This window comes from Pseudomonas sp. GW821-FHT03C07, from assembly GCF_059420925.1.
Window position 1 is genome coordinate 1 of the sequence record NZ_JBWKUQ010000017.1, and the last position, 44,606, is coordinate 44,606.

The 44,606-nt window shown below is 61.3% G+C and carries 42 protein-coding genes and 2 pseudogenes; 15 read left to right on the top strand and 29 right to left on the bottom strand.

Annotation, left to right across the window (positions count from 1 at the left end; genetic code table 11):
• The 6 genes and pseudogenes from AC07VG_RS25670 to AC07VG_RS25695 form a co-directional block, all read right to left on the bottom strand.
• Window positions 1-1,121: ABC transporter ATP-binding protein (locus AC07VG_RS25670; protein WP_495022118.1), on the bottom strand; the 1,121-nt coding region annotated here is incomplete at its 3' end.
• 72 nt (window positions 1,122-1,193) lie between these two features.
• A complete protein-coding gene (locus AC07VG_RS25675; RefSeq protein WP_495022119.1) occupies window positions 1,194-2,288 on the bottom strand; it encodes a polyamine ABC transporter substrate-binding protein in 1,095 nt (364 codons plus the stop codon).
• A 71-nt stretch (window positions 2,289-2,359) separates the two neighbouring features.
• A complete protein-coding gene (locus AC07VG_RS25680; protein ID WP_495003067.1) occupies window positions 2,360-3,469 on the bottom strand; it encodes a polyamine ABC transporter substrate-binding protein in 1,110 nt (369 codons plus the stop codon).
• A 175-nt stretch (window positions 3,470-3,644) separates the two neighbouring features.
• Window positions 3,645-5,009 (bottom strand): aspartate aminotransferase family protein, encoded by a 1,365-nt coding sequence (locus AC07VG_RS25685; RefSeq protein ID WP_495022120.1) that lies wholly within the window; start codon window positions 5,007-5,009, stop codon window positions 3,645-3,647.
• Between the two features lie 55 nt (window positions 5,010-5,064).
• On the bottom strand, window positions 5,065-6,423 hold the full coding sequence (locus AC07VG_RS25690) for a glutamine synthetase family protein (RefSeq protein WP_495003065.1): 1,359 nt from the start codon (window positions 6,421-6,423) through the stop codon (window positions 5,065-5,067).
• A 20-nt stretch (window positions 6,424-6,443) separates the two neighbouring features.
• A pseudogene (locus AC07VG_RS25695) lies at window positions 6,444-6,842 on the bottom strand (gamma-glutamyl-gamma-aminobutyrate hydrolase family protein); the annotation flags it as partial.
• 278 nt (window positions 6,843-7,120) lie between these two features.
• Here AC07VG_RS25695 and AC07VG_RS25700 point away from each other — a divergent pair.
• Together AC07VG_RS25700 and AC07VG_RS25705 are read left to right on the top strand one after the other, a co-directional pair.
• Window positions 7,121-8,497 (top strand): glutamine synthetase family protein, encoded by a 1,377-nt coding sequence (locus AC07VG_RS25700; protein WP_121135909.1) that lies wholly within the window; start codon window positions 7,121-7,123, stop codon window positions 8,495-8,497.
• 240 nt (window positions 8,498-8,737) lie between these two features.
• Complete coding sequence (locus AC07VG_RS25705) at window positions 8,738-9,376, top strand: TetR/AcrR family transcriptional regulator (RefSeq protein ID WP_495003064.1); 639 nt, start codon at window positions 8,738-8,740, stop codon at window positions 9,374-9,376.
• A gap of 146 nt (window positions 9,377-9,522) precedes the next feature.
• Here AC07VG_RS25705 and tauD read toward each other — a convergent pair whose 3' ends face one another.
• The 4 genes from tauD to tauA are packed head-to-tail and all read right to left on the bottom strand — an operon-like array spanning window position 9,523 to window position 13,034.
• Complete coding sequence (gene tauD / locus AC07VG_RS25710) at window positions 9,523-10,356, bottom strand: taurine dioxygenase (RefSeq protein ID WP_495003063.1); 834 nt, start codon at window positions 10,354-10,356, stop codon at window positions 9,523-9,525.
• 57 nt (window positions 10,357-10,413) lie between these two features.
• Entirely contained in the window at window positions 10,414-11,244 is an 831-nt protein-coding gene (tauC, locus tag AC07VG_RS25715; protein WP_495003062.1) for a taurine ABC transporter permease TauC, read from the bottom strand.
• Window positions 11,241-12,035 carry a taurine ABC transporter ATP-binding subunit gene (tauB, locus tag AC07VG_RS25720; RefSeq protein ID WP_495003061.1) on the bottom strand — a complete coding sequence of 265 codons (795 nt, stop codon included), beginning with the start codon at window positions 12,033-12,035 and terminating at the stop codon, window positions 11,241-11,243. Before tauB ends, tauC begins: the two co-directional genes overlap by 4 nt.
• A 21-nt stretch (window positions 12,036-12,056) precedes the next feature.
• Entirely contained in the window at window positions 12,057-13,034 is a 978-nt protein-coding gene (gene tauA / locus AC07VG_RS25725) for a taurine ABC transporter substrate-binding protein (protein ID WP_495003060.1), read from the bottom strand.
• A 715-nt stretch (window positions 13,035-13,749) separates the two neighbouring features.
• Here tauA and AC07VG_RS25730 point away from each other — a divergent pair.
• The 8 genes from AC07VG_RS25730 (at window position 13,750) to AC07VG_RS25765 (ending at window position 20,781) form a co-directional block, all read left to right on the top strand.
• On the top strand, window positions 13,750-15,114 hold the full coding sequence (locus AC07VG_RS25730; RefSeq protein WP_495022121.1) for an OprD family porin: 1,365 nt from the start codon (window positions 13,750-13,752) through the stop codon (window positions 15,112-15,114).
• A 313-nt stretch (window positions 15,115-15,427) separates the two neighbouring features.
• A complete protein-coding gene (locus tag AC07VG_RS25735) occupies window positions 15,428-16,066 on the top strand; it encodes a peroxiredoxin (protein WP_495003058.1) in 639 nt (212 codons plus the stop codon).
• Window positions 16,067-16,094: 28 nt separating this feature from the next.
• Complete coding sequence (gene ssuE, locus AC07VG_RS25740) at window positions 16,095-16,688, top strand: NADPH-dependent FMN reductase (protein ID WP_495022122.1); 594 nt, start codon at window positions 16,095-16,097, stop codon at window positions 16,686-16,688.
• A 93-nt stretch (window positions 16,689-16,781) separates the two neighbouring features.
• Window positions 16,782-17,747, top strand: coding sequence for a sulfonate ABC transporter substrate-binding protein (locus AC07VG_RS25745; protein ID WP_495022123.1), 966 nt, complete (start codon window positions 16,782-16,784; stop codon window positions 17,745-17,747).
• 25 nt (window positions 17,748-17,772) lie between these two features.
• Window positions 17,773-18,921, top strand: a complete 1,149-nt coding sequence (ssuD, locus tag AC07VG_RS25750) for an FMNH2-dependent alkanesulfonate monooxygenase (protein WP_100942593.1) — start codon at window positions 17,773-17,775, stop codon at window positions 18,919-18,921.
• Window positions 18,922-18,929: 8 nt separating this feature from the next.
• Window positions 18,930-19,721 (top strand): aliphatic sulfonate ABC transporter permease SsuC, encoded by a 792-nt coding sequence (gene ssuC / locus AC07VG_RS25755; protein ID WP_103498916.1) that lies wholly within the window; start codon window positions 18,930-18,932, stop codon window positions 19,719-19,721.
• Window positions 19,718-20,524 carry an aliphatic sulfonates ABC transporter ATP-binding protein gene (ssuB, locus tag AC07VG_RS25760; protein ID WP_495003053.1) on the top strand — a complete coding sequence of 269 codons (807 nt, stop codon included), beginning with the start codon at window positions 19,718-19,720 and terminating at the stop codon, window positions 20,522-20,524. Before ssuC ends, ssuB begins: the two co-directional genes overlap by 4 nt.
• Before the next feature lie 41 nt (window positions 20,525-20,565).
• Entirely contained in the window at window positions 20,566-20,781 is a 216-nt protein-coding gene (locus tag AC07VG_RS25765; RefSeq protein ID WP_248797965.1) for a TOBE domain-containing protein, read from the top strand.
• Window positions 20,782-20,842: 61 nt separating this feature from the next.
• On the opposite strand, the gene AC07VG_RS25770 is transcribed toward AC07VG_RS25765, so the two are convergent.
• Window positions 20,843-21,532 (bottom strand): NYN domain-containing protein, encoded by a 690-nt coding sequence (locus AC07VG_RS25770; protein ID WP_495022124.1) that lies wholly within the window; start codon window positions 21,530-21,532, stop codon window positions 20,843-20,845.
• A 509-nt stretch (window positions 21,533-22,041) separates the two neighbouring features.
• Between AC07VG_RS25770 and AC07VG_RS25775 the strand changes: the two genes are divergently transcribed.
• Complete coding sequence (locus AC07VG_RS25775; protein ID WP_495022125.1) at window positions 22,042-22,338, top strand: DUF6124 family protein; 297 nt, start codon at window positions 22,042-22,044, stop codon at window positions 22,336-22,338.
• Window positions 22,339-22,623: 285 nt separating this feature from the next.
• Here the strand turns inward: AC07VG_RS25775 and AC07VG_RS25780 are convergent, their stop codons facing one another.
• The 12 genes from AC07VG_RS25780 to AC07VG_RS25835 form a co-directional block, all read right to left on the bottom strand.
• The gene (locus AC07VG_RS25780) at window positions 22,624-23,253 is read right to left on the bottom strand and encodes a class I SAM-dependent methyltransferase (protein ID WP_495022126.1); all 630 of its coding nucleotides are present in this window, start codon (window positions 23,251-23,253) and stop codon (window positions 22,624-22,626) included.
• A 203-nt stretch (window positions 23,254-23,456) separates the two neighbouring features.
• The gene (locus tag AC07VG_RS25785; RefSeq protein ID WP_495022127.1) at window positions 23,457-24,101 is read right to left on the bottom strand and encodes a methionine ABC transporter permease; all 645 of its coding nucleotides are present in this window, start codon (window positions 24,099-24,101) and stop codon (window positions 23,457-23,459) included.
• Window positions 24,091-25,212, bottom strand: a complete 1,122-nt coding sequence (locus AC07VG_RS25790) for a methionine ABC transporter ATP-binding protein (RefSeq protein WP_495022128.1) — start codon at window positions 25,210-25,212, stop codon at window positions 24,091-24,093. Before AC07VG_RS25790 ends, AC07VG_RS25785 begins: the two co-directional genes overlap by 11 nt.
• A 1-nt stretch (window position 25,213) precedes the next feature.
• Window positions 25,214-26,023, bottom strand: coding sequence for a MetQ/NlpA family ABC transporter substrate-binding protein (locus AC07VG_RS25795; protein WP_495003048.1), 810 nt, complete (start codon window positions 26,021-26,023; stop codon window positions 25,214-25,216).
• 198 nt (window positions 26,024-26,221) lie between these two features.
• Window positions 26,222-27,577 carry an LLM class flavin-dependent oxidoreductase gene (locus AC07VG_RS25800; protein ID WP_495022129.1) on the bottom strand — a complete coding sequence of 452 codons (1,356 nt, stop codon included), beginning with the start codon at window positions 27,575-27,577 and terminating at the stop codon, window positions 26,222-26,224.
• Window positions 27,577-28,770 (bottom strand): SfnB family sulfur acquisition oxidoreductase, encoded by a 1,194-nt coding sequence (locus AC07VG_RS25805; protein WP_495022130.1) that lies wholly within the window; start codon window positions 28,768-28,770, stop codon window positions 27,577-27,579. Before AC07VG_RS25805 ends, AC07VG_RS25800 begins: the two co-directional genes overlap by 1 nt.
• Before the next feature lie 23 nt (window positions 28,771-28,793).
• A complete protein-coding gene (locus AC07VG_RS25810; protein WP_495022131.1) occupies window positions 28,794-30,035 on the bottom strand; it encodes an SfnB family sulfur acquisition oxidoreductase in 1,242 nt (413 codons plus the stop codon).
• Between the two features lie 211 nt (window positions 30,036-30,246).
• Complete coding sequence (locus AC07VG_RS25815) at window positions 30,247-31,002, bottom strand: hypothetical protein (RefSeq protein WP_495022132.1); 756 nt, start codon at window positions 31,000-31,002, stop codon at window positions 30,247-30,249.
• 411 nt (window positions 31,003-31,413) lie between these two features.
• On the bottom strand, window positions 31,414-32,163 hold the full coding sequence (gene tcyN, locus AC07VG_RS25820) for an L-cystine ABC transporter ATP-binding protein TcyN (RefSeq protein ID WP_152741694.1): 750 nt from the start codon (window positions 32,161-32,163) through the stop codon (window positions 31,414-31,416).
• A gap of 4 nt (window positions 32,164-32,167) precedes the next feature.
• A complete protein-coding gene (tcyL, locus tag AC07VG_RS25825; protein WP_103498504.1) occupies window positions 32,168-32,833 on the bottom strand; it encodes a cystine ABC transporter permease in 666 nt (221 codons plus the stop codon).
• Window positions 32,833-33,630, bottom strand: a complete 798-nt coding sequence (gene tcyJ, locus AC07VG_RS25830; protein ID WP_495003043.1) for a cystine ABC transporter substrate-binding protein — start codon at window positions 33,628-33,630, stop codon at window positions 32,833-32,835. The genes tcyL and tcyJ overlap by 1 nt, the downstream gene beginning before the upstream one ends.
• Before the next feature lie 504 nt (window positions 33,631-34,134).
• On the bottom strand, window positions 34,135-35,127 hold the full coding sequence (locus AC07VG_RS25835) for a D-cysteine desulfhydrase (RefSeq protein WP_495003042.1): 993 nt from the start codon (window positions 35,125-35,127) through the stop codon (window positions 34,135-34,137).
• A 190-nt stretch (window positions 35,128-35,317) separates the two neighbouring features.
• Here AC07VG_RS25835 and epsC point away from each other — a divergent pair, with 190 nt between their 5' ends.
• Window positions 35,318-36,247, top strand: a complete 930-nt coding sequence (epsC, locus tag AC07VG_RS25840; RefSeq protein ID WP_495003041.1) for a serine O-acetyltransferase EpsC — start codon at window positions 35,318-35,320, stop codon at window positions 36,245-36,247.
• Window positions 36,248-36,472: 225 nt separating this feature from the next.
• Here the strand turns inward: epsC and AC07VG_RS25845 are convergent, their stop codons facing one another.
• The 3 genes from AC07VG_RS25845 to AC07VG_RS25855 all read right to left on the bottom strand — a co-directional run bounded on the left by AC07VG_RS25845 (window position 36,473) and on the right by AC07VG_RS25855 (window position 38,652).
• A complete protein-coding gene (locus tag AC07VG_RS25845; protein ID WP_495003040.1) occupies window positions 36,473-36,730 on the bottom strand; it encodes a hypothetical protein in 258 nt (85 codons plus the stop codon).
• 211 nt (window positions 36,731-36,941) lie between these two features.
• The gene (locus AC07VG_RS25850; RefSeq protein ID WP_495003039.1) at window positions 36,942-37,838 is read right to left on the bottom strand and encodes an SDR family oxidoreductase; all 897 of its coding nucleotides are present in this window, start codon (window positions 37,836-37,838) and stop codon (window positions 36,942-36,944) included.
• A gap of 73 nt (window positions 37,839-37,911) precedes the next feature.
• Window positions 37,912-38,652 carry an SDR family oxidoreductase gene (locus AC07VG_RS25855; protein ID WP_495003038.1) on the bottom strand — a complete coding sequence of 247 codons (741 nt, stop codon included), beginning with the start codon at window positions 38,650-38,652 and terminating at the stop codon, window positions 37,912-37,914.
• Window positions 38,653-38,777: 125 nt separating this feature from the next.
• Between AC07VG_RS25855 and AC07VG_RS25860 the strand changes: the two genes are divergently transcribed.
• The 3 genes and pseudogenes from AC07VG_RS25860 to AC07VG_RS25870 form a co-directional block, all read left to right on the top strand.
• A complete protein-coding gene (locus AC07VG_RS25860) occupies window positions 38,778-39,668 on the top strand; it encodes a LysR family transcriptional regulator (RefSeq protein WP_495003037.1) in 891 nt (296 codons plus the stop codon).
• 104 nt (window positions 39,669-39,772) lie between these two features.
• Complete coding sequence (gene mgrA / locus AC07VG_RS25865; protein ID WP_495003036.1) at window positions 39,773-40,810, top strand: L-glyceraldehyde 3-phosphate reductase; 1,038 nt, start codon at window positions 39,773-39,775, stop codon at window positions 40,808-40,810.
• Between the two features lie 182 nt (window positions 40,811-40,992).
• Window positions 40,993-41,229: pseudogene (locus tag AC07VG_RS25870) on the top strand (AAA family ATPase); the annotation flags it as partial.
• A 495-nt stretch (window positions 41,230-41,724) separates the two neighbouring features.
• Here AC07VG_RS25870 and AC07VG_RS25875 read toward each other — a convergent pair.
• The 3 genes from AC07VG_RS25875 to AC07VG_RS25885 all read right to left on the bottom strand — a co-directional run bounded on the left by AC07VG_RS25875 (window position 41,725) and on the right by AC07VG_RS25885 (window position 44,324).
• Window positions 41,725-42,507, bottom strand: a complete 783-nt coding sequence (locus AC07VG_RS25875; protein WP_495003035.1) for a MetQ/NlpA family ABC transporter substrate-binding protein — start codon at window positions 42,505-42,507, stop codon at window positions 41,725-41,727.
• Between the two features lie 268 nt (window positions 42,508-42,775).
• On the bottom strand, window positions 42,776-43,684 hold the full coding sequence (locus AC07VG_RS25880) for a sigma 54-interacting transcriptional regulator (protein WP_495003034.1): 909 nt from the start codon (window positions 43,682-43,684) through the stop codon (window positions 42,776-42,778).
• Window positions 43,685-43,742: 58 nt separating this feature from the next.
• Window positions 43,743-44,324: an alpha/beta hydrolase gene (locus AC07VG_RS25885; protein WP_495003033.1), complete on the bottom strand. Its 582-nt coding sequence runs from the start codon at window positions 44,322-44,324 to the stop codon at window positions 43,743-43,745.
• Window positions 44,325-44,606 lie beyond the last annotated feature (282 nt).

Genomic DNA, 44,606 nt, shown 5'->3' on the forward strand with positions numbered 1-44,606 from the left:
CTGTCGTCTTCCCACCAGACGTAGACTTCATCGCCCCAGGTCGGACGCTGGCCCTGGCGCTCGGCGTTGGCGACGAACGACTGGACCAGCTTGCCGCAAGGCAACTCGACGTAGAACACCGAGTGGCCACCCAGGTAAGCGATATCGTGGACCTTGCCCCGCGACCAGTTGTACTCGCAGGTCGGCTGCACCGGGGTCACCAGCAGTTTTTCCGGGCGAATCGCGTAGGTGACCCGTTTGTCCTGCACCGAGGTGCTGACACCGTGGCCGACGTAGATGTCGCGCTCCAGCTCCGGGCTGGCGATCCGCGCGTAACCTTCGGCGTCGTCCACCACTTCACCTTCGAAGATGTTGACGTTACCAATGAACTCGCAGACCAGGCGGCTGGTCGGGGTTTCGTAGATGTCGATCGGGCTGCCGATCTGGGCGATCCAGCCCAGGTGCATGATGGCGATCCGCTCGGCCATGGTCATGGCCTCTTCCTGGTCGTGGGTCACCATGATGCAGGTCACACCGACGCGCTCGATGATCTCGACAAGCTCAAGCTGCATTTGCGAGCGCAGCTTCTTGTCCAAAGCACCCATGGGCTCGTCGAGCAACAACAACTTCGGCCGCTTGGCCAGCGAACGGGCCAGGGCCACGCGCTGACGCTGGCCACCGGAGAGCTGGTGTGGCTTGCGCTTGGCGTACTGGCTCATCTGCACCAGCTTGAGCATTTCGGCCACGCGGGCGTCGATCTCGGCCTTGGGGATCTTGTCCTGTTGCAGGCCAAAGGCGATGTTCTGCGCCACGGTCATATGCGGAAACAAGGCGTAGGACTGGAACATCATATTGATCGGCCGCTCATAGGGCGGCAGGTCGGTGATGTCGACACCGTCGAGGTAAATCCGCCCTTCGCTCGGACGCTCGAAGCCGGCGAGCATGCGCAGCAAGGTGGATTTGCCCGAACCCGATCCGCCGAGCAGGGCGAAGATCTCGCCCTTCTTGATTTCCAGGGACACATCGTCCACGGCAATCGTCTCATCGAACTTCTTCGTGACCCGGTCGATTTTGACCAGCACCTGCTTCGGTGTCTGCTCGCCCTCGAGGGTTTTCTTATAGGCGCCGGAGGCAACTGCCATTTGTAAAACTCCCAACAAGATTTAGCCGCCGGACCTGGGTGACCCGGCTTTGGATGGTTCGACCCACGGGCATCATTTGCCCGACTTGACCTTGGTCCAGCTGCGGGTCATCAAACGTTGGATTTTCGGGGGTAGCTCAGCATTGACGTACAGCTTGTCCACTACGGCCTGCGGTGGGTAAACCGCTTCGTCGGTACGCACGGACGGGTCCATCAGAGCGCCAGCCTTTGGGTTCGGGTTGGCATAACCGACATAATCGCTGACCTGGGCAATCGCTTCAGGTTGCAGCAGATAATTGATAAAGGCGTGAGCCTCCTTGACGTTACCGGCGTCCTTGGGAATCGCCAGCATGTCGAACCAGAGGTTGCCGCCCTCCTTGGGAATCACATAGGCGATGTTCACGCCTTTCTTGGCTTCTTCGGCGCGTTTCCTGGCCTGGAAGATGTCGCCGGAGAACCCGGCCGCCACGCAGATGTCGCCGTTGGCCAGATCGGAAATGTATTTGGCGGAGTGGAAGTAGGTGACGTAGGGCCGGACCTTCAGCAGCTTCTCTTCGGCCAGCTTGTAGTCTTTTTCGTTGGTACTGTTGGGACTCAGGCCCATGTAGTTGAGCACCGCCGGCAGCATCTCATCGGCCGAATCGAGGAACGCCACGCCGCAGCTGGAGAGCTTCTTCAAGTTCTCCGGCTCGAACAACACCGCCCAGGAGTCGATCTTGTCGACGCCCAGCGCCGCCTTGACCTTCTCGACGTTGTAGCCGATGCCGTTGGTACCCCACAGATAAGGCACGGCGTACTGGTTGCCCGGGTCGTTCTTTTCCAGACGCTTCATCAACGCCGGGTCGAGGTTCAGGTAGTTCGGCAACTGCGCCTTGTCGAGCTTCTGGAACGCGCCCGCCTTGATCTGCTTGCCGAGGAAGTGGTTGGACGGCACCACCACGTCATAGCCGGTGTGGCCGGCCAGCAACTTGCCTTCCAGGGTTTCATTGGAATCGAAGACGTCATAGACCGGCACAATGCCGGTGGCCTTCTGGAAATCCGCCAGGGTGGTCTGCCCGATATAATCCGACCAGTTATAAATATGCACGGTCGGCGCCGCTTGCACACTGACCGCCAAGGTCAGCGCTGCGCCCGCCAGCATGGCGTTGCGAAATAAAGAAATAGACAAGTGGAGGTCCTCTAGAAATCCACGGGAGCCGCCAAAGGCTGCGCAGCTCCCGGGAGTTGTCTCAAATCGACTTATTTACCCGATTTGATCTTGGTCCAGCTGCGGGTCATTTCGCGCTGGGTCGCCGCCGGCAAGTCGGCGATGGCATACAGCTTGGCCTGCACATCCGCAGGCGGGTAGATGCCCGGGTCGCTGGTAATGCTCGGGTCAACCAGTGCGGTCGCCTTCTCGTTACCGTTAGGGAAACGCACGCTGTCGGTGATCGCCGCCATGACTTCCGGCTTGAGCAGGTAGTTCATGAACTTGTAGGCCGCTTCGGTGTTTTCCGCATCTTTAGGGATCGACACCATGTCGTAGAAGCTGCCAGCCCCTTCTTTCGGAATGCTGTAGGCGACCTTGACCTTGTCACCGGCTTCGGCGGCACGGGACTTGGCCTGCTGGACATCACCCGAGTAACCGATGGCGACGCAGATGTTGCCGTTGGCCAGGTCGGAGATGTACTTGGACGAGTGGAAGTAGGAGATCGACGGACGCAGTTTGAGGAACAGGTCTTCGGCTTTCTTCAGATCGTCCTTTTTCTGGGTGTCGGTCGGCAGACCCAAGTAGTGCAGGGCCACCGGCAGCATTTCGGTCGGCGAATCGAGGAAGCTCACGCCGCAGCTCTTGAGCTTGGCAAGGTTCTCCGGCTTGAGCACCGTGTCCCAGGAGTCGATCTTGTCCACGCCCAGCGCGGCCTTGACCTTCTCCGGGTTGTAACCGATGCCGATCGAGCCCCACATGTACGGGAAGGCGTGTTTGTTGCCCGGGTCACTGACCGAGACGGCCTTGAGCAGCGACGGGTTCAGGTTGCCGTAGTTGGACAACTTCGACTTGTCCAGCTCCTGGTAGACACCGGCCTTGATCTGCTTGGCCAGGAAGTTGTTGGATGGCACAACGACATCGTAACCGGACTTGCCGGCCAGTAACTTGGCTTCCAGGGTTTCGTTACTGTCGAAGACGTCGTAAACCACCTTGATGCCAGACTCTTTTTCAAAGTTGGCCACGGTGTCCGGTGCGATGTAGTCGGACCAGTTGTAAACGTGCAGCACCTTGTCGTCCGCGTGAGCGGCACCAGCCATGACACCCGCCAACGACAGGGCGAGGAGAGTCTTGCCGGCTACGTTCTTACCTAATGCCTTCATGCGTCATGCTCCAATTGTTCTTTTTAACCCGCTGTTCGGCGGCCGATTCCAGGGCAACTCGAAACAGTGGGGGTAGTCTGGCAAGATCCAAGGCAGCCTTTCAAGAAAAGACCACCCTTTCTGATTGCTCTGAGCGAAAGCACCTACACCGTACTTCCGGCTCAGAGCCTAGCACTTAGCCCTGTAACACACTCAGGGTCAGATCCAGGCACTTGCGTGCCTTGGCCACCAACTCGTCGATCTCGGTCTTGCTGATCACCAGTGGCGGCGCAATGATCATGGTGTCGCCAACGGCACGCATGATCAGTCCATTATCGAAGCAAAACTGCCGGCAGATCATGCCGACGCCTTTACCTTCATACCGCGCACGGGTGGCCTTGTCCTTGACCAGTTCGATGGCGCCCAACAGGCCCACACCGCGAACTTCACCCACCAATGGGTGATCGTTCAGCTCCCGTAGACGTTTCTGCAAATAGGGTGCCGTTTCGCTGTGGACACGCTCGATAATTTTTTCTTCGCGCAGGATACGGATGTTTTCCAGGGCCACGGCAGCGGCCACCGGATGGCCGGAATAAGTGAAACCGTGGTTGAAATCACCGCCTTCGTTGAGCACCGCGACCACTTCGTCACGCACGATCAGGCCACCCATGGGGATATAACCGGAGGTCAGGCCCTTGGCGATGGTCATCATGTCCGGTTTGAGGCCGTAGAAATCACTGCCAAACCACTCACCGGTGCGACCGAAACCACAGATCACTTCGTCGGCGACGAAGAGAATGTCGTACTTGGCGAGGATTTCCTTGATCCGCGGCCAGTAGCTGTCCGGCGGCACGATCACCCCGCCTGCGCCCTGGATCGGCTCGGCGATAAAGGCGCCGACGTTGTCGACACCGAGCTCGAGGATCTTTTCTTCCAACTGGTTGGCCGCCCAGACCCCGAACTCTTCCGGGCTCATGTCGCCACCTTCGGCGAACCAGTACGGCTGCGGGATATGGACGATGCCCGGGATCGGCAAGTCGCCCTGCTCGTGCATATAGGTCATGCCGCCCAGGCTCGCGCCGGCCACGGTAGAACCGTGATAGCCGTTCTTGCGACTGATAATGACCTTCTTGTTCGGCTGGCCCTTGATCGCCCAGTAGTGGCGGACCATACGCAGCATGGTGTCGTTGCCTTCCGAGCCGGAACCGGTGAAGAACACGTGGTTCATGCCTTCAGGCGCGATGTCGGAGATCGCCTTGGCCAGCTCCAGCACCGGCGGGTGGGCGGTCTGGAAGAACAGGTTGTAATACGGCAGCTCGCGCATTTGCTTGCTGGCGGCGTCGGCCAGCTCATCGCGACCGTAGCCGATGGCCACGCACCAGAGGCCGGCCATGCCGTCGAGGATCTGGTGGCCTTCGCTGTCCCAGAGGTAAACGCCCTTGGCGTGGGTGATGATGCGCGGGCCTTTCTCTTTCAACTGCTTGAAGTCGCTGAAGGGCGCCAGGTGGTGGTCGCGGCTCAGGTCTTGCCATTCACGGGTTTGCGGGTTGTTGCTGGTCATACGGTTCTCCTAGATTCCAGTAGCGGCGCGCTCGTCACGACCCGCGCCCGGCGCATCAGACGGCGAAGAGCAGAAACTCCCGCTCCCACGAACTGATCACGCGCTTGAAGTTTTCATGCTCGGCCCGCTTGACCGCGACGTAGCCCGTGATGAATTTCTTGCCCAGGTATTTCTCGATGGTCTTGCTGTTTTCCATCCGTTCCAGGGCGTCCTCGATGGTCAGCGGCAGGCGCAGGTTGCGGCGCTCGTAACCTCGACCGACCACCGGGGCACTCGGGTTGAGGCCTTCGACCATACCGATGTAGCCGCACAACAGGCTTGCAGCAATCGCCAGGTAGGGGTTGGCGTCGGCGCCTGGCAGACGGTTTTCCACGCGGCGGTTCTGCGGGCCGGCATCCGGTACCCGCAGGCCGACGGTGCGGTTTTCTTCACCCCATTCGACGTTCACCGGGGCCGAGGTATCCGGCAGGAAGCGGCGGAACGAGTTGACGTTCGGCGCGAACAGCGGCAACAACTCGGGGATCAGCTTCTGCAGGCCACCGATGTGGTGCAGGAACAGTTGGCTCATGCTTCCGTCTTCATTGGAGAAGACGTTCTTGCCGGTGGCGATGTCGATGATGCTCTGGTGCAGGTGCATGGCGCTGCCCGGCTCGCCGGTCATGGGTTTGGCCATGAAGGTCGCCGCCACGTCGTGCTTGAGCGCCGCTTCGCGCATGGTGCGTTTGAACACCAGGATCTGGTCGGCCAGGGACAGCGCGTCGCCATGCCGGAAGTTGATTTCCATCTGCGCCGTGCCGTCCTCATGGATCAGCGTGTCGAGGTCCAGCTCCTGCAATTCGCACCAGTCGTAGACGTCTTCGAACAGTGGGTCGAATTCGTTGGCCGCTTCAATGGAGAAGGACTGGCGACCGGTCTCCGGGCGCCCGGAACGGCCGATCGGCGGCTGCAGCGGGTAGTCCGGATCGTCGCTGCGCTTGGTCAGGTAGAACTCCATTTCCGGCGCCACGATCGGCTGCCAGCCCTTGTCGGCATAGAGTGCCAGGACCTTCTTGAGCACGTTGCGCGGCGACAGCTCGATGGGGTTGCCTTGTTTGTCGTAGGTGTCGTGGATCACCTGGGCGGTGGGTTCGATGGCCCAGGGCACCAGGTACACCGCATTGCTGTCGGGGCGACAGATCATGTCGATGTCGGCCGGGTCGAGCAATTCGTAATAGATGTCGTCTTCGACATAGTCGCCGGTCACCGTCTGCAACAGCACGCTCTCGGGCAGACGCATGCCTTTTTCGGCTATGAACTTGTTGGTCGGCGAGATCTTGCCCCGGGTGATGCCGGTGAGGTCGGCAATCATGCATTCGACTTCTGTGATCTTGTGGTCTTTCAACCAATCGGTGAGCTGGTCGAGGTTGTTACTCATAAATGCCTCTGGGTTGGGTTTCCTGACGTCTGCACTGGCATGGCATGGGCGGGACCATACTGCACGTCCAGGGGCTGGGATTCGTCTTCACGATGATCGATGAAGGTTCCAACCTCATGAACCTTTGGATGCAGGGTGCTGCGGTCCCGTGCAGAATCATGAGCAGTGCCCGGCGCGCTGGCCGGACCGCCGTACAAATGCGCTTCGAGGTTGGAAGGAGAGCCGGTAAACAGGAGTCCATCCAGGCCGTCGAGAATATCGGACGGATCCGGCAGTTCGGCCAGGGATGGAAGAATCGGCGGCAGCCCTTTGGCTGCGACAGCGACGGCACGGACATATTTGTCGCCACTGATGTGATAGGCATGCAAACCGATCTGTTTGGAGCATGCGGTAACGCCGATTAACGGCAGGCGAGACATGAAGCACCCCGGTATTATTGCTGTTATGGGTTTCAATCGAGCTTAGCCTTGTTCATTTTTTTACACAACACCCCCGTAAAAAATACAACACGGCCCGCTCAAGCCCGCGGTACCGGAGAGCGGCCGGGGCAAAAATTTGCCCCAAAAGGCCGCAAAAAAGCCCTTCAAGCGCTTTTTCAGGGCAAAAAAGGCCTCGCTTGACTTCGGCATGCCGTTCGGGTTGACTGAAACCAGAAAAGATCAATGATTGATATTTTTAACAACAAAGGTGTTGCATCATGTCGGTACCCCCGCGTGCCGTTCAGCTTAACGAAGCGAACGCGTTCCTTAAGGATCATCCTGAGGTTCTGTACGTAGACCTTCTAATTGCGGATATGAATGGTGTGGTGCGCGGCAAGCGCATCGAACGCACCAGCCTCCACAAGGTTTACGAGAAAGGCATCAACCTGCCTGCCTCTCTATTTGCCCTGGATATCAATGGCTCGACGGTGGAAAGCACTGGCCTGGGTCTGGACATCGGCGATGCTGACCGAATCTGTTATCCGATCCCCGACACCCTGTGCAATGAACCTTGGCAAAAGCGCCCGACCGCGCAGTTGCTGATGACCATGCACGAACTTGAAGGTGCACCTTTCTTCGCCGATCCTCGCGAAGTCCTGCGGCAAGTCGTGAGCAAGTTCGACGAGCTCGGCCTGACCATCTGCGCCGCGTTCGAGCTGGAGTTCTACCTGATCGACCAGGAGAACGTGAACGGCCGCCCGCAACCGCCCCGCTCACCGATCTCCGGCAAACGCCCACACTCGACCCAGGTCTACCTGATCGACGACCTCGACGAATACGTCGACTGCCTCCAGGACATCCTGGAAGGTGCGAAAGAGCAAGGCATCCCGGCCGACGCCATTGTCAAGGAAAGTGCCCCGGCGCAGTTCGAAGTGAACCTGCACCACGTCGCCGACCCGATCAAGGCCTGCGACTACGCGGTCCTGCTCAAGCGCCTGATCAAGAACATCGCCTACGACCATGAGATGGACACCACCTTCATGGCCAAGCCTTACCCGGGCCAGGCAGGCAATGGGCTGCACGTCCATATCTCGATTCTCGACAAGGAAGGCAAGAACATCTTTGCCAGCGAGGATCCCGAGCAGAACGCCGCGCTGCGTCACGCGATCGGCGGTGTGCTCGAGACCCTACCGGCGCAGATGGCCTTCCTCTGCCCGAACGTCAACTCCTACCGGCGTTTCGGCGCACAGTTCTACGTGCCGAACTCGCCGTGCTGGGGCCTGGACAACCGCACGGTGGCGATTCGCGTACCGACCGGCTCGTCCGACGCCGTGCGGATCGAACACCGGGTCGCCGGTGCCGATGCCAACCCGTATCTGTTGATGGCTTCCGTTCTGGCCGGTATTCACCACGGCCTGACCAACAAGATCGAGCCGGGTGCGCCGGTGGAAGGCAACAGCTACGAGCAGAACGAGCAGAGCCTGCCGAACAACCTGCGCGATGCCCTGCGCGAGCTGGACGACAGCGAGATCATGGCCAAGTACATCGATCCGAAATACATCGATATCTTCGTCGCCTGCAAAGAGAGCGAGCTGGAGGAGTTCGAACACTCCATCTCCGACCTCGAGTACAACTGGTACCTGCATACCGTGTAAGCGCTTGCGGCAATAAAGAAGAACGCCGCCGGCCTAGCGCCTGCGGCGTTTTTTTTGGGCTCCGTCAGGTAGACAGAGGCGCTCCCTTCGCGGGCAAGCTCCGCTCCCACAAGTCATGCAGCGCCTGAAAAATCCGAGTACGACACTGCCTTTGTGGGAGCGGAGCTTGCCCGCGATGGCGTACTCACAGACTCTGCAGAACCTCGCGTACAATGCCCGCTGCCCTTGTCGGAGAACCCCATGACCCGCCCCGCCACCGCTCGCAAACCCCGTGCACGCAGCCAGGCCCGGATCGACTCGATCCTCGACGCCGCGCGCACCTTGCTTGCCGCCGAAGGCGTGGCCAGTCTGTCGATCTACAGCGTGGCGGAGCGGGCCGAGATCCCACCGTCCTCGGTCTATCACTTCTTCGCCAGCGTCCCGGCCCTGCTCGAAGCCCTGACCAATGACGTGCACGCAGCCTTTCGCGCCACCCTGCAAGCCCCCATCGATCACCAGGCCCTCAGCAGTTGGCGCGACCTGTCACGCCTGGTAGAGCAGCGGATGCTGAACGTCTACGAAGAGGATGCGGCGGCGCGTCAGTTGATCCTCGCGCAGCACGGCCTGACCGAGGTCACCCAGGCCGACCGCCAGCATGACATCGAGCTCGGCGATTTGATGCACAAGCTGTTTATCCGGCATTTCGAATTGCCGGCATTGCCGGCCGAGGTCGATGTGTTCGCCCTGGCGATGGAGCTGGGGGATCGGGTCTACGCGCGCTCGGTGCAGTTGCACGACCAGATCACGCCACGCATGGCCGAGGAAGGCATGCGGGTATTCGATGCGTACCTGGGGCTGTATTTACCACCCTATCTGCCCCGGCGCGAGCACCCACTCTAAAGAACGACACCGGCCCTTGTAGGAGCCAGCTTGCTGGCGATGGTCGTCAACGATAACGCGGGGCGTCAGAATAATCGCGGTGTAGCGACATTCATCGCCAGCAAGCTGGCTCCTGCAGTGACCGCGTTGAACCCAGGGTCACGCGATCAGAACGGCGCATCACCAACAATGGTCGCCCGATGCATCACCCGCCGATTCGGCCGGTAATCGTCCACCGCATAATGCTGGGTCACGCGGTTGTCCCAGAAGGCCACGTCATTCTCCTGCCAGCGCCAGCGAATGGTGAACTCCGGGCGCGTCGCGTGGGCGAACAGCAACTTGAGAATCACCTCGCTCTCGGCCTCTTCCAGCTCGTTGATACGAGTGGTGAAGCCCTCGTTGACGAATAACGCCTTGCGCCCGCTCACCGGGTGCGTGCGGATCACCGGGTGCGACAGCGGAGGATTCTTCCTGCGGGTCTCCTCCCAACGCGCCAGGTCCTCGGGGCTATTGCCAAAGCGCTCGACGGGAAACGACTTGATGAAGTTGTGACTGGCCGTCAGCCCGTCCAGCAGTTGCCGCAACGGCGCCGACAAGGCCTCGAACGCGGCAATGCCGCTGGCCCACAGGGTGTCGCCGCCAAACGCCGGCAGCTGCTTGGCGCTGAGCACCGCCCCCAGCGCCGGAGTCGGCAGGAAGGTCACGTCGGTGTGCCAGACCGCGTTGTCGCGCACATCGGTGACGGCCGTATCGAGAATGAGTACCTCCGGCTGCTCCGGTACGTTCGGGTAAATCGGATGAATATGCAGGTCGCCGAAATGCGCCGCAAAGGTCGCCTGTTGCGCCGGGTTCAACGGCTGGTTGCGAAAGAACAGTACCTGATACTTGAGCAGGGCCTGCTGGATGGCGTCGCGGTGCTCGACGATCAACGGCCGGTTCAAGGCAATGCCGTCGATCTGCGCACCCAGGGCGGCGCTCAGGGGAGTAAGGGTCAGGCTCATGATCGCTCTCTTCAAATACGCGCCGGGCTGTCGGCGTGGTCAATACGTTGCGCTCTATCAGTGAGCCTGGCCGTGCCACGGCACCAGCTTGCGTTGCAGGGCGCGCAAGCCCAGCTCCATGGCAAAGGCGATGAGGGCGATCAGCAGGATCCCCAGCACCACCACATCGGTCACCAGGAACTGCGCGGCCGACTGCACCATAAACCCCAGGCCGCTGGTGGCGGCGATCAGTTCGGCGGCCACCAGGGTCGACCAGCCGACACCCAGACCAATGCGCACACCGGTGAGAATCTCCGGCAAGGCGCTGGGCAGGATCACATGGCGAATCAGTTGGGCACGGGTGGCGCCCAGGGATTGCGCGGCCCGCAGCTTGGCCGGGTCGACGGTACGCACACCGGTGGCCGTGGCGATGGCGATCGGGGCGAAAATCGCCAGGTAGATCAGCAGCACTTTCGACAACTCGCCGATCCCGCACCAGATCACGATCAGGGGCAGATAGGCCAGCGGCGGAATGGGCCGGTAGAACTCGATCAGCGGATCAAAAATGCCCCGGGCAATGCGGTTGTGGCCGATGGCGATGCCCACGGGAATCGCGCTCAGCACCGCAAAGCCGAGACCCAGGCCGATACGCCCTAGGCTCGCGCCCAGGTGCTGCCAGAGGGTCGAGTCCATGTAGCCCTTGGTCGCCAGCAACCAGCCTTTTTCCAGCACCGCGCCAGGCGCAGGCAAAAACAAAGGCTCGATAACGCCCGCGGCGGTCACTGCCCACCAGAGCAGGATCAAGGTCAACAGGGTCAGCACGCTGATCCAGCGCGTGCTTAGACTACGACGTACGGGCACGGCTTTCGGCTTGCTCGCCAGCGTTACCGGCAATTCATAGCTGCTCATACGAACTCCTGCCGTTGGGCGGCGCTGCGTTGGGAGAACACACGGGCCAGCACGTGCTCGCGGGTTTCGATAAAACGCGGGTCGGACTTGATCGCCCGGGCCGACTCACCGGCGCTGTAGCGCCGGCCGAAATCCAGACTCAGGCGTTCGACGATCTGCCCCGGATTCGGCGCCAGCAGAATCAGGTCGGTGGCGAGAAAAACCGCTTCTTCTATATCGTGGGTAATCAGGAACACCGGCTTGGCGGTGCGTCGCCAGACTTGCAGCAACAACTCCTGCATCTGTTCGCGGGTAAAGGCATCGAGGGCGCCGAACGGCTCATCCATCAGCAACACCCGAGGGTCCGCCGCCAGGGCACGGGCCAGGCCGACACGCTGTTTCTGACCACCGGAAAGTTGCCAGATCCGGCGCTTGTCGAAACCGGCCAGATCCACCAGGGCGAGCATCTCCCGGGCGCGGCTTTCGCGCTGCGACCGAGGCACCCCCGCCAGCTCCAGACCGAAGCCGACATTGGCCAGCACATCCTGCCAGGGCAACAAGGCGTCATCCTGGAACACCACACCACGCTCGGCACTCGGGCCCTTGACCGGCACGCCGTCGAGGGTGATGCGGCCGGCGCTCGGTTCGACGAAGCCGGCGATCAGGTTCAACAGCGAAGTCTTGCCACTCCCCGAAGGGCCGAGAGCCACCAGCAGTTGCTGAGGACCGAGGCTGAGGGAAATATCCGCCAGCACCGGCTCGGCCGCGCCGGGGTACTGTGCGCTGATGCGCTCCAGTTGTAACAAGGCCATGACGGCGGCTCCTCGACTGAATCAGTTGGTGATGAACTTGGCGCTTACGAAGGGGGCGTAGTCCGGCAGCACGGCCTCGACCTTGCCCTGCTCTTTCAGGAACGCAGCGGTGTCGGTGATGGCCTGGGCGGTCGGCTTGCCGAGGACGCTGACCTGGTCAGCCGCCAGCGGGTAGACGTTGCCTTGCAGCAGCAGGGGAATATCAGAGGCCTTGGCACCGGAGAGCTTCACCAGCTTGTCGACATTGCCCTTGTCCGCCAGCCAGGCTTGCGGGTCCTTGCGGTACTGGGCGTAGGCATCCAGGGTGACCTTGGCGAAGGCCTTGACGATCTCCGGGTGCTTCTCGGCAAAGTCCTTGCGCACGATCCAGGCATCGAAGGTCGGCGCACCGAACTTGGCCAGTTCGCCGGAAGTGATCAGCACCTTGCCGTTTTCCTTGGCCACGCCCAGGGCCGGGTCCCAAACGTAGGTGGCGTCGATATCACCGCGCTTCCAGGCGGCAATAATGGCCGGTGGCGCGAGGTTGAGAATCTGTACTTTCGAAGGATCGATGTTCCAGTGCTTCAGCGCGGCCAGCAGGCTGTAGTGCCCAGTGGAAACGAAAGGCACGGCGACTTTCTTGCCGATCAGGTCCTGGGGCGAATTGATCCCCGAGCCGTCACGGGCCACCAGGGCTTCGGCGGCGCCGATCTGGGTGGCGATCAGGAAGGTTTCCACCGGTACCTTGCGGGTGATGGCTGCGGTCAGCGGGCTGGAACCGAGGTAACCGATCTGTACATCGCCCGAAGCGATGGCGGCGATGATGTCGGCGCCGTTATCGAACTTGCGCCAGTCGATCTTCGCTTGCGTGGCCTTTTCATAAGCGCCGTCGGCCTGGGCGACTTTCGCCGGATCGACGGTGGTCTGGTAGGCCACGGTGACATCGGCGGCCTGGGCAAACCAGCTGGCCCCAGCCAGGGACAGGGCCGCCAGGAGACGGAGCGGAGCAGGGAGTTTCATGGGACAAGTTCCTCGACAGGCGACCGGGAATCGGCATGTCGAGAGACTAAATGATCTAAGAATCTTAAAATAAATAACTTATTAGCATTAGCTTATGAGTCAAAATATGACACTCGCGACAGCGCTGTTGAGCCCCGCAGCACCAACGCAGACCCGCCCGTCTCTAAGGAGGATCGTGCAGGCAGCCGCGCAGAGGAAAATCCGCACAAGAACTAAAACCGACGAATGAAGGTGCATCCCGTGCTTTTTCTTCTATGGTTCTTTGCACAGCAACGTGTCAACCGTCCGGCTGAATCAGACAAATGCTGTAATAAATTGACGGGAGTAGCAGCGTTTAGCCATGATTGCGTCGCCTTTTTGAACTTTCCTGTCCCTGAGAACCTGTCTCAAATACAGATTGAGCTAAAAAAGGGGCTAAAAATACTTTTCAGAAATAAGTCTGGAGGCCGATACACTCCTCAGGCTTGGGTAAACCCCCAGGCGGATTATTCCTGAATCGTCTTAAAAAGGACGAAATAGTTCTTTTTGGGTTTATGAAGAATTTCATTACCCTGTAAGAAGCAAATTTACGGCGAGCTAGACCAAAGTCTAGGCATGGTTTGTTACGATTGACTTACCAGTCACGATCTGGTGCTAATCGCGCATCTGTGGCTACAAAGGGACGCTAGATCCCAGGCCAGGACACACAAAAATTAGAAATGAGAGGAGCTGTACCATGAAGAAGTCCACCTTGGCCCTGGCTGTGGCCGTAGGGGTTTTGGCGCAACAGGCTTATGCAGAAACGCAAGCCGAAGCCAAAGGTTTTATCGAAGGCGCTACGTCGACTCTGGGTCTGCGTAACTTCTACATCAACAACGATAACCGTAGTGGGAAACCCGCTCAGAGCCTGGCCTCGGAATGGGGTCAAGGTTTCGATCTGCGCTTCAACTCCGGTTACACCCAAGGCACCGTAGGTTTCGGCCTTGATGTTATTGCCCTGGAAGGTATCCGTCTGGACACTGGTGGTGGTACCAACGGTGCGACCAAAACCAACTACAGCAGTACCGTTTTCCCAAGCGAAGCTACCGGCGGCAAAAACGCCAAGTCCGTCAACGACTTCGGTAGCCTGGGCCTGACCGGTAAAGTCCGCGTTTCGCAGACCGAGCTGAAGATTGGTACCCTGTTGCCGAACAACCCGGTGATCAAGGCCAACGACGGTCGTCTGTTGCCACAAACCTTCACCGGTGGCCAGGTCACTTCGAACGAGATCAAGGACCTGACCCTGACCCTCGGTCAAATCGAGAAGGCCAAGGGCCGTAACTCCAGCAACGACGAAGATCTGTCGATCGCAGGCGCCAACAGCTCCTCCGACTTCACCAAGGGCAAGTTCAGCAACAAGTTCCTGTACGCAGGTGCCGACTACAAGATCACCAAGGATCTGGTCGCTTCGTACTACTACGGCGAGCTGAAAGACTTCTACTCGCAGAACTTCCTGGGTCTGGTACACAACTGGGCGATCGGTCCTGGCGTGCTGAAAAGCGACCTGCGCTACTACCGTAGCCGCGACAACGGTGCCAACGGCAACACCTCCGGCTACTTCACCTCGGGTTACTACACCGATGCTGCCAAGCCTGTAACCGCCGGCAAGGTTGACAACGACCTGTACAGCTACCTGGCCCTGTACTCGGTTGCCGGCCACACCTTCGGTGGCGGTTATCAGTACACCAAAGGCGAAAGCGACTTCCCATGGCTGAACCAAGGTGACGGCTCGTCGAACAGCACCATCACCGACATGCAGATCCAGAAGTTCGCCCGTGCCGGGGAGAAGACCTGGCAAGCTCGCTACGCTTATGACTTCGCTAAAGTTGGCGTACCTGGCCTGACCGCCGGCGTGATCTACCTGCACGGCGAAGATATCAAGACCACCACTGGCGACAAGAGCGAGTGGGAACGCGATATCAGCCTGGCCTACGTGATTCCTGAAGGCACCTTCAAAAACCTGGGCTTCGCCTGGAAAAACGCGATGTGGCGTACCAACGTTGCCACTAGCAACCAAGACGAAAACCGTCTGATCGTCAGCTACTCGATCCCGCTGCTGTAAGCGTGATCGTTTAAAGTCGAGATCCACACTCAGCCCGGCGCAATGCCGGGCTGAGTGCTTCACGTACTGCCTAACACTACCTTCTCAGCTTCGACTCGAACGCCAACCTTCGACATCACGGCGTCCCCCACTGAGTTACATCCCCTTAGCCCTCTCACAAGCTGTGGACTAGGTTGCTCCCGCGCGCGCGCGACGTCCAATGAAGAACTTTTTAATATTCAATTATGATCTAAATAAATCGATATTTATTCTTTTTAAATAAATCCCGCAACAGGCACAGTAGGCTCATCACGCACTCACCAGGAGCAGCACCATGAGCCTAAGACTCGGCGACATCGCCCCCGACTTCGAACAGGATTCCAGCGCCGGCACGATTCGTTTCCACGAGTGGCTCGGCGATAGTTGGGGCGTGCTGTTCTCCCACCCGGCGGACTTCACTCCGGTGTGCACCACCGAGCTGGGCTTCACCGCCAAGCTCAAGGACGAATTCGCCCAACGCGGCGTCAAGGCCATCGCCCTGTCGGTGGACCCGGTGGACTCGCACCACAAGTGGATCGAGGACATCAACGAAACCCAGCATACCCTGGTCAACTTCCCGATCCTGGCCGATGCCGATCGCAAGGTTTCCGACCTCTACGACCTGATCCACCCGAATGCCAACGACACCCTCACCGTACGCTCGCTGTTCGTGATTGATCCGCACAAGAAGGTCCGGCTGACCATCACCTACCCGGCCAGCACCGGGCGCAATTTCCATGAAATTCTGCGGGTGATCGACTCCTTGCAACTCACCGACAACTACAAGGTGGCCACCCCGGCCAACTGGCAGGACGGTGACGAGGTGGTCATCGTGCCATCGCTCAAGGACGAAGACGAAATCAAGCAACGCTTCCCCAAAGGTTACCGCGCGGTGAAGCCCTACCTGCGCCTGACGCCGCAGCCCAATCGCTGAAGCCGATTTTTTACAAGGAATTACCGGCATGCTGGTCGTCACACTTGGAGGAAGCCCCAGCCAGCGATCACGCTCAGGGGTACTGCTGGACCAGGCCAAACGCTGGCTGATCGAACAAGGCGTGGAAGTGGTGAGTTACCAGATCCGCGATTTCCCGGCCGAAGACCTGCTGCACGCGCGCTTCGGCAGTCCGCAGATCATCGACCTGCTGCAACAGATCGAACACGCCGACGGCCTGGTCATCGCCACGCCGGTGTACAAGGCCTCGTTCTCCGGGGCCCTGAAAACCGTACTCGACCTGCTGCCCGAACGCGCCCTGAGCCACAAGGTGGTGCTGCCCATGGCCACCGGCGGCAGCATCGCCCATATGCTCGCGGTGGATTACGCCCTCAAGCCGGTGCTGTCGGCGCTCAAGGCCCAGGAAACGCTCCACGGCATCTTCGCCGAAGACAACCAGATCGCCTATGGCGAAGGCAGCGCCCTGGCGCAGCTGGCACCGGCCCTGGAACAACGCCTGACCGAGGCCCTGGAGCAGTTCCACAGCGCCCTGGCGCGACGGCCCAAGCCGTTGGACCCGACACTGCTCAATGATCGCCTGCTCAGTGCTCGCTGGAGCATCTGAGTCGCTTCACCCGATACCGATGTACTGGCCTTACTCGCCCGCCAACGGGCAAGCAGGTGCAGCCAAAACCCTCACAGCAAAAAGGAGAGCGCCATGCGCACTGTCATTTTGCGTCGTGGTCTGGTCGCTCTGTTTGCTGCGGCTGTCACCTTCGGCGCTATCACTCAAGCTCAAGCCGAGACGCTTCGGATCGGTTATCAGAAATACGGCACCCTGGTGCTGCTCAAGGCCAAGGGCACCCTGGAAAAACGCCTCGCCGCCCAGGGCGTGCAGGTGCAATGGACTGAATTCCCCGGCGGCCCGCAACTGCTCGAAGGGCTGAATGTCGGTTCCATCGACTTCGGCGTGACCGGCGAAACGCCGCCGGTCTTCGCCCAGGCCGCCGGGGCCGATCTGCTCTACGTCGCCTCGGAACCGCCGGCGCCCACCAGCGAAGCGATCCTGGTGCCCAAGGACTCGCCGATCCAATCGGTACAAGATCTCAAGGGCAGGAAGGTCGTCCTCAACAAAGGCTCCAACGTCCATTACCTGCTGGTCCGCGCCCTGGAAGACGCCGGTCTGAAGTACAGCGATATCCAGACCGTGTTCCTGCCGCCAGCCGATGCCCGCGCCGCTTTCGAGCGTGGCAGCGTCGATGCCTGGGTCATCTGGGATCCCTACCAGGCCGCCGCCGAACAACAACTGCAGGCCCGCACCCTGCGTGACGGTACTGGCCTGGTGGACAACAACCAGTTCTACCTGGCGACCAAACCCTATGCCGAAAAACATCCCGAAGTGATCAAGGCCCTGGTGGAAGAAGTCCGCGCCGTGGGCGACTGGTCCAAGGCCAATCCCGAGGAAGTCACCAGCCAGGTGGCGCCGCTGCTTGGCCTGCCCGCCGACATCACTCGGATCTCGGTGAAACGCCAGGGCTATGGCGCGCAATTCCTCACGCCGGAAGTGATCGCGGCGCAACAGAAAATCGCCGACAGCTTCTACCAGCTCAAATTGATTCCCAAACCGCTAAGCATCAAGGACGTGATCTGGATCCCGCCGGCGGCCGTTGCCAAAACACTTTGAACCGTATTCCTTAGGAGACCACTCCATGAGCCTCAATATTTTCTGGTTCCTGCCTACCCATGGCGACGGCCATTACCTTGGCACCGCCGAAGGCGCCCGCGCCGTTGACCACGGTTACCTGCAACAAGTGGCCCAGGCCGCCGACCGCCTCGGTTTCGGTGGCGTGCTGATCCCTACCGGGCGTTCCTGCGAGGACTCCTGGCTGGTGGCCGCCTCACTGATCCCAGTGACCCAACGCCTGAAATTTCTCGTTGCCCTGCGCCCCGGGATCATCTCCCCGACGGTGGCGGCACGCCAGGCCGCGACGCTTGACCGACTGTCCGGCGGGCGCGCGCTGTTCAACCTGGTGACCGGCGGCGACCCGGACGAACTGGCCGGCGACGGTCTGTTCCTCAGCCATGAAGAACGCTACCAGGCTTCGGTGGAGTTCACCCGTATCTGGCGGCGCGTGCTGGAAGGTGAAACCGTCGACTACGACGGTCAGCACATCAGCGTCAAAGGCGCCAAGCTGCTCTATCCGCCGATCCAGCAACCGCGCCCACCACTGTACTTCGGTGGTTCGTCGGAAGCCGCCCAGGACCTCGCCGCCGAACAGGTGGAAATGGTCCTGACCTGGGGCGAACCGCCCGCCGCCGTTGCCGAGAAGATCGAGCAGGTCCGGGCCAAGGCCGCCAAGCTCGGGCGCACCGTACGCTTCGGCATTCGCCTGCACGTGATTGTCCGTGAAACCAATGCCGAAGCCTGGCAAGCGGCGGACAAACTGATCTCCCATCTGGATGACGAGACCATCGCCCGCGCGCAGAAATCCCTGGCGCGCTTCGACTCCGTCGGCCAACAGCGCATGGCCGCCCTGCACGGTGGCAGCCGCGACAACCTGGAAGTCAGCCCCAACCTCTGGGCCGGCGTCGGCCTGGTCCGCGGCGGTGCCGGCACAGCGCTGGTCGGTGACGGCCCGACCGTGGCCGCGCGGGTCAAGGAATATGCCGACCTGGGCATCGACACCTTTATCTTCTCCGGTTATCCACACCTGGAAGAGTCATACCGGGTCGCCGAACTGCTGTTCCCGCACCTGGATATCGAACGTCCGGAGCTGCCGAAAAGCGCCGGCTACGTCAGCCCCTTCGGTGAGATGGTCGCCAACGACATCCTGCCCAAAGCCGTGTCCCAGAGCTGAGGCCGGCCATGACGACCTTGACCAGACTTACCCACAAGCTCGCGCCCTGGGCCCTGCCGGTGCTGTTGCTGGCGGTGTGGCAACTGTCGGTGTCGGCCGGCTGGCTGTCGACCCGGATCCTGCCCGCGCCAAGCGCCGTGGTCGAAGCTGGCATCGCCCTGGTGAAGAGCGGTGATCTCTGGAAACACCTGGCCATCAGCGGCTGGCGCGCCGGGATCGGCTTTGCCATCGGAGGCGGCATCGGCCTGGCCCTGGGCTTTATCACCGGCCTGTCGAAATGGGGCGAACGCCTGCTCGACAGTTCGGTGCAGATGATCCGCAACGTGCCGCACCTGGCGCTGATTCCGCTGGTGATCCTCTGGTTCGGCATCGACGAGTCGGCGAAGATTTTCCTGGTGGCCCTGGGCACCCTGTTTCCGATCTACCTCAATACCTACCATGGCATTCGCAACGTCGACCCGGCGCTGGTGGAAATGGCCCGCAGCTACGGCCTGTCCGGTTTCAGCCTGTTTCGCCAGGTGATCCTGCCGGGCGCCTTGCCCTCGATCCTGGTGGGCGTGCGTTTTGCCCTGGGCTTCATGTGGCTGACGCTGATCGTCGCGGAAACCATTTCCGCCAGTTCCGGTATCGGTTACCTGGCGATGAACGCCCGGGAATTCCTGCAAACCGACGTGGTGGTTTTGGCCATCGTTCTCTACGCCGTCCTCGGCAAACTGGCGGACCTCGCGGCCCGTGGCCTGGAACGGGTCTGGCTGCGCTGGCACCCGGCCTATCAAGTGAGCAAGGGCGGTGCGCAATGACGGCGCAACAACCTCCACGCCTGCTGCGGGGTATTCCGTTGGCGGTGCGCAACCTGCAAAAAACCTTTGGCCCGCGCCAGGTGCTGCGAGAGATCGACCTGCATATCCCGGCCGGGCAGTTCGTCGCCGTGGTCGGCCGCAGCGGTTGCGGCAAAAGCACCCTGCTGCGCCTGCTGGCCGGTCTCGACCAACCTAGCGGCGGTGAGTTGCTGGCCGGTTCCGCGGCGCTGAGCGAGGCCCGCGAAGATACCCGGCTGATGTTCCAGGAAGCGCGTCTGCTGCCGTGGAAAAAGGTGATCGACAACGTCGGCCTGGGTCTCAAGGGCAACTGGCGCCCGCAGGCTCTGGAAGCGCTGGAAGCGGTCGGCCTGGCGGACCGTGCCCATGAATGGCCGGCGGCCCTGTCCGGTGGCCAGAAGCAGCGCGTGGCCCTGGCCCGTGCGCTGATCCACAAACCGCGCCTGTTGCTGCTGGACGAGCCACTGGGGGCCCTGGACGCCCTGACCCGGATCGAAATGCAGCAACTGATCGAGCGGCTCTGGCAGCAGCATGGTTTTACCGTGTTGCTGGTGACCCATGACGTCAGTGAAGCCGTGGCCATCGCCGATCGGGTGATCCTGATCGAAGACGGCCAGGTCGGCCTGGACCTGCACGTCGAACTGCCGCGTCCGCGGGTGCGGGGTTCCCATCGCCTGGCGGCGCTGGAGACCGAAGTGTTGAACCGGGTGTTGTCGCTGCCTGGCGTACCGCCCGAGCCGGAACCTGTATCGCCCTTGCCTACGCAGTTGCGTTGGGCGCTGTAACCCATGCCTTGCCTACTCAATCAACGACAGGAATCCATGCCATGACCATCAAAGCCATCAACGTTCGCAACCAGTTCAAGGGCACCATCAAGGAAATCGTCAGCGGCGACGTGCTCTCGGAAATCGACGTACAGACCGCTTCGGGGATCGTCACCTCGGTGATCACCACCCGTTCGGTGAAAGAACTGGAACTGCAGATCGGCAGTGAAGTGATCGCCTTTGTGAAATCCACCGAGGTGTCCATCGCCAAGCTGTAAGCGATGGAACCCTATGGCCCCGGAGGGTTTGGCCCTTCGGGGTTTCTTTTTGGACAAAAGCTCACCAGTAATCCGGTTTTCTCGCCGGTTTTTTTCGGGTAGGCACTTGGCGTGGCAACTGACACGCGGCCAACTCCTCCCGTGTCACGACGTGGCGCATCCAGTGCGAGTGATTCCTCAATGAACCGGGGGCATTACGCTTGATATCTTCTCGATGCGGAAGAATCACCCCCACTTGGACTTCAGGGTAATCCTCTCGAAGTGCCTTGAGGACGGGAGTCATATCGGTATCGGTAGACACCAGCACGATTTGCCCGATGCGCTCACAGGCAGGCAATGCGGCTTGTTTGGCCGCGAGTCGATACATGCTGATCGCGATGTGAACATCGGTCTCTTTTTCTTCAAGCTTCCAGATAGCGACCTGATCCAGCCTTGACGCCGGTGTATTTCGATCGACGAATCGAGGTGCAAGCCTCGGCTCCAGTGGATGCCGCCCGTAATACACACGAACGCCTTTTTCGATGAGCGCACGTAGATAAGTGTCTTGAGCTTCTTTAGAGGTACGACCGCGGGTCGCGAGATCGGGTTTGACACCCGAGGTGAAAAAACACACCGACGCCAACTCGCTCTCTGGCTGTTCAGCATGAAGGATATGGGTAAGCAACGCAGGAAGGTCCAGCCATTTGTACTCAGTTCCTGCCAGCAGGCCGTAAAACAGGTTGTATCCGTCCACGAAGCAGGCTGTACGCACAGATTCAGTCCCTTGAAACGAAAAAACCGGCGCTAGGCCGGTTTTTTCACCCCCAACAGCCAGCGAACTGAATCGCTGCGTACGGGGCTGAGTAGTGTTTTAAGAATGCCACAGATGACGTTGATGTCAACTCACTACGACCGTTGAATACATTCTTGGTGCAAGCACCAAAGCTCATCAGCAAGACGTTTCCCTTTCCCTTGCGTGAACTTTCCTAGAAAATCCTTTCGGCTTGCGCCTGCCATTCTCGGGACCTAGGCTTGGACCTGTCACTGCAAAAACACAGTGATCGGGTTTGGTAGCCCGAGGTCAATCAAGGCGCATGGCGCCACCGAGTCGATTTTCTGTTGGCGTTTTTTATTGCCCACGGTTTTCGTCTATGGCGGCTCTGCGCAGGGCACCTTCGGGTGCGCTGGGTTCCTTGATTCCCGGTCTACCAACCTGCGTATAGCCGCCACCCATATCGTTTGGTAGCGATCAGTGTCGGCTCCATCAATCAAGGAGTTGCCATGAAAACAATCGTTCCTGATCCGCCCGTACAAAATGCATCTTTTGTAGATGCCGAGGCCGCCGAACGCGCCTTCGCTCACTATGAATTGCCACGCCATCCTGTGCGCAAAGTGCTCACTCCCAACACCGAAGACACCCTGAACAATCTCGACTCGATCCTGCGTTCAGCAGCCGCGACGGCGTATGAGTCCGCCGATCATCTCAGCGGCACGCCTCGCCAACTGGCGATGGCCTCGGTGCATCTGATCGAGCTGGCGCAGAGCCAGGTGGATGACTTGCTCGCACAACGACACTGACGCGTTGGACATGTCCTTTGTGGGAGCTTGAGAGCGCCACGAAACCTGTGGGAGCTGGCTTGCCGGCGATAGCGGTGGTGAATATGACGTTGCTATCGCTGGCAAGCCAGCTCCTACAGGGGATCGCGTTTCAAGGCACCTGCAAAGGGGCTCTTGAGGCCGTCAAAAGCTTCGCGGGCAAGCTCCGCTCCCACAATGTCCGAGTTGTCCGCAAATTTTGTGGATGCCCCCGGACCTGTGGGAGCGGAGCTTGCCCGCGAAGACGTCAGAACAAGCGCCGCAAAATCAGATCTTGCGCCACACGCTCGCCAGCCAAGGCTGTTGCTCACGCGGCAATCCGGTGGGGCGATAGTAGTGCTCCAATTCGACAAAACCCGCCGCCGTCAGCAGCTCCCGCCAGGCCGCCAGGTCATGGTACGAGCCATAACGCTCGCCGTTCCAACCTTCCTGGTTTTCCCCACGCGGGTTGGAACTGAACAACACACCGTCAGGCTTCAAGGCGCCGTGTAATTGCCCCAGCACTCGCGGCAATTCCTGGCGCGGGATATGGAACAACACGGCGTTGGCGAAGATCCCGTCGAAGCGCTCGGACGGCAAATCGAGTTCAAGGAAGTTCTGTTGCAGCACCTCGCAACCGCTGTCCTCGCGGGCCATCTGCGCAAAGCGCTCGGAACCGTCGAGACCGACCGCGATATGGCCCATGCGGGTGAAGGTCTGCAAATCCCTTCCCGGACCACAGCCGAAATCCAACACGGTAAACGGCGCCGTACCCTGGATATGCCGCAACAACGCGTCGATGTTCTGGCTCACATCGTGGTCGCGGGTACCTTCGCGGAAGCCTTCGGCACTGCGGTTGTAGTGACCGAGGGTGGTGGAAGCAATCTGTTCGAGGTCGTTGGGGCCGAGGGTTTTCATCGAGGTCTGCACGGGCTGGGGGGCGGATGATCTGAATATACCATCCAGGCTATTTCTGCGGTGCCTGTCAGGCCGTCTTCGCGGGCAAGCTCCGCTCCCACAGGGTTTCCGGTCGGACACAGGAATCCGGTACGGCCGCAAAACTGTGGGAGCGGAGCTTGCCCGCGAAGGGGCCAGACCATCCACCGCCCAACCCACTACCCTCAGCGCTTGTTCAACACCCGCGCCAATCGATCCCCACCCAACTGAATCACCGCCACCAGGATCACCAGCAAGACGATCACCGTCAGCATCACCTGGCTGTCAAAACGCTGATAGCCATACCGATAAGCAATATCCCCCAACCCACCCGCACCAATCGCACCGGCCATGGCCGAGGAGTTGATCATGGTCACCAACGTGATGGTGAAACCGCCGACAATCCCCGGCAACGCCTCGGGCAACAGCACATGCCAGACGATATGCCAGCGCCGGCAACCCATGGCCTGGGCTGCCTCGATCAAACCATGATCAACCTCGCGCAGGCTCACCTCGGCGATCCGCGCAAAGAACGGCGTGGCCGCGATGGTCAGCGGCACCACCGCCGCCCACACGCCATAGGTGGTACCGACGATCAACCGGGTAAAGGGAATCAACGCCACCATCAGGATCAGGAACGGGATCGAGCGAAACAAGTTCACGAACGCCCCCAGCACCCGGTTCACCGCCGGCGCTTGATAGATCCCGCCCTTGCCACTGGTGACCAGGATCACCGCCAACGGAATGCCCAGCAACAAGGCGATCAGCGACGACACGCCAACCATCAGGAAGGTGTCGATCACCCCCTGCCACAAACGATCAAGCCACATAACCCAGCACCTCCACCTGTTGCGCCCAACGCCCGGCCCGCTGGCGCAGCTCCTCGGCCCCCAACGCCGAACCGCTCACCGCCAGCAGCAGCTGCCCCAGCGCATGTCCCTGGATCCGTTCGACACCGCCCTGCAGCAAGCGCACGCGCCCGCCGAGGGCACTGAACAGCGCCGCCAGATCCGGTTCGTCGGCAACGCTGCCGGTCAATTGCAAACGCAACACCACCGCCGATTCCGATGACTCGGGCCGTGCCCGCAAGCGCTCTTGCAGCTCCGCCGGCAAGGCGTGTTGCAGTGGCGCCAACAAGGTCCGGCTGACCTCATGTTGCGGATCGCCAAACACCTGCCAGACCGGCCCCTGCTCGACGACCCTGCCATGCTCCAGCACCACCACCCGGTCACAGATCTCGCGGATCACCGCCATCTCGTGGGTGATCAGGACAATGGTCAGGCCCAGGCGCTGATTGATCTCGCGCAGTAAGCCGAGGATCGATTGCGTGGTTTCCGGGTCCAGCGCCGAGGTCGCCTCGTCACACAACAGGATCGCCGGGTCATGGACCAACGCCCGGGCAATCCCGACCCGCTGTTTCTGCCCGCCGGACAACTGCGCCGGGTAGGCCTTGTGCTTGTCCCGCAGCCCCACCAGGTCCAGCAACTCGCGGACCTTCTGTTCCCGTTGCAGCTTCGGCACCCCGGCCACCTTCAACGGCAGCTCGACGTTCTGCCAGACCGTCTTGGCCGACATCAGGTTGAAGTGCTGAAAAATCATGCCGATGCGTCGACGCAGCTCCACCAGACGGTTTTCATCAAACTCACCGATATCGACCTGGTCAATCAGCACCCGCCCCGAACTGGGTTGCTCCAGGCGATTGATGGTGCGGATCAGCGACGACTTGCCGGCGCCGCTGCGGCCGATAATGCCGAATACCTCGCCACGTTGGATGGCCAGGTCGATACCTTGCAAGGCATGCACCGAGCCCTCGCGGCCGTCGTAGGTTTTACCCACGCCGATAAAACGCACGTGGGCACGATTGAGTTCGGGATGCAGTTCGGTCTGCTCGGCACTGCGCGGCGTTTCCTCACGCGGGCGCTGGAGGTTGACGACACTCATGTCAGCCTTCCCAACCGGCCTGGTACAGCTTGCCGTGGGCTTTATCCAGGGCGGCGCGCACCGCCGGCGAATGCTGGTAGATATCGACGAACTTGATCAGCCGTGGGTCGCTTTTCTCTTTCGGCTGGATCACGAACTGGATCACGTATTCCTTGTGATCGAGACCATCGAACAGCAGCGCGGAGCCGGCATCGAAGGTCTTCGCCAGACGGATATAGGCCGGATAGCCCTGGACCAGATCGGCATCATCGTAGGCGCGCACCAATTGCACGGCTTCGACCTGGAGGATCTTGATCTTTTTCGGGTTGCTGATGATGTCGTCTTCGGTGGCCTTGTAGCCGACGCCAGGTTTCAGGCTGATCAGCCCGGCCTTGGCCAGCAGTTGCAGGCCGCGGCCGCTGTTGATCGGGTCGTTGGCGATGGCCACGGTGGCGCCTTGCGGCAGCTCGTCGAAGCTTTTGTATTTTTTCGAGTAGAGACCGACGTTGTTGATGATCCCTGGGGCAAAGGGCACCAGGTCGAAACCGGCGGCGGCCTTGGCATTTTCCAGGAAGGGAATGTGCTGGAAGTAGTTCACGTCGATATCGCCGGCGGCGAGGCTGACGTTGGGCGCGATCCAGTCGGTGAACTCCACCAGCTCGACTTTCAGGCCCTGTTTGCCGGCCTCTTCGACGGCGGCTTCCAGGGGAATGGCGAAGGCGGCGGTGGTGCCGACCTTGAGGGGCGCGTCAGCGGCGTGGGCGATGACGCTGAAGAGGCCGAGGGCCAGAACCAGTGCTTTGACTGGTTGGGTGAGGCGTGTTGTTTTCATGATGGGGTTCCAGTCATAGGTTTTGGGGTGTCCGGGCGGGCCTCTTCGCGGCGGTGCGGCGATCCGACAAGCTCCGCTCCCACAGTTTTGAGCCGTACCTGATTCTTGTGTACGATCGCCCCCCCCCCTTGTGGGAGCGGAGCTTGCCCGCGAAGACGACAGAACAGGCGCAGCAGTATCAAAGGGTGACTCAGGCTCTCAGGACCGGCGATAACCCGCCCCGGCATGCTGCCCCGGCAAATGCGCCTCACCGTGAAACAGCTTTTCGCGCAAGGTCCCCTGGTCATAAGCAGTCTTGTACGACCCGCGCCGCTGCAACTGCGGAATCACCAACTCGATAAAGTCCACATAGCTTTCCGGAGTGACGATGCGTGTCAGGTTGAAGCCATCCAGCCCGGTTTCGGCGACCCAAGACTCCAGCTCATCAGCCACCTGCACGGCCGAGCCGACCACGGTGAAATAGCGCCCGCCCAAGGCATGCTGCTCAAGCAACTTGCGCCGGGTCCAGTCGTTGTTCTGCAAGTTCCTGGTCGCCGACTGGATCGCATTGCTCTTCACGTACTGGATCGGCTCATCCAGTTCGTACTCGGAAAAATCGATCGCGGTGGACGCGGAAAAATGCGCCACCCCTGCCTCCGCACTGGCATAGCCCAGGTACTCGGCATGCTTGGCCCAGGCCACCTCTTCGGTTTCGCCGACAATCACGTTCAAACCCATGAACACCTTGATGCCGTCAGGATCACGCCCCGCCGCCACCGCACTGGCTCTTACCTTGTCCACCTGGACCTTGGTCGCCGCCTTGTTCTGCCCGCTGATAAACACGCACTCGGCATGCCGCCCGGCGAACTCCAGGCCACGCTCCGAACTGCCGGCCTGAAACAGCACCGGCGTGCGTTGCGGCGACGGCTCGCAGAGGTGATAACCCTCCACCTGATAGAACTCGCCGACGTGATTCACCTTGTGCACCTTCTCTGGCTGGGCGTAGATCCGCCGGACCGGATCGTTGAGTACCGCGTCGCTTTCCCAGCTGCCTTCCCAGAGTTGGTAGAGCACCTCCAGGTACTCATCGGCCTGATCGTAGCGGCGGTCATGCTCAACCTGCGCCTTGAGGCCCATGGCCCGGGCGGCACTGTCGAGGTAACCGGTGACAATGTTCCAGCCGACCCGTCCACGGCTCAGATGGTCGAGCGTCGACATCCGCCGGGCGAACAGGTACGGCGCCTCGTAGGTAAGATTGGCGGTCAGGCCAAAACCGAGGTTTTTCGTCACCGCCGCCATGGCCGAGACCAGCAGCAACGGATCGTTGACCGGCAACTGGATCGATTCCCGCAGCGGCACCTCCGCTGAACCCTGATACACGTCGTAGACCCCGACGATATCGGCGATAAACAAACCATCGAACAACCCGCGCTCAAGCAACTGCGCCAGCTCGGTCCAGTACTCCAGCGTCTTGTACTCGGTCGAGTTATCCCGCGGATGGGTCCACAAACCGTGGTTGATATGCCCGATGCAGTTCATGTTGAAGGCATTGAGCAGGATCTTTTTCTTCGCCATCAGAGGGTCCCCCGCAGCGGCGGGTTTTGCGCGTTGAGGTAGTAGTTGCCCACCGCGTGGTACTTCCAGCGCACCGGGTCGTGCAGGGTGTGCACCCGCGCATTGCGCCAGTGGCGATCAAGCCCGTGCTCGGCCAGGGTCGCCTGGCTGCCGGCCAGTTCGAACAGGCTGCTGCCGGCGGCCAGGGAGATTTCGCTGCTGATGGCCCGCGCTTGGGCAACGGCAATCGAGGCCGCCGCGACAGTCTCGGCGTTGGTCTCGGCCTGGGCTAGGTCGAGGTATTCACCGGCCCGCTCCAGCAAGGCCTCGGCGGCGTGCAGGCGAATGCTCAGGTGGCCGATACTCTTGAGGGTCAGCGGATCTTCAGTGGCCTTGTCGCTGCCGGCATCGATCCACGGACGTGTGCGGGTGCGGACAAAGTGCAAGGTGTCTTCATAGGCGGCGCGGGCAATGCCAGTGTCGATGGCCGCATGGAGAATCTGCGCCAGCGGGCCGACCGGGGTCGGGCGTTCGAAGGCGGTTTGAAAAGGGATTACGTCCTCAGCGGCGACATACACGTCCTCGAACACCACCGAACCGCTGCCGGTGGTGCGCTGGCCAAAACCGCTCCAGTCGTCGATCACGTGCAGGCCGGCGCTGTCACGCGGCACGAAGGCCAACTGCTGGATACCCTGCTCATCCACCACCGAGGTGGGGATGCGCTGGGCATACAAGGCCCCCGTGGCGTAGAACTTGCGACCGTTGATGCGGTAGCCGTCGCCGTCCCGGCGCAGGCTGGTGACACGGTCGTGGGCAGTCTTGGTCCCCAGTTCGGCCAACGCATTGCCAAAGCGCCGACCGGCGAGCACCTCGGCATACAGGCGCTGCTTCTGCGCCTCGTTGCCGTTGACCCGCAGCACTTCCAGGGCATAGAAATGGTTCTGTGGAATCTGTCCCAGGGAGGCGTCGGCCTCGGCGATCAGTTGCGTGACCTTGGCCAGGGTGACGTTGGACACACCGGCACCGCCGTAGGCTTTCGGCACGCTGATGCCCCAAAGGCCGGAGCGGGAAAACACCTCCAGTTCCGCCAGCGGCAGACGCCGTTCACGGTCGCGCAGGATGCTGTCGCGCTTGAAGTCTTCGGCCAGGTCTCCGGCCACGATCAGGGCTTGCTCGTCGCTGCTGATGAGCGCGACGTGGTGGGAAAAAGTCATGTGTTTCTCCAGAGGTCTGGTCGTCAAATCCAGGAATGCCGGGCCGGCAAACTGCCGTTCAGGTAATAGGCGCCAACGGCGTGGTATTTCCAGCGCACCGGGTCGTGCAGGGTGTGTACCCGAGCGTTGCGCCAGTGCCGGTCAAGGTTGAATTCGGCCAGGGTGGCGCGGCTGCCGGCCAGCTCGAACAGCTTCTCGCTGGCCAGCAGGGCAATTTCGGTGGTGAGCACCTTGGCCTCGGCCACGGCAATCGAGGCCCGCGCCGCGGCAGCCGCATCCACGGGACCGGCGCTGACCTGGTCAAGCACCTGCCCGGCCTTGCGCAACAGCGCCTCGGCGGCGTGCAGTTCGATTTTCAATTTGCCGATATCGGCAATCACGTAGAGGTCGTCACTGGCACGCTCGACCTTGGCATCGACCCACGGCCGCGAACGCTCGCGGACAAAGGCGATGCTGTCGTCGATCGCGCCACGGGCGATGCCCGCGTCGATGGCGGCCTGGATCAGTTGCGAGAACGCACCCTGGATATTCGGCACCTCGCCCTGGCGCCAGTTGTCGACGACATCTTCCGCGTCCACCCGCACGTTATTCAGCAACACCGTGCCGCTGGCGGTGGTGCGCTGGCCGAAGCCCGACCAGTCATCGACGATGCGCAAACCCGGCGTGCCGCGCCGGACAAAGGCCATAACCTGGCGCCCTTCGTCGTTGATCGCCTTGACCGCCACCCAGTGGGCAAACAGGGCACCAGTGGAATAGAACTTCTGGCCGCTGATAAGAAAACCGTCACCGTCGGCGCTGATCCGGGTCTTGAGTTCCAGGGTGTTTTTCGTGCCGCGTTCAGGCCCCGCGTTACCGATGCGCCAGCCTTCCAGCACACTCTGGAACAACTGCTTTTTCTGGCGCTCGGTGGCGCTGCCTTGCAGTAACTGAAGGATGCCGAACTGGTTCTGCGGGATCTGCCCGAGCGCCGGATCGGCGGCGGAAATAATCGCGAAGACCTCGGCCACGGTGACGAATGAAACCTGCGGCCCACCATACTCACGGGGAAGCGTGATGCTGCCCAGGCCACTGCGGGTGAACTGCTCGATCTCGGCCCAGGGCAGCTTGCGCTGACGGTCGCGGCGCGCGGCCTGCGAACGGGCAACCTCGGCCAGCTCACGGGCGGCCTGCAAGGCTTCGGCATCGCTGCGCAGCACTCGCGCCGGGAGCAGCAACGGGGCAATATCCAGGTCGCTCTGGACCTGTGCTTCGTGCAAGTTAGACATCAACGCCGCTCCGTGGCGTGCGCAATGCCCTGGCGATCCGCACAAGGGTGATTGTGTTCCTGACCATACCGTCCTCATCTCTCTTTGGAGGCGTCGCGAAAGCACGACGCCAGCGAAATCAAATAAGTCCGGTGGTCCGGTTCATATACCCTAAGCGCGTATAAAAATTAAATAAACTAACATTTAGGAATATGCATAGAAGGTCAGCCTCTCAGCCCCGGCAGGGTTGGACGAGCTTGGCCAAAGGCGCGCGCGGGGTGCGAATGTAGTGCCGGGCGCTGCCGACCCTGAGCCGCCTTGCCGGCGCCCAGCGGGAATTGTTGCCGACCCGGTCGATCACGCAGTAGGTGAGGTCCAGGCCACTGTCTTCACCCGCTTCCTGGATGACCGTCGGTGGCACGAAGACCCTGACCGGCTTGCCGATGTCCTCCCCCGCGAGCTTGGGCAGGTCGAGGCGCACATCGCCCCAGAGCAGGGTGATTTCGTCCTCGACGGCCATGTTCAGATAGGGCGCCAGGGTCAGTGGCACGCCCCGGCGCATCTGGCTGGGGTTGACCCCGTAGCGCTGGATCGGCGCGGGAATGATCAGCGGCGCCAGCCCCTGGTTTTCCTCACCGAAGGGCTGGCCACCCGGGCAAGCGAGCTTGACCGGTACCTGCAGCCGACGCGAACAGGCGCCGGCACTGCCCACCCGCATAACCCGATAGTGAACCCGCGCCAGGCCGTCCAGGACGAAACTCTCCGGCACCCGCAAACTCAGCGGCTGGCCCACGTCGTTGGCCGCTACCTGCCGGGCGGTCACATAACAACCGTCCCAGAACAACTCGATCAGGTCGCCCTCATCCATCCCGACATAAGGCCGGATGACAATCGACAGCTGCGCGGCGGCCAACAGGCCAATACCACGCCCGTGGGCCTGGGGGACGACAGGCGGAGCCAGCCGCAGGGTTTCCTGAAAATGAGTCATGCAAAAATCCTTTTTGTAGGGTGACGAAAAGTCCAACGTGCAGGCGCGGGCCTGGGCCGCATGAACAACCGTTGTCCTTGAACCTCAATAGGCGTCCTTACCATCGAACATTCTGGAAGGCGCACGCGCAGTCCGGCGAACAGTTGGCCGAAACGTGCATACGGTCCTGATAACGTCGTGCAGGTTGTGAAGTGCAGCTAAGAGTTTTGCCAGGAAGGTGTCAAGCCATTAAACAGTCATGGCGAGGATCGCCCGGGAATTCGGACACTTCCTACTTTCGTAATCGTTAGCGTGAAAGAAGAAGCAGAGGAAAGGCGCTAGTAAACATTTATGACCTGACACGCGATAAAACAACTTTTCCAAACTGTCGTACTCATTCCCTGAGTACGCCTTATTTAGTCAAGAAGTTTCCTACGTATTACCGAGAAACTTACTGAGAAACTGCCGTGTGCGCTCTTCCTTGGGATTAGCAAACAACGCCTTGGCTTCACCTTGCTCGACGATCACGCCCTTGTCGAAAAAGATCACCCGATTGGCCACATCCCGGGCAAAGCTCATTTCGTGGGTGACGATGACCATGGTGCGTTTTTCTTCGGCCAGACCACGAATGGTGGCCAGCACTTCACCCACCAGTTCCGGATCGAGGGCCGAGGTTGGCTCGTCGAACAGGATCACTTGTGGCTCCATCGCCAGCGCCCGGGCAATCGCCACCCGTTGTTGCTGACCACCGGAAAGCCGACGTGGATAGGCGTCTTCCTTGCCCGCCAGGCCGACCTTGGCCAGCAGCTTGCGGCCTAGGGCAAGTGCCTGGTCACGCGGGGTCTTCTTGACCACCAGCGGGCCTTCGATAACGTTCTCCAGCGCCGTGCGGTGGGGAAACAGGTTGAAGTTCTGGAACACGAAGCCGACCTGCTGACGCAATTTACGCACCAGGCCCAGTTGCTGGTTCAGCGGACGGCTGCCATCGATTTCGATGTCGCCGACCTTGATCCGGCCGCTGGTGGGTTCCTCGAGGAAGTTCAGGCAACGCAGGAAGGTGGTCTTGCCGGAACCGCTGGGACCGATGATAGCGATCACCTCGCCGGCCTCGACCGTCAGGTCGATGCCGTTGAGCACGGTCTGCCCTTTGAATTGCTTGGTCAGTTTTTCAACCACAATCATGCTGTCAAGACTCCTGGTCATGCCGATTGACCCGCTCTTCCAGACGGTTCTGCAAGTGCGCGAGCAGGCTGGCAAGGACCCAGTAGATCAGGGCGGCGGCAAGATACATGGTGAAAATTTCAAAGGTCCGGGCAGTAATCAGCTGGGCCTGGCGGAACAGTTCCGGTACCTGGATGGTCGCGGCCAACGCCGTGTCCTTGACCAGGGAAATGAAACTGTTGCCCAACGGCGGCAGGGCCGTGCGCGCGGCTTGCGGCAGGATCGCCCGGCGCAGGGTCTGCGCCCGCGACATGCCGATGCTCGCCGCGGCTTCCCACTGGCCACGCTCGATGGAGCTGATGGCGGCCCGGAGGATTTCACAGGCGTAGGCCGCCATGTTCAGCGAGAAGCCGATCAGCGCGGCGGGCAGCGGATCCAACTCGATGCCCATCTGCGGCAGTCCGTAATAGATCACGAACAACTGGACCAGCAGGGGCGTGCCGCGAAAGAACGACACATAGACCCTGGCAATCCAGCTCACCGTCTTGAAGCGCGACAGGCGCATCAAGGCCAGGCCGAAGCCCAGCAGCAAACCGAAGAACATTCCACCCAGGCTGAGGATGACCGTGTAGTACGCGCCCTGGAGCAGAAAGGGCGCGGAGTCCAACGCAAGCTGAAAAGCTGCTTCCATTATTGAGTGACGTCAGCGTTGAAGTACTTTTCCGACAGCTTCTTCAAGGTGCCGTCGGCGCGCAGTTCGTCGATGGCCTTGTTCACCGCGGCCAGCAACTCGGGTTCGCCTTTGCGCAGGGCGATACCGGCTTCCTGACGGGAGAACGGTTCACCGGAGACGGCCAGGGTGTCGTTGGTTTTCTTGATCAGTTCGAAGGCTGCCAGGCGGTCGACCAGAATCGCGTCGATACGGCCTACACGCAGGTCCTGATACTTGGTCGGATCATCGTCATAGGTCTTGATCACGGCTTTCGGCACATTGTCCTTGAGCCATTGTTCATAGTTGGTGCCCAGGCCGACACCGACCTTGTGGCCCGCCAGATCCTGGGCGGTCTTGAACTTGTCGACGTCCTTCTTCTGCACCAGCGCCTGGATACCGGAAACGGTATAAGGCTCGGAGAAGTCATACTTCTTCTTGCGCTCTTCGGAGATGGTCACCTGGTTGATCACCGCGTCCAGGCGCTTGGACTCCAGGGCGGCAAGAATCCCGTCCCACTTGGTCGGTTGCAGCTTGACCTTCACACCCAGTTTTTTCGCCAGGGCTTCGGAGAACTCGACCTCGAAACCAGCCAGCTTGCCGTCGGCACCGATGAAGCTGAACGGCGGGTAGGTGCCTTCCAGGCCGACGTTGATCGTGCCGGCCTTCTTGATGCTGTCCAGTTGCTCACCGGCAAAGGCCTGGCCGAGCAGTCCGGCACCGAGTACCAACCCCAGGCTGCCGACCAGCAGACGCTTGCGAAATGCGGAAATATTCATGACGAGCCCCGTGTGTTTTCTTATGGGAGGGAACGCGAATCTGACGCTCTGAAGAGCAGCGTCAATCCTGCCTTAAAGTGGCGCTGGCGTCTCGCGCCAAATCGCCTGCGCCGCGACTATAGCGAGCGCCATATATTCTATAAAATAATAAAAAACTATTTACATATTCTATTACAACCCATCCTGATACCGCTATCGCCAGCAAGCCGGCCACAGAGGATTTGTGTCGTACGCAAATTCGGTGTTCGACACAAATCCCGTGTAGGAGCTGGCTTGCCAGCGATGAGGCCGGCAAGCCTTGCAGCGATCATTCGGCCGCCATCGCCGGCAAGCCGGGCTCCTACAGATCAGTGTCTCACCGCAAATGATCAGGACGGCTCCGTTCCGTGTAGGAGCTGGCTTGCCAGCGATGAGGCCGGCAAGCCCTGCGGCGATCATCCGGCCGCCATCGCCGGCAAGCCGGACTCCTACAGGGTCCGCGCTCGCCTCATAATCAAGGCCGGGCTACAGCATAGCGTTGTAGGCGAACAACGCCGGTGCTCCGCCGGTGTGCAGGAAGATGATCGGACCGTCCTCGAAACGCTGGCGGCCAATGCCGTCGAGCAGCCCGGCCATGGCCTTGCCGGTGTAGACCGGGTCGAGCAGAATGCCTTCCTGGCTCGCCAGCAGCTTGACCGCCGCCAGGGTCCCAGCGTTCGGCTCGCCATAACGGGGGGCGAAATACTCGTCCCAGAGTTCGACCTTGAAACTGGCCGGCAGCGGCACCCCCAGCAACTCGGCCGTGCGCTCGGCCAAGCCCTGCACCTTCGGCCGCTGCGCCTCGTCGCTACGCGACACCGTCACGCCGACCACTGGCAACCCCGGCAGCGCTTCGCTCAAGGCCAGGCCCAGGCCGCTGTGGGTCCCGGCACTGCCGGACGCCAGCACCACCGCGGCAAATTCCAGCCCGCTGTCCTCGATCTGCGCCGCCAGCTCGAAGCCGGCCCGCACATAACCCAGCGCGCCCAGGGCATTGGAACCGCCGATCGGCACCAGATACGGCTTCTTGCCGTTGCTGCGCAAGCGCTCGGCCAGGGCCTGCAACTGCTCGTCGGCCTTGTCCAGGTTGTCCACCAACTCGACCCGGGCATCGAACAGGTCGAGCAACAAGCGGTTGCCGTTGCCCAGGTAGTTGGCGTCCTCGGTGCCGATGGGGTTTTCCAGCAAGGCCACACAGCCCAGCCCGAGCCGGGCCGCCAGGGCCGCGGTCTGGCGCACATGGTTGGACTGGATGGCACCCGCGGTGATCAGCGTATCGGCGCCGACCGCCAGGGCATCGGCACCCAGGTATTCCAGCTTGCGCAGCTTGTTGCCGCCCAGGGCCAGGGGCGTCAGGTCATCGCGCTTGATGTAGATATCGCGCCCGACCCACGCCGACAGGCGTTCGAGCTTTTCCAGAGGCGTGGCCTGGACCAGGAGTTCCAGACGGGTAAAACGGGCAAGCTGTTGTTTGATCATGGGTCCGAGCTGGCTGTAGGAGATGCCTGGACTATAGGCAGGGGCTTTTCCCCAGGCAACTGTCATTCGCTTATGCCGGAAAAATCTGAGTAAAGCACCATTCGTTCTTAATTACCGTTTGTGTCGGTGCCGTAAAGTGGAAGTCATTCAGGCGACCCAATGGGTCGGTCGTCCCCTCGGAGATTTGATCGTGAGCGAGCGTTCCAGCCATTGGCAACTACAGACCATCGTCGGCCAGCTGCGCAGCGCCCGGGATGAGTGGCGCAGCCGTAATGGCCGGGTCAGCGACGAACAGGGCGGCCGCGAGTTGCCATCGCGCCAGGCCATGGCCGAGATTCTCGAATCGCTCTGCGGCGCGCTGTTTCCCATGCGCCTGGGGCCGGTCGACCTGCGCGAGGAAAGCGAGGACTTCTACGTCGGCCACACCCTCGACGCGGCCCTCAATGCCCTGCTGGCCCAGGCTCGCCTGGAGCTGCGTTACGTGGCGCGGCACGGCGGTGAGTCGGACAGCGCGGTTCAGGCCAAGGCCGTGCAACTGATCCAGGACTTCGCCATGGCCCTGCCGGAACTGCGCCGGGTGCTCGACACCGACGTCCTCGCCGCCTACCACGGCGACCCGGCGGCGCGCAGCGTCGATGAAGTCTTGCTGTGCTACCCGGGGATTCTCGCGGTGATCCATCATCGCCTGGCCCATCACCTGTATCGGGCCGGGTTGCCGTTGCTGGCGCGGATCAGTTCGGAAATCGCCCACTCGGCCACCGGCATCGACATTCACCCCGGGGCACAGATCGGCCGCAGTTTCTTTATCGACCATGGTACTGGCGTGGTGATCGGCGAAACCGCGATCATCGGCGAGCGGGTGCGGATCTACCAGGCGGTGACCCTCGGCGCCAAACGCTTCCCGGCGGACGAGGACGGACAGTTGCAGAAGGGTCATCCGCGGCACCCTATTGTCGAGGACGATGTGGTGATCTATGCCGGGGCGACCATCCTCGGGCGCATCACCATCGGCCGCGGCGCCACCATCGGCGGCAATGTCTGGCTGACCCGCAGCGTGCCGGCCGGTTGCAACTTGACCCAGGCCAACCTGCAGCAGCATGAGGAAGGAACACAGCGCTGAGATCAGGAACAATCTTGTCGTCTGTTCCGGCCTCTTCGCCGCACCGCCGCGGAAGCAGGTCGCCCAGTTGCACGCGCGGGCAGCGCTGTCCAGCTCACGCCGTAGCGGCTGGCGCCAGCGCCTGAGCCAGGCGGTGCACTTCCCGTCACGGGACGAGTTCTATGCTTCCTCGACCAGTACGAACGGCATGTGCAGTTCCTGCGCCTGGTCCGTTGAAACACTGCTTCAGGCCTTGTCCAGCACCATGAACAAGGCCATGGTGATGGCCGGCAGGCCGAACACCGCCAGCCCGATCATCAACTCCGAAAGGAGGCTCTGGTGGGCGGTGATCACGCCGATGGCGCCGTTGACGATGGTCGCCAGCAGCCACATGCCGAGAAAGCCGGCGCCGAGGATTTGCCGGCTGATGCCCAGGCGCTGACCGAAGAACAGCGTGCCACCGAGCAGGATCAGGCCGATGGCGAGGATGATGGCGGTGTGCATGGCGCGTCCTCCAGGGCTGCGTTGTCTGTCAGCCCCAATGCTGATTTGTAGGCGCCGGATTGCTGGCGATAGCGGCCGATCGGGCAATGCAATGCCCCCTGGCCCCATCGCCAGCAAGCCGGCTCCTACAGGTTCGTATTCCAGCCTTGGCTGAGCGGTGCAGGGACCTACTCTCACCCCTCTCTGATACTGTAGATCGAAACCCGCGCCTTCACTGGCCACTGACCTGCAACAGATCCTCCAACCCAATCCGCCGGAACATCTCCGCGCGCACCCGATCGGCCATGGCATTGACGACTTCGGCACCGTCCTGGGACGGATCGATATGGCACCGGAACGGACGACGGCCATGGGGCATGTCGACGATCTCGACAATCGCCCGGGCCACTTCGGCCACATCGGCATCCGCCGGCTCCAGCGCCGCCAGGCCTTGCAACGCCTGATCCGCCACTCCGACATAAGGCCCCTCGGTGTATTCAAGCGCACGCACCTGGTCGGCGGGCGAACCGGAATGCACGAAGTGGTTGGTACCTTTGGTAAACGCCCCCGGTACCACGATCGAGGTTTCCACACCCCAGCGCACCAGTTCGCTGGCATAGGACACCGCCAGGGAATCCATCGCCGCCTTGGCCGCGAAATACGGGGCCAGGAACGGCGGCGTACCGCCGCGAGCGCTGCTGGAGGAGACCCATATCACCAGGCCTTTGCCCTGCTTGCGCAGTTGTGGCAGGGCCGCGCGGTTGACCCGCTGGGTGCTCAGCACATTGATGTCGTAGAGCTGGGCGAATTGTTCCGGGGTGAAGGCTTCGGTAGGGCCGAAGGACATATGCCCGGCGTTGTGGATAAGCACATCCAGCCGGCCGCAGTCGGCGATGATCTGCGCCACACCTGCCTCGACCGACTCGCTCGACGCCACGTCCAGCTCGACACTGCGCAAGTCCACCGAGTGCTCGGCGGCATAGCGTTGTACTTGCGCCACCTGCGGCGCATTGCGGCCAAGGGTTTCACGCATGCTGGCGTAGACGGTATGGCCAGCATCGGCCAGGGCGCGAGCAGTCAGGGCACCGAAGCCGCTGGAGGCACCGGTAATCAGAATCACGGATTTCATCGGGTTTCACCTTGGATTCGCTGGGGCAAGACCGCCCGTGAACCGGGCGATCATTCAGAGGGTGAGGCGCTGATCAGACCAGGCCACCGTTGGCGCGCAGAACCTGGCCATTGATCCAGCCGGCAGCCGGACTGACCAGGAAGGACACCACATTGGCGATGTCTTCCGGCTGACCGAGACGCTCCAGCGGTGGCATCTTGGCGAAGGTCTGGATCTGCTCTTCGCTCTTGCCGTGCAGGAACAATTCAGTCGCCACCGGGCCGGGGGCCACGGCATTGACGGTGATCTGGCGACCGCGCAGTTCCTTGGAGAACACGTGGGTGAAGGACTCCACCGCCGCCTTGCTGGCGATGTACACCGCGTAGCCGGGCATGTTCAGGGCCACGGTGCTGCTGGAGAAGTTGACGATACGGCCACCATCGTTCATCCGGGTCGCGGCTTCGCGCAGGGTGTTGAAGGTGCCGCGGGTGTTGATGGCGAAGGTCTGCTCGAACAGATCATCGCTGTGCTGGGCCAGAGGCATGACCTTGAGGATGCCGGCGTTGTTGATCAGCACATCGACCTTGCCCAGCTGCTGCTCGGTCTCGTCGAACATCCGCGCGACATCGGCGGAGCTGGCGACATCGGCCCGGATCGCTATGGCCTGGTGACCGGCCTGACGCAGCTCCACCGCCAGTGCCGAGGCTTCGGTGGCGCTGCTGGCGTAGTTGATGGCGACGGCAAAACCTTCCGCCGCCAGCTTGCGAGCGATGACGGCACCGATGCCGCGCGAGGCGCCAGTGACAATGGCCACTTTCTGAGTCTGGGTAGTCATGTCGAATCTCCTGAGGTGTTCGTTGGGTGTGGGGCTAATTTCACATGTTTACCCAGGGTGATAAATGCCCGATAGTTGGCTTGACTGTTCAATAATCACCAACAATCAATCGCAACGGAGCCCCCATGGATCAAGTCAAGGCCATGAAGGTTTTTGTCCGGATCTACGAACGCAGCAGCTTCACTCTGGCGGCCGAGGACCTGAACCTGCCTCGCGCAACCCTGACCCATACGCTGAATCAGTTCGAGGCCTGGCTCGGTACCCGGCTGTTGGAGCGGAGTACGCGCCGCGTCCGCCCGACCCTGGACGGCGAGGCCTATTACCGCCGCTGCGTGCAGTTGCTGGCGGAGCTGGAAGAAGCCGAACTGGCGTTTCGTTCGGTGGCGCCCAAGGGGCGCTTGCGGGTTGACTTGCAAGGTACGCTGGCGAAGTACTTCGTGGTCCCGGCGCTACCGGAGTTTCTCGAACGCTATCCGGATATCGACGTCTCGATGAGCGAGGCCAGCCACTTTATCGACCTGATCGCCGAGGGCGTGGACTGCGTGCTGCGCTCCGGCAATCTCGGCGACTCATCGCTGGTCGGCCGGCGCGTCGCCAACCTGCGGCAAGTGACCTGCGCCAGCCCGGCGTACCTGCGCAAATACGGCGAGCCACGGAGTCTCGCGGACCTGAGCCGGCATCAGGGCGTGAACTACGTTTCCAGGACCACCGGCAAACTGTTCCCGTTTGAGTTCACCGAGGCCGGCGAGCTGCGCGAGGTGCCCCTGGCGGGCCGGGTGTCGGTCTTCGGCGCCGAGATCTATGCCGCCTCGGCGGTTTCCGGGCTGGGGCTGATCCAGGTGCCGCATTACCGGGTGGCGGAACAGATCAGCCAGGGCTTGCTCAAGGAGGTCCTGCCGGACCATCCGCCACCACCGATGCCAGTGTCGGTGCTCTACCCGCAGAACCGGCATATGTCGCCGAGGGTGCGGGTGTTCGTGGACTGGATCAGCACGATCTTCGCCAAGGCAACGTAGAGACATGAAAGGTTTCAGCAACGGATAGAACCGCTGTCGGAGATGGTCTGAGTTCGGCGTATGCTGGACCACTTCGCTGAAACTGCCCAACGAGAGAGGATTCGATGACTTACCAAGCTGCCGAAAACCGCTACGACTCCATGCCCTACCGCCGCGTCGGACGCAGCGGGCTGGTGCTGCCGGCCCTGTCCCTGGGCCTGTGGCACAACTTCGGCGACAGCACGCCGATCGACACCCAGCGCGCCCTGTTGCGTACCGCCTTCGACCTGGGCATCAACCACTTCGACCTGGCGAACAACTACGGCCCGCCCTACGGCAGCGCCGAGATCAACTTCGGACGCCTGCTGCGCGAAGACTTCAAGCAGTACCGCGATGAACTGATCATCTCCAGCAAAGCCGGCTGGGACATGTGGCCCGGCCCTTACGGCCAGGGCGGCGGTTCACGTAAATACGTGCTCGCCAGCCTCGACCAGAGCCTGCAACGCCTGGGCCTGGACTATGTGGATATCTTCTACTCGCACCGCTTCGACCCGGACACCCCGCTGGAAGAAACCGCCAGCGCCCTGGCCACGGCCGTGCAGCAGGGCAAGGCACTGTATATCGGTATCTCGTCGTATTCCGGGGTGAAAACCCGCGAGATCGCGGCACTGCTGAAAGACTGGAAAGTCCCACTGCTGATCCACCAACCGGCCTACAACCTGCTCAATCGCTGGGTGGAAAAAGACCTGCTGGACACCGTCGAAGAACTGGGTACCGGGGTGATTGCCTTTACCCCGTTGGCCCAGGGTCTGCTGACCGACAAATACCTCAATGGTGTGCCGAAGGATGCGCGGGTCAATCGTCCGGGCGGCGGTTCGTTGCAGGCGTCGCACTTGTCCGAGGCAAACATCGCCCACGTGCGAGACTTGAATGAAATCGCCCAGCGTCGTGGCCAGAGCCTGGCGCAATTGGCCTTGGCCTGGACGCTACGCGATCCACGGGTGACCTCGGCCCTGATCGGCGCCAGCCGGCCGGAGCAGATCATCGAGAACGTCGGCGCGCTGAAGAACCTGAGTTTCACTCAGGAAGAACTGGCGGAGATTGATCGATTTGCCCAGGAAGGCGGGATCAATTTGTGGGAAAAGCCGTCGACGGCCGAGTGATCTCTGCGTTTGCGGTGGGTTGCAGTCAACGAAAACTTGCGCACGCTCCATGGCGTAATACTCTTTGGTCGGTGCCATTACGACTGTTTGCCTCGGACAGGCAACTTTGACTCGACTCACCCCGCAGGACGCTTTCCATGCTCAAGACCCTGGCGGTCGCCAACTACCGCTTGATCAACAAACTTCTGAACGAACCGGAAACCAGCCTGCACCCGGACCTGTAGCCGGCCCTGGCGCGCCTGATCGTGCAGGCTTCGGAGCAATTCCAGGTGAGGGTGGTGTCCCATGCCAGCCGCCTGATCGCGGCGTTGCAGCAGGACCCGGCGTGCACTTGCATCGTGCTGGAAAAGGAGCTGGGGCAGACCACCATTGTCGGCCAGGGGATGCTCGACGAGCCGGCCGGGAACTGGCCGGATTGACAGCGGCAGCCCAACCCCATGCAACGAGGCTCAACCAGGAGCCTGACCACCGGAATTTGCCGGACAGGGGGGCGGCGACTACCTTGATCGGGTTGCAGTACGGATCTTTTTTACCCGAGAGGGCTCCAAGCATGGATGCCAATGGCCAGATTCGATGGCCCCTCATTACAAGGAAAGTACCCATGACCCAGGCAAACACACCGGAAAAGCTCGATCCCCAGGACATTGTGAAACTGCTGGTGGCACTGCGGCGCGCGGTCAAAGCCCAACCCAACGGGCACGCCGCCAAACCGCGGTTGTAGGCGCTGGCTTGTCGGGACGCCGCACCGCAGCGATGGGGCCGACAAGCCTTGCGTTGTTCTCGCGGACGCCATCGCCGGCAAGCCGGCTCCCACAGGATCCGCGTAGAACTGGGGATCTACGTACCACGCAAAATAAAAAACGCCGACGCGGGTTGCTCGTCGGCGTTCAAACCTTGAAGAGATTATTTGCCAATCAGAACGCCGGCAGTACCGCGCCTTTGTACTTCTGGGCGATGAAGGCTTTCACTTCCGGGCTGGTCAGGGCCTTGGCCAGTTTCTGGATCGCGTCGCTGTCCTTGTTGTCCGGACGAGCTACCAGGAAGTTTACGTAAGGCGAGTCGGCACCTTCGATCAGCAGCGCGTCTTTAGCCGGGTTCAGGCCCGCATCCAGCGCATAGTTGGTGTTGATCATGTCCAGGTCGACCTGGTCCAGAACCCTCGGCAGCAGCGCCGACTCCAGTTCCTTGAACTTCAGGTGTTTGTCGTTCTTGACGATGTCTTTCGGCGTCGACAGCGCGTTGGTCGGGTCTTTCAGAGTAATCAGACCGGCTTTCTGCAGCAGCAGCAAGGCACGGCCGCTGTTGCTGCCTTCGTTCGGGATGGCCACGGTGGCGCCGTCCTTCAGCTCAGCCAGGCTTTTGACTTTCTTCGAGTAACCGCCGAAAGGTTCGACGTGCACGCCGATCACCGTGACCAGGTTGGTGCCCTTGCCTTTATTGAAGCCATCCAGGTACGGCTTGGTCTGGAAGTAGTTGGCGTCCAGGTGTTTCTCGGCCACCTGGCTGTTCGGTTGTACGTAGTCGGTGAACACCTTGATTTCCAGGTCCACGCCCTCTTTGGCCAGGGTCGGCTTGATCAGCTCGAGGATCTCGGCGTGGGGGATCGGCGTTGCAGCCACGACCAGTTTCTCGCCGGCCTGGGCCAGACCGGCCGTCAGAGCGGCCGCCAATGCGGTAAACAACAGAACCTTTTTCATGCAGTGTCCTTATCGAAAATCACGGTCGTCATCGACGACAGCCTTGAGAGAGGTGCCAGTAAAGTGATATCGCTGGCGTGGAGCAGAAGATACCGATATTTTTTATTCCAGAACAATATCTTTTATTCATCTTCATATTCCATTTTGTTCATGTTCTCTGCCCACCACATGCCTCTGTAGGAGCCGGCTTGCCGGCGATTCAGGCGACTCGGTGTGTCAGGGACACCGCGTTATCGTTCATCGCCGGCAAGCCGGCTCCTACAGAAGGTCAGGCGCCCGCGTGTTCCAGCAAGCGCTTGAGCGCCGCCAGTTCCTCGGCGGAACTGCTACCTATCCATTGCTCGATCAAGGCCAGCGGTGCCGGCAGATTCAAATGCTCCGGTAAAATCTCGTCGCCGCTGCTGACCAGCAAGGCGAAGTGAATGACATTCTCCAGCTCCCGGGTGTTGCCCGGCCAACTGTGCCTCTCCAGGGCGCGCTGGGCACTTTCACTGATCAGCGGCACCGGCAGGCTCAGGCGCTGGCTGTAGATGCCGAGGAAATACTCGGCCAAGGGCAGGATGTCGCCGACCCGTTCGCGTAGCGCCGGCAATTCCAGCTGGCCTTCGCTGAGGTAGTGATAGAGGCGCTCATGGAATTTGCCGACCGCCACCGCCTGCGCCAGGTCGATGCTGGTGGCCGCCACCAGGCGCACATCCACGGGGCTCGGCTGCGGCGCGCCGACCCGGGTGACTTCGTGATTCTCCAGCGCGGCGAGCAATTTCACCTGGATCGGCAGCGGCAGATCGCCAATCTCGTCCAGGTACAAAGTGCCGCCGTTGGCCGAACCGAACCAGCCGGCGCGACTGCTGGCCGAGCCGCTGTAGGCCCCCACGGCATAACCGAACAGCTCGGCGTCGGCGTAGGTCGGGCTGATGGCGCCACAGTTCACCGAAACGAACAACCCGGAGCGGTCGCTGGCGCGGTGGATATGCCGGGCAAGCAACTCCTTGCCGGTCCCGGTCTCGCCCCGAATCAATACCGGCAGCGCCTTGGGCGCCAGGGTTTCGAGTTCTTCGCGCAGTTGCCGCGAACGCGGATCGACGAACACCAGCGCCTTGGCGCGAATACTCAGGGGGCTCTTTTCCGAATCGGGAAAGGTCAGCAGCGGCTGACCGAAGGTTTGATGCAGGCTCATGGCAGACTCCCGCCCCAAACCGCCAACTGGCGGGGGGCGTTCAAGCAAAAGAAAAAAATCAGGCGCGACGCAGGGAATGCTGTTCCATTCGGGTCTGCAGGCGGTACAGGTAGGCAAAACCCTGTTCCCAGCGCTGGTGACCGGACTTCACATTGATATGCCCGGCGCCGCTGAGGATGCTCGCTTGCGCGCCCCAGTCGCGGGCCAGTTCCAGGGTCCGTGGGGCGCTGACGGCGGCGTCGTTGTCGGAGGCGACGATCTGGCTCGGGAACGGCAACAGGTCGCTCGGAATCGGCGCAAAGTTACGCAGCGCCGGGGTACAGGCAGGACGCTCGACATCGGCCGGGGCCACCAGCAACGCGCCACGGACCTGGCGCAGCAGGTGCAGCGGCGCCGTTTGCGCCCAGTGGGCGACGGTGATGCAACCCAGGCTGTGGGCGATCAGGATCACCGGCGTGTCGTCGGCGGCAATGGCTTCGGCCAGGGCCGCGACCCAGTCTTCGCGACGCGGCGTCAGCCAGTCGGCCTGCTCCACCCGCGCACTGTTGGGCAGGCTGTTCTGCCAGTGGGTTTGCCAATGATCTTCTGGCGATCCTTGCCAGCCCGGCACGATCAGATAACGAATCGACTCGTTGCGCATGGGATACACCTCCTCCTGCGTTTGCGTTCCTGATCGAGTATAGGGAGGAGAGTTATATTCGTTAAGGAATAAGAAGCTATTTGTTAATGCCACAAAGAAATATAAGAACTTACGAATCGCTCCCTGCCGACACAAACCCTGTAGGAGCCGGCAAGCCGGCTCCAGGTTTTCGCTCGGACACAAAATTTGCGAACCACTCGGACACTGTGGGAGCGGTGCTTGCCCGCGAAGGGGCCTTGAGCCTTGCGGTGTCGATCCGGCCGCCATCGCCGGCAAGCCGGC

Excerpts from the sequence above, each read along its gene's own strand:
- AC07VG_RS25680 (WP_495003067.1), bottom strand. The coding sequence starts at position 3,469 with ATGAAGGCATTAGGTAAGAACGTAGCCGGCAAGACTCTCCTCGCCCTG.
- AC07VG_RS25685 (WP_495022120.1), bottom strand. The coding sequence starts at position 5,009 with ATGACCAGCAACAACCCGCAAACCCGTGAATGGCAAGACCTGAGCCGC.
- AC07VG_RS25690 (WP_495003065.1), bottom strand. The coding sequence starts at position 6,423 with ATGAGTAACAACCTCGACCAGCTCACCGATTGGTTGAAAGACCACAAG.
- AC07VG_RS25700 (WP_121135909.1), top strand. The coding sequence starts at position 7,121 with ATGTCGGTACCCCCGCGTGCCGTTCAGCTTAACGAAGCGAACGCGTTC.
- AC07VG_RS25705 (WP_495003064.1), top strand. The coding sequence starts at position 8,738 with ATGACCCGCCCCGCCACCGCTCGCAAACCCCGTGCACGCAGCCAGGCC.
- tauD (WP_495003063.1), bottom strand. The coding sequence starts at position 10,356 with ATGAGCCTGACCCTTACTCCCCTGAGCGCCGCCCTGGGTGCGCAGATC.
- tauC (WP_495003062.1), bottom strand. The coding sequence starts at position 11,244 with ATGAGCAGCTATGAATTGCCGGTAACGCTGGCGAGCAAGCCGAAAGCC.
- tauB (WP_495003061.1), bottom strand. The coding sequence starts at position 12,035 with ATGGCCTTGTTACAACTGGAGCGCATCAGCGCACAGTACCCCGGCGCG.
- tauA (WP_495003060.1), bottom strand. The coding sequence starts at position 13,034 with ATGAAACTCCCTGCTCCGCTCCGTCTCCTGGCGGCCCTGTCCCTGGCT.
- AC07VG_RS25730 (WP_495022121.1), top strand. The coding sequence starts at position 13,750 with ATGAAGAAGTCCACCTTGGCCCTGGCTGTGGCCGTAGGGGTTTTGGCG.
- AC07VG_RS25735 (WP_495003058.1), top strand. The coding sequence starts at position 15,428 with ATGAGCCTAAGACTCGGCGACATCGCCCCCGACTTCGAACAGGATTCC.
- ssuE (WP_495022122.1), top strand. The coding sequence starts at position 16,095 with ATGCTGGTCGTCACACTTGGAGGAAGCCCCAGCCAGCGATCACGCTCA.
- AC07VG_RS25745 (WP_495022123.1), top strand. The coding sequence starts at position 16,782 with ATGCGCACTGTCATTTTGCGTCGTGGTCTGGTCGCTCTGTTTGCTGCG.
- ssuD (WP_100942593.1), top strand. The coding sequence starts at position 17,773 with ATGAGCCTCAATATTTTCTGGTTCCTGCCTACCCATGGCGACGGCCAT.
- ssuC (WP_103498916.1), top strand. The coding sequence starts at position 18,930 with ATGACGACCTTGACCAGACTTACCCACAAGCTCGCGCCCTGGGCCCTG.
- ssuB (WP_495003053.1), top strand. The coding sequence starts at position 19,718 with ATGACGGCGCAACAACCTCCACGCCTGCTGCGGGGTATTCCGTTGGCG.
- AC07VG_RS25765 (WP_248797965.1), top strand. The coding sequence starts at position 20,566 with ATGACCATCAAAGCCATCAACGTTCGCAACCAGTTCAAGGGCACCATC.
- AC07VG_RS25775 (WP_495022125.1), top strand. The coding sequence starts at position 22,042 with ATGAAAACAATCGTTCCTGATCCGCCCGTACAAAATGCATCTTTTGTA.
- AC07VG_RS25780 (WP_495022126.1), bottom strand. The coding sequence starts at position 23,253 with ATGAAAACCCTCGGCCCCAACGACCTCGAACAGATTGCTTCCACCACC.
- AC07VG_RS25785 (WP_495022127.1), bottom strand. The coding sequence starts at position 24,101 with ATGTGGCTTGATCGTTTGTGGCAGGGGGTGATCGACACCTTCCTGATG.
- AC07VG_RS25790 (WP_495022128.1), bottom strand. The coding sequence starts at position 25,212 with ATGAGTGTCGTCAACCTCCAGCGCCCGCGTGAGGAAACGCCGCGCAGT.
- AC07VG_RS25795 (WP_495003048.1), bottom strand. The coding sequence starts at position 26,023 with ATGAAAACAACACGCCTCACCCAACCAGTCAAAGCACTGGTTCTGGCC.
- AC07VG_RS25800 (WP_495022129.1), bottom strand. The coding sequence starts at position 27,577 with ATGGCGAAGAAAAAGATCCTGCTCAATGCCTTCAACATGAACTGCATC.
- AC07VG_RS25805 (WP_495022130.1), bottom strand. The coding sequence starts at position 28,770 with ATGACTTTTTCCCACCACGTCGCGCTCATCAGCAGCGACGAGCAAGCC.
- AC07VG_RS25810 (WP_495022131.1), bottom strand. The coding sequence starts at position 30,035 with ATGTCTAACTTGCACGAAGCACAGGTCCAGAGCGACCTGGATATTGCC.
- AC07VG_RS25815 (WP_495022132.1), bottom strand. The coding sequence starts at position 31,002 with ATGACTCATTTTCAGGAAACCCTGCGGCTGGCTCCGCCTGTCGTCCCC.
- tcyN (WP_152741694.1), bottom strand. The coding sequence starts at position 32,163 with ATGATTGTGGTTGAAAAACTGACCAAGCAATTCAAAGGGCAGACCGTG.
- tcyL (WP_103498504.1), bottom strand. The coding sequence starts at position 32,833 with ATGGAAGCAGCTTTTCAGCTTGCGTTGGACTCCGCGCCCTTTCTGCTC.
- tcyJ (WP_495003043.1), bottom strand. The coding sequence starts at position 33,630 with ATGAATATTTCCGCATTTCGCAAGCGTCTGCTGGTCGGCAGCCTGGGG.
- AC07VG_RS25835 (WP_495003042.1), bottom strand. The coding sequence starts at position 35,127 with ATGATCAAACAACAGCTTGCCCGTTTTACCCGTCTGGAACTCCTGGTC.
- AC07VG_RS25845 (WP_495003040.1), bottom strand. The coding sequence starts at position 36,730 with ATGCACACCGCCATCATCCTCGCCATCGGCCTGATCCTGCTCGGTGGC.
- AC07VG_RS25850 (WP_495003039.1), bottom strand. The coding sequence starts at position 37,838 with ATGAAATCCGTGATTCTGATTACCGGTGCCTCCAGCGGCTTCGGTGCC.
- AC07VG_RS25855 (WP_495003038.1), bottom strand. The coding sequence starts at position 38,652 with ATGACTACCCAGACTCAGAAAGTGGCCATTGTCACTGGCGCCTCGCGC.
- AC07VG_RS25860 (WP_495003037.1), top strand. The coding sequence starts at position 38,778 with ATGGATCAAGTCAAGGCCATGAAGGTTTTTGTCCGGATCTACGAACGC.
- mgrA (WP_495003036.1), top strand. The coding sequence starts at position 39,773 with ATGACTTACCAAGCTGCCGAAAACCGCTACGACTCCATGCCCTACCGC.
- AC07VG_RS25875 (WP_495003035.1), bottom strand. The coding sequence starts at position 42,507 with ATGAAAAAGGTTCTGTTGTTTACCGCATTGGCGGCCGCTCTGACGGCC.
- AC07VG_RS25880 (WP_495003034.1), bottom strand. The coding sequence starts at position 43,684 with ATGAGCCTGCATCAAACCTTCGGTCAGCCGCTGCTGACCTTTCCCGAT.
- AC07VG_RS25885 (WP_495003033.1), bottom strand. The coding sequence starts at position 44,324 with ATGCGCAACGAGTCGATTCGTTATCTGATCGTGCCGGGCTGGCAAGGA.